51 protein-coding genes and 2 tRNA genes (2 of these 53 only partly in view) are annotated in these 57,671 nt (G+C 33.1%); 32 read left to right on the top strand and 21 right to left on the bottom strand.

What is annotated here, in order from left to right; all coding sequences use genetic code 11:
* The 11 genes from AB3G34_RS01520 to AB3G34_RS01470 form a co-directional block, all read left to right on the top strand.
* Positions 1 to 618, top strand: the 3' portion of a protein-coding gene (locus tag AB3G34_RS01520; RefSeq protein WP_369753243.1) for a DUF2461 domain-containing protein. 63 nt of this gene lie to the left of the window's left edge; only the last 618 of its 681 coding nucleotides appear in the window; its start codon lies beyond the left edge, outside the window; it ends in the stop codon at positions 616 to 618.
* 8 nt (positions 619 to 626) lie between these two features.
* A complete protein-coding gene (locus AB3G34_RS01515) occupies positions 627 to 1,694 on the top strand; it encodes a glycosyltransferase (protein WP_369753242.1) in 1,068 nt (355 codons plus the stop codon).
* Between the two features lie 2 nt (positions 1,695 to 1,696).
* On the top strand, positions 1,697 to 3,544 hold the full coding sequence (gene asnB, locus AB3G34_RS01510; RefSeq protein WP_369753241.1) for an asparagine synthase (glutamine-hydrolyzing): 1,848 nt from the start codon (positions 1,697 to 1,699) through the stop codon (positions 3,542 to 3,544).
* Between the two features lie 48 nt (positions 3,545 to 3,592).
* A complete protein-coding gene (gene murB, locus AB3G34_RS01505) occupies positions 3,593 to 4,606 on the top strand; it encodes a UDP-N-acetylmuramate dehydrogenase (protein ID WP_369753240.1) in 1,014 nt (337 codons plus the stop codon).
* Between the two features lie 30 nt (positions 4,607 to 4,636).
* Positions 4,637 to 5,251, top strand: a complete 615-nt coding sequence (locus AB3G34_RS01500) for an FMN-binding negative transcriptional regulator (protein ID WP_369753239.1) — start codon at positions 4,637 to 4,639, stop codon at positions 5,249 to 5,251.
* A gap of 88 nt (positions 5,252 to 5,339) precedes the next feature.
* Complete coding sequence (locus AB3G34_RS01495) at positions 5,340 to 6,446, top strand: glycosyltransferase (RefSeq protein ID WP_369753238.1); 1,107 nt, start codon at positions 5,340 to 5,342, stop codon at positions 6,444 to 6,446.
* Entirely contained in the window at positions 6,437 to 6,988 is a 552-nt protein-coding gene (locus AB3G34_RS01490) for an RNA polymerase sigma factor (RefSeq protein ID WP_367757518.1), read from the top strand. Before AB3G34_RS01495 ends, AB3G34_RS01490 begins: the two co-directional genes overlap by 10 nt.
* 177 nt (positions 6,989 to 7,165) lie before the next feature.
* On the top strand, positions 7,166 to 7,990 hold the full coding sequence (locus tag AB3G34_RS01485) for an energy transducer TonB (RefSeq protein WP_369753237.1): 825 nt from the start codon (positions 7,166 to 7,168) through the stop codon (positions 7,988 to 7,990).
* Between the two features lie 268 nt (positions 7,991 to 8,258).
* Complete coding sequence (lipA, locus tag AB3G34_RS01480; RefSeq protein WP_367773823.1) at positions 8,259 to 9,128, top strand: lipoyl synthase; 870 nt, start codon at positions 8,259 to 8,261, stop codon at positions 9,126 to 9,128.
* A 59-nt stretch (positions 9,129 to 9,187) separates the two neighbouring features.
* The gene (gene gap, locus AB3G34_RS01475) at positions 9,188 to 10,183 is read left to right on the top strand and encodes a type I glyceraldehyde-3-phosphate dehydrogenase (protein ID WP_367773821.1); all 996 of its coding nucleotides are present in this window, start codon (positions 9,188 to 9,190) and stop codon (positions 10,181 to 10,183) included.
* 18 nt (positions 10,184 to 10,201) lie between these two features.
* Complete coding sequence (locus tag AB3G34_RS01470; protein ID WP_369753236.1) at positions 10,202 to 12,385, top strand: ATP-binding protein; 2,184 nt, start codon at positions 10,202 to 10,204, stop codon at positions 12,383 to 12,385.
* Here the strand turns inward: AB3G34_RS01470 and AB3G34_RS01465 are convergent.
* Both AB3G34_RS01465 and lpxK read right to left on the bottom strand, forming a co-directional pair.
* Entirely contained in the window at positions 12,372 to 13,184 is an 813-nt protein-coding gene (locus tag AB3G34_RS01465; RefSeq protein WP_369753235.1) for a purine-nucleoside phosphorylase, read from the bottom strand. The genes AB3G34_RS01470 and AB3G34_RS01465 overlap by 14 nt on opposite strands.
* On the bottom strand, positions 13,156 to 14,181 hold the full coding sequence (gene lpxK / locus AB3G34_RS01460; protein WP_369753234.1) for a tetraacyldisaccharide 4'-kinase: 1,026 nt from the start codon (positions 14,179 to 14,181) through the stop codon (positions 13,156 to 13,158). Before lpxK ends, AB3G34_RS01465 begins: the two co-directional genes overlap by 29 nt.
* Before the next feature lie 112 nt (positions 14,182 to 14,293).
* Here lpxK and AB3G34_RS01455 point away from each other — a divergent pair, with 112 nt between their 5' ends.
* The 4 genes from AB3G34_RS01455 (at position 14,294) to rluF (ending at position 17,968) form a co-directional block, all read left to right on the top strand.
* Positions 14,294 to 15,388 (top strand): Nif3-like dinuclear metal center hexameric protein, encoded by a 1,095-nt coding sequence (locus AB3G34_RS01455; RefSeq protein WP_369753232.1) that lies wholly within the window; start codon positions 14,294 to 14,296, stop codon positions 15,386 to 15,388.
* Positions 15,389 to 15,392: 4 nt separating this feature from the next.
* On the top strand, positions 15,393 to 16,172 hold the full coding sequence (locus tag AB3G34_RS01450) for a zinc ribbon domain-containing protein (protein WP_367757503.1): 780 nt from the start codon (positions 15,393 to 15,395) through the stop codon (positions 16,170 to 16,172).
* Between the two features lie 39 nt (positions 16,173 to 16,211).
* Positions 16,212 to 17,060 carry an alpha/beta fold hydrolase gene (locus AB3G34_RS01445; protein ID WP_369753231.1) on the top strand — a complete coding sequence of 283 codons (849 nt, stop codon included), beginning with the start codon at positions 16,212 to 16,214 and terminating at the stop codon, positions 17,058 to 17,060.
* 95 nt (positions 17,061 to 17,155) lie between these two features.
* On the top strand, positions 17,156 to 17,968 hold the full coding sequence (gene rluF, locus AB3G34_RS01440) for a 23S rRNA pseudouridine(2604) synthase RluF (RefSeq protein WP_367757500.1): 813 nt from the start codon (positions 17,156 to 17,158) through the stop codon (positions 17,966 to 17,968).
* 47 nt (positions 17,969 to 18,015) lie between these two features.
* Here rluF and AB3G34_RS01435 read toward each other — a convergent pair whose 3' ends face one another.
* The 7 genes from AB3G34_RS01435 to argS form a co-directional block, all read right to left on the bottom strand.
* Positions 18,016 to 19,404, bottom strand: a complete 1,389-nt coding sequence (locus AB3G34_RS01435) for a DUF4173 domain-containing protein (RefSeq protein ID WP_369753230.1) — start codon at positions 19,402 to 19,404, stop codon at positions 18,016 to 18,018.
* Between the two features lie 55 nt (positions 19,405 to 19,459).
* Complete coding sequence (locus AB3G34_RS01430) at positions 19,460 to 19,753, bottom strand: transcriptional regulator (protein WP_269683998.1); 294 nt, start codon at positions 19,751 to 19,753, stop codon at positions 19,460 to 19,462.
* Between the two features lie 2 nt (positions 19,754 to 19,755).
* A complete protein-coding gene (locus AB3G34_RS01425) occupies positions 19,756 to 20,370 on the bottom strand; it encodes a hypothetical protein (RefSeq protein WP_369753229.1) in 615 nt (204 codons plus the stop codon).
* 67 nt (positions 20,371 to 20,437) lie between these two features.
* Positions 20,438 to 20,845, bottom strand: a complete 408-nt coding sequence (locus AB3G34_RS01420; RefSeq protein ID WP_369753228.1) for a DUF1801 domain-containing protein — start codon at positions 20,843 to 20,845, stop codon at positions 20,438 to 20,440.
* A gap of 44 nt (positions 20,846 to 20,889) precedes the next feature.
* Positions 20,890 to 21,777, bottom strand: coding sequence for a bifunctional 5,10-methylenetetrahydrofolate dehydrogenase/5,10-methenyltetrahydrofolate cyclohydrolase (locus AB3G34_RS01415; protein ID WP_367757496.1), 888 nt, complete (start codon positions 21,775 to 21,777; stop codon positions 20,890 to 20,892).
* A 158-nt stretch (positions 21,778 to 21,935) separates the two neighbouring features.
* Positions 21,936 to 23,291 (bottom strand): signal recognition particle protein, encoded by a 1,356-nt coding sequence (gene ffh / locus AB3G34_RS01410; RefSeq protein ID WP_367773806.1) that lies wholly within the window; start codon positions 23,289 to 23,291, stop codon positions 21,936 to 21,938.
* A 232-nt stretch (positions 23,292 to 23,523) separates the two neighbouring features.
* Positions 23,524 to 25,302 (bottom strand): arginine--tRNA ligase, encoded by a 1,779-nt coding sequence (gene argS / locus AB3G34_RS01405; RefSeq protein WP_369753227.1) that lies wholly within the window; start codon positions 25,300 to 25,302, stop codon positions 23,524 to 23,526.
* A gap of 235 nt (positions 25,303 to 25,537) precedes the next feature.
* On the opposite strand from argS, the gene AB3G34_RS01400 reads away from it, so the two are divergent.
* Both AB3G34_RS01400 and AB3G34_RS01395 read left to right on the top strand, forming a co-directional pair.
* A complete protein-coding gene (locus AB3G34_RS01400; protein WP_369753226.1) occupies positions 25,538 to 29,824 on the top strand; it encodes a choice-of-anchor L domain-containing protein in 4,287 nt (1,428 codons plus the stop codon).
* Positions 29,825 to 30,034: 210 nt separating this feature from the next.
* A complete protein-coding gene (locus tag AB3G34_RS01395) occupies positions 30,035 to 32,455 on the top strand; it encodes a TonB-dependent receptor domain-containing protein (RefSeq protein WP_369753225.1) in 2,421 nt (806 codons plus the stop codon).
* A gap of 92 nt (positions 32,456 to 32,547) precedes the next feature.
* Here the strand turns inward: AB3G34_RS01395 and AB3G34_RS01390 are convergent, their stop codons facing one another.
* From AB3G34_RS01390 to AB3G34_RS01375, 4 genes are all read right to left on the bottom strand, one after another.
* A complete protein-coding gene (locus AB3G34_RS01390) occupies positions 32,548 to 33,555 on the bottom strand; it encodes a 3-oxoacyl-ACP synthase III family protein (RefSeq protein ID WP_369753224.1) in 1,008 nt (335 codons plus the stop codon).
* Between the two features lie 225 nt (positions 33,556 to 33,780).
* On the bottom strand, positions 33,781 to 34,725 hold the full coding sequence (locus AB3G34_RS01385; protein ID WP_369753223.1) for an ABC transporter ATP-binding protein: 945 nt from the start codon (positions 34,723 to 34,725) through the stop codon (positions 33,781 to 33,783).
* Between the two features lie 140 nt (positions 34,726 to 34,865).
* On the bottom strand, positions 34,866 to 35,561 hold the full coding sequence (locus AB3G34_RS01380; protein ID WP_367757482.1) for an OmpA family protein: 696 nt from the start codon (positions 35,559 to 35,561) through the stop codon (positions 34,866 to 34,868).
* A 30-nt stretch (positions 35,562 to 35,591) separates the two neighbouring features.
* Positions 35,592 to 36,071, bottom strand: coding sequence for a lipocalin family protein (locus tag AB3G34_RS01375; protein ID WP_369753222.1), 480 nt, complete (start codon positions 36,069 to 36,071; stop codon positions 35,592 to 35,594).
* Between the two features lie 181 nt (positions 36,072 to 36,252).
* Here AB3G34_RS01375 and htpG point away from each other — a divergent pair, with 181 nt between their 5' ends.
* The 9 genes from htpG (at position 36,253) to AB3G34_RS01330 (ending at position 46,680) form a co-directional block, all read left to right on the top strand.
* The gene (htpG, locus tag AB3G34_RS01370) at positions 36,253 to 38,139 is read left to right on the top strand and encodes a molecular chaperone HtpG (protein ID WP_369753221.1); all 1,887 of its coding nucleotides are present in this window, start codon (positions 36,253 to 36,255) and stop codon (positions 38,137 to 38,139) included.
* A 2,121-nt stretch (positions 38,140 to 40,260) separates the two neighbouring features.
* A complete protein-coding gene (locus AB3G34_RS01365) occupies positions 40,261 to 40,734 on the top strand; it encodes an SRPBCC domain-containing protein (protein WP_367773789.1) in 474 nt (157 codons plus the stop codon).
* 24 nt (positions 40,735 to 40,758) lie between these two features.
* Positions 40,759 to 41,181: a VOC family protein gene (locus AB3G34_RS01360; protein ID WP_367773787.1), complete on the top strand. Its 423-nt coding sequence runs from the start codon at positions 40,759 to 40,761 to the stop codon at positions 41,179 to 41,181.
* Between the two features lie 307 nt (positions 41,182 to 41,488).
* On the top strand, positions 41,489 to 41,893 hold the full coding sequence (locus AB3G34_RS01355) for a DUF2721 domain-containing protein (RefSeq protein ID WP_367773785.1): 405 nt from the start codon (positions 41,489 to 41,491) through the stop codon (positions 41,891 to 41,893).
* A gap of 55 nt (positions 41,894 to 41,948) precedes the next feature.
* Positions 41,949 to 42,860 (top strand): DMT family transporter, encoded by a 912-nt coding sequence (locus tag AB3G34_RS01350; RefSeq protein WP_367773783.1) that lies wholly within the window; start codon positions 41,949 to 41,951, stop codon positions 42,858 to 42,860.
* 72 nt (positions 42,861 to 42,932) lie between these two features.
* Positions 42,933 to 43,286: a MauE/DoxX family redox-associated membrane protein gene (locus AB3G34_RS01345; RefSeq protein ID WP_369753220.1), complete on the top strand. Its 354-nt coding sequence runs from the start codon at positions 42,933 to 42,935 to the stop codon at positions 43,284 to 43,286.
* A 290-nt stretch (positions 43,287 to 43,576) separates the two neighbouring features.
* A complete protein-coding gene (locus tag AB3G34_RS01340) occupies positions 43,577 to 43,855 on the top strand; it encodes a DUF2805 domain-containing protein (protein ID WP_367757464.1) in 279 nt (92 codons plus the stop codon).
* Between the two features lie 128 nt (positions 43,856 to 43,983).
* Positions 43,984 to 45,846, top strand: a complete 1,863-nt coding sequence (locus tag AB3G34_RS01335) for a peptidase M61 (protein WP_369753219.1) — start codon at positions 43,984 to 43,986, stop codon at positions 45,844 to 45,846.
* A gap of 123 nt (positions 45,847 to 45,969) precedes the next feature.
* The gene (locus AB3G34_RS01330) at positions 45,970 to 46,680 is read left to right on the top strand and encodes a DUF4369 domain-containing protein (RefSeq protein WP_367757460.1); all 711 of its coding nucleotides are present in this window, start codon (positions 45,970 to 45,972) and stop codon (positions 46,678 to 46,680) included.
* A gap of 172 nt (positions 46,681 to 46,852) precedes the next feature.
* Here the strand turns inward: AB3G34_RS01330 and AB3G34_RS01325 are convergent.
* The 7 genes from AB3G34_RS01325 to idi all read right to left on the bottom strand — a co-directional run bounded on the left by AB3G34_RS01325 (position 46,853) and on the right by idi (position 50,035).
* Positions 46,853 to 46,926: transfer RNA gene (locus tag AB3G34_RS01325), tRNA-Thr, on the bottom strand.
* Positions 46,927 to 47,078: 152 nt separating this feature from the next.
* A tRNA-Thr gene (locus AB3G34_RS01320) sits at positions 47,079 to 47,152 on the bottom strand.
* Between the two features lie 78 nt (positions 47,153 to 47,230).
* Positions 47,231 to 47,497: a hypothetical protein gene (locus AB3G34_RS01315; protein ID WP_187017304.1), complete on the bottom strand. Its 267-nt coding sequence runs from the start codon at positions 47,495 to 47,497 to the stop codon at positions 47,231 to 47,233.
* A 56-nt stretch (positions 47,498 to 47,553) separates the two neighbouring features.
* Entirely contained in the window at positions 47,554 to 48,522 is a 969-nt protein-coding gene (locus tag AB3G34_RS01310) for a type I phosphomannose isomerase catalytic subunit (protein WP_367757458.1), read from the bottom strand.
* Positions 48,523 to 48,590: 68 nt separating this feature from the next.
* Positions 48,591 to 49,049 (bottom strand): peroxiredoxin, encoded by a 459-nt coding sequence (locus AB3G34_RS01305; protein WP_367773773.1) that lies wholly within the window; start codon positions 49,047 to 49,049, stop codon positions 48,591 to 48,593.
* Positions 49,049 to 49,459, bottom strand: coding sequence for a 6-pyruvoyl tetrahydropterin synthase family protein (locus AB3G34_RS01300; RefSeq protein WP_367757455.1), 411 nt, complete (start codon positions 49,457 to 49,459; stop codon positions 49,049 to 49,051). Before AB3G34_RS01300 ends, AB3G34_RS01305 begins: the two co-directional genes overlap by 1 nt.
* Positions 49,460 to 49,507: 48 nt before the next feature.
* On the bottom strand, positions 49,508 to 50,035 hold the full coding sequence (gene idi, locus AB3G34_RS01295) for an isopentenyl-diphosphate Delta-isomerase (protein ID WP_369753218.1): 528 nt from the start codon (positions 50,033 to 50,035) through the stop codon (positions 49,508 to 49,510).
* Positions 50,036 to 50,204: 169 nt separating this feature from the next.
* Here idi and AB3G34_RS01290 point away from each other — a divergent pair, with 169 nt between their 5' ends.
* The 5 genes from AB3G34_RS01290 to AB3G34_RS01270 all read left to right on the top strand — a co-directional run bounded on the left by AB3G34_RS01290 (position 50,205) and on the right by AB3G34_RS01270 (position 55,835).
* Positions 50,205 to 50,666 carry a GNAT family N-acetyltransferase gene (locus tag AB3G34_RS01290; RefSeq protein WP_369753217.1) on the top strand — a complete coding sequence of 154 codons (462 nt, stop codon included), beginning with the start codon at positions 50,205 to 50,207 and terminating at the stop codon, positions 50,664 to 50,666.
* A gap of 151 nt (positions 50,667 to 50,817) precedes the next feature.
* A complete protein-coding gene (gene msrB, locus AB3G34_RS01285; protein ID WP_367757449.1) occupies positions 50,818 to 51,375 on the top strand; it encodes a peptide-methionine (R)-S-oxide reductase MsrB in 558 nt (185 codons plus the stop codon).
* Between the two features lies 1 nt (position 51,376).
* Positions 51,377 to 52,018: a peptide-methionine (S)-S-oxide reductase MsrA gene (gene msrA / locus AB3G34_RS01280; protein ID WP_369753216.1), complete on the top strand. Its 642-nt coding sequence runs from the start codon at positions 51,377 to 51,379 to the stop codon at positions 52,016 to 52,018.
* 274 nt (positions 52,019 to 52,292) lie between these two features.
* Positions 52,293 to 54,773 (top strand): ATP-binding protein, encoded by a 2,481-nt coding sequence (locus AB3G34_RS01275; protein ID WP_369753215.1) that lies wholly within the window; start codon positions 52,293 to 52,295, stop codon positions 54,771 to 54,773.
* A gap of 102 nt (positions 54,774 to 54,875) precedes the next feature.
* A complete protein-coding gene (locus AB3G34_RS01270) occupies positions 54,876 to 55,835 on the top strand; it encodes a quinone oxidoreductase (RefSeq protein ID WP_369753214.1) in 960 nt (319 codons plus the stop codon).
* 42 nt (positions 55,836 to 55,877) lie between these two features.
* Here AB3G34_RS01270 and AB3G34_RS01265 read toward each other — a convergent pair whose 3' ends face one another.
* Positions 55,878 to 57,452: an NAD(P)/FAD-dependent oxidoreductase gene (locus AB3G34_RS01265; protein ID WP_369754070.1), complete on the bottom strand. Its 1,575-nt coding sequence runs from the start codon at positions 57,450 to 57,452 to the stop codon at positions 55,878 to 55,880.
* A gap of 159 nt (positions 57,453 to 57,611) precedes the next feature.
* Between AB3G34_RS01265 and AB3G34_RS01260 the strand changes: the two genes are divergently transcribed.
* On the top strand, positions 57,612 to 57,671 hold the 5' end (the start) of the coding sequence (locus AB3G34_RS01260; protein ID WP_367773764.1) for a hypothetical protein. Its footprint extends 183 nt past the window's final position; 60 of the gene's 243 nt are visible here — the first part of the coding sequence; it begins with the start codon at positions 57,612 to 57,614; its stop codon lies off the right edge, out of view.

The following is a 57,671-nucleotide window of genomic DNA, read 5'->3' as shown; positions in this document are numbered from 1 at the left end:
TTCTTGGAAAACAAAAAAAGATACGAAGCAGTCAAAAAAGACTATCAGCAATTCGTTTCTGATTTTCTTGACGTTATGAAACCTTTAGATCCAGCACTAGAGATGCTTGAAGTAAAAAATTGTACCTTTAGAATCAATAGAGACATTCGATTTTCTAAAGACAAAACGCCTTATAAAACACACCTTGGTATTTGGTTACCTTGTGGCAGAATAAAAGGACAAAATAGACCCGGCTACTACGTACACTTAGAAAAAGAAGTAGCATTTATTGCTGGCGGACTGTATTCACCTGAAGCAGAGGAACTAAAAAAAATACGCAAAGAAATTGCATTCTTTTATGAGGATTTAGAAGAAGTTCTTAATGAAAGTGAATTCAAAAAAACCTTTGTAGATTTTGACAGAAACGAAAGAAGCACTTTAAAAAACCCTCCTCGAGGCTATGAAAAAGAACATCCTGCAATTGAATTATTAAAACTAAAAAGTTTTGAAGCTTCTCATAAAATTAACTACGAGGATATTACAAAAAAAGATTTTATTTCTAAAGCGAGTAAAAAATTGATCCTACTAAAACCATTAAACGAATTCATAGGTAGAGCTTTATCTACAGATGAATTTTAAGTATCTAGATGAAAAAAAGGAAAATACTTTTTCTTGGAGAAACCTATAGAGCCGATGCCATTACTTGGACAAATGGCCTAAAAGATTTTGGAGATTTTGAAATTGTCAGCTGGGAACTAAAAACACCTTGTGGGACTTTCATGAACCGAATCCTGCGTATTTTCGAATTTCAATTTTCTATATTTAAAATAAAAAAAATTATTAAGGCCGAACAACCGGACATGGTTATTGCCGAAAGAACCACAAGCTATGGCTTTCTAGCAGCCTTATGCGGAGTACAACCAGTAGTAATCGCACAACAAGGACGCACTGATTTATGGCCTGAAAACTCCCCTTTATATCCTTTCAAAAAAGCAATACAAAACTATGCCTTTAAAAAAGCTACTCTTATCCATGCTTGGGGACCTGCAATGACGGTTTCCATGATCGAAGCCAATGTAGACATGGATAAAGTAATGATACTACCAAAAGGAATTGATTTAAAGAAATTTGGAAATAAAAATACTGCGAAAAGCAACACAATATGCGCTATCGTTACGCGTTCACTGCTACCTGAATACCGTCATGATATTGTTTTAAAAGCTTTTGCTATTTTAAACCAAAAAGGAATCAACTTCGTACTTACTATAGTAGGAGATGGAACTGAACTTCATGGATTGAAAAAATTAGCAAAAAAATTAAATATTGAAAACAAAGTTCGATTTATGGGAAGAATTCCAAATACTGAATTACCAAAATTATTACAAGATTCTAATGTTTACATAAGCATGCCTACAACCGAAGGAGTATCGGCCTCATTATTTGAAGCAATGGCAACACTTTGCTACCCTATTGTAACAGATATTGCGGGTAACCAAAGCTGGATACAACATCGTAAAAATGGCCAACTTATAACTGTTGATGATTACAAAATGCTTGCCGAAGAATTAATATGGTCTTTTAAAAACGAGGAACATCGAAATAAAGCCATAGTAAGCAATCGGAAATTTATCGAAGAACATGCTGATTACAATACCAATATGGCTATCATAGCTAGCAAATACCATGAATTAATAAATACCGCAAAAAATAATTAGCTATGTGTGGAATTAACGGGATCTTTCATTTACAATCCCAAAGAAAAATAGACAGTCTCATTCTTACAAAAATGCGCGACGCATTAGAACATCGTGGTCCAGATGATAAAGGTATTTTCGTGGAAAATAATATCGGACTAGGACATCGACGCTTATCAATATTAGATGTTTCTGCTGCAGGACATCAACCCTTTTTATCCGATGACGAACGGTTTGTCATGGTGTACAATGGTGAAATTTACAATTTTAAAGAATTTTATCCTGAGTTAAAGAGCAACGGTTTTGATATAAAAACAGGATCAGACACAGAAGTTCTGTTAAAACTATTCCAATTGCATGGTTCAAAAATGCTTCATCGCTTAAACGGGATGTTTGCATTTGCTATTTGGGATAAATTAAAAAAGCAATTAACAGTTGTACGAGATCGAATGGGTGTTAAGCCATTATACTGTTCTTTTTACAATGAGAGTTTTTATTTTGCATCCGAACAAAAAGCACTTTTCACTGCTGGACTGCCTCTAAAAGTAGCGCAAGATGGACTTGAAGAATATATTTTTAACCGCTTTGTAGCTGGTGACAATACCTTATATGAAAATATAAAAAAGGTTTTACCAGGGCATATAATGACTATCCACGAAGGTGGAAAAGTAGTCAACGAAAAATGGTGGGATTTAAAAACTGAGATTCAAAACCATCCTAGAATTGAAAATCCTATTGAATGGTTTAGAGAAACTTTTGATGATTCTGTAAAATTAAGGATGGTAAGTGATGTTCCTGTTGGAATTTTACTTAGCGGAGGACTTGATTCTTCCTCTATACTTGCGTCATTACACGAACAAAAATATAAAAACATACAAACTTTTAACATCGGATTTAAAGAGGAAGAGCACAACGAATCTCATTTAGCCAAAATGTTAACTGAAAAGTTCGATTACCGTTTTAACACCTTAAAACTGGAAGATCAAGACTTATATGAAAACCTAGTTAAAGCTACTTATTTTCAAGACGAACCCATAATGCACCTAAACGAACCGCATCTTTTGGCTATTTCTGAATTAGCAAAACCAAAGGTAAAAGTATTGCTCTCTGGTGAAGGAGCCGACGAATTAATGGGAGGTTATGTACGTTACAAAGCATTACAATTTCCAAGCATACTAAGTTCAATTTCAAGTATAGGAAGTCTAGGCGGGTTTGAAAAAAAACCACGGTACGAAAAACTAATTCGATATGCTAAAATCAGCAAAAAACAAGATCTGATTATGTATAATAGTTGCAATATCTATCCTGAAGATATTTCGAAAGTGTATGGTATTCACAACGAGCCCAAAAACGAATTCAGACGTAAAACGTACAAAGAAGCAAAAGAATTATATCCCGACAATTTAAGACGACAAGCGCTTTATTTTGACCAACAAACCTATTTGCGTTCTTTATTATATAGAAACGATCGCGCCACTATGGGCGCTTCCATTGAATGTAGAGAACCTTTTCTAGATCAAAGATTGATTGCAGGTTTAGGTTCATTGGATGATAAATGGCTATTTACAGGTAAAAAAGGAAAATTCATTTTAAAAACGGCCATGGAAAATCGATTACCTGAAGCTATTTTAAAATTTAAAAAAGTAGGCCTTAGCGCACCTTGGGGAGATTATTTAGTAAAAAGTCCCGCTTTTAAAGATGAATTAGAATCGTTTTCTAAAAGTGAAATTTTTAAAATGCCTTATTTAGAAAATATAAATAGTGCCAAACTTATTAAGAATTTACAGCAAGGAGACACAAGAATGGTTTCCTACATAATGCCCTTATTTATGATGCACATGTGGATGAAAAGTTATACAACTAAATTTTAATCCTTACTTTTGGTCTCAAATTACAACATTAAAAAAGAAATTTCTTTTATGGAAATACTACATAATTTCTCCCTAAAAAACTACAATACATTTGGTATAGAAGCCAGTGCAAAACAATTTGTCAACGTACAAAATGTTACTGACCTTACATCTATTTTAAAACAAAATAAAACCGCAAAAAAATTCATACTTGGTGGCGGAAGCAACATGTTGTTAACACAAAACATCAATGCACTAGTACTTCACATTGATTTAAAAGGAAAAAGAATAATCCAGGAAAACGATGATTTTGTTTGGGTGGAAAGTCAAGCTGGAGAGAACTGGCATGAATTTGTATTATGGACTATTGCACAAAATTTTGGCGGACTTGAAAACATGTCCTTAATTCCCGGTAATGTAGGAACAACACCTATCCAAAACATTGGTGCCTATGGAACCGAAATCAAGGACACCTTTGTTTCTTGTAAAGCGATTACGATTGAAAATCAAGAAATAAAAAAATTTACAAAAGAGGAATGTCATTTTGGATACCGTGAAAGCATTTTTAAAAATGTCGCCAAAGATCAATACATCATTACATCTGTAGTATTTAAACTGACCAAACGCAATCATAAAATCAACACTTCTTATGGTGACATTTTGGGAGAATTAGAAAAAAACAACATCACTAACCCCTCATTAAAAGACGTTAGTAATGCGGTAATTGCAATTCGACAAAGTAAATTACCGGATCCAAAAGAACTAGGAAATAGCGGAAGTTTTTTTAAAAATCCAATTCTTTTAAAAACAGATTTCGAGAAAATACATCAACAATTTCCCGAAATGAAATATTACGAAGTCTCTGAAACGGAAGTTAAAGTACCTGCAGGATGGCTTATTGAACAAGCTGGCTTTAAAGGGAAACGTTTTGGTGATGCCGGAATTCATAAGAACCAAGCACTGGTATTAGTCAATTATGGCAATGCCACTGGACAAGAAATTCTAGCAGTATCAAAGACCATTCAAGATACTATTTTTAAGACTTTTGGTATTCATATTGAAGCCGAAGTAAACGTTATTTAGTTTTTATTAAGCATTAATACTAGTTACAAAATGTACACTCCTGATATTTATAAAAATGAGAATCAAGAAGAAATCAAGCAATTTCTTCAAGAAAATAGTTTTGGTATTCTAATCAATCAAACAAACGGGAAACTATGTGCTACTCATATTCCTCTAGAGCTCGATATCAATAAAGACGGAAAACAAATTTTGCACGGGCACATTGCCAAAGAGAACCCGCAATGGAAAGGATTTGAAGAAAACGATAGTGTTTTAGCTGTTTTTTCGGGACCACACAGTTACATTTCCTCATCGTGGTATGACCATGAAAACGTTCCGACTTGGAACTATCTAGCCGTACATGTATATGGGAAAATTAAGATAGTTGAAGGAGAAGAAGCTATAAACTCTTTAAAAAAACTAGTTGACAAATACGAGAAAAACTCAGAAAACCCCATTAGAGTAGAGGACTTATCTTCAAAAACAATGAGGCAAGTCCGCGGGATTGTAGCTTTTGAGATAGAAGTTACAGCAATTGAAGCTACCAAAAAACTATCTCAAAACCGTGATGAAAAAAACTACGAAAACATCATTACAGAGTTAGAAAAAACACAAAATAGAGATTCTATTTCAATAGCAAATGAAATGAAGAAATGCCCTAGATAAATTCTTTTAAAATTCAATAATTTAAAATTAAGAATTCATAATTCTATTCATACCTTTGCACACGATTTAAATAACTCATTAAACTCTGATGCTTATACTGATTCTTTACTTTTTTATTGTTATTGTCGCTATTCAACTTTCGTATTATTTGGGTGTTTTTGGGAAATTTGCTTTTGCAAAAGCGCAAAAAATAACACCTAAAAGAATTCCGATTTCGGTAATTGTTTGTGCCAAAAATGAAGAAGAACATGTAGCGAAATTTATTCCGTTACTAGCAGAACAAAACTATCCTGATTTTGAGATCGTCTTAATAGATGATGCCTCTAGTGATGGTACTTTGGAGCTCTTTGAAGCTTTTGAGAAAGAATATTCTAATATTCGCTTGGTAAAAGTAGAAAACAACGAAGCTTTCTGGGGTAATAAAAAATACGCCCTAACACTGGGTATAAAAGCGGCCAAAAAAGACTATTTGCTTTTTACGGATGCCGATTGTTATCCAACATCGAAAGAATGGATCACTGCAATGAGTTCCCAATTCACTATGCAAAAAACAATTGTTTTAGGGTATGGCGGATATGAAAAAATCACTAATTCATTACTTAATAAAATAATCCGTTTTGAAACGCTACTTACTGCTATTCAATACTTTTCCTGGGCAAAAATCGGACATCCCTATATGGGCGTTGGTAGAAACCTTGCGTATAAAAAGGAGGAGTTTTTTAATGTAAATGGCTTTATTAATCACATTCAAGTTCGTTCTGGAGATGACGATTTATTTATTAATGAAGCGGCCACCTCTAAAAACACAACAATTGCTTACACACCAGAAAGCTTCACTTATTCTAAACCAAAAACGTCCTATAAAGATTGGTTAATCCAAAAAAGAAGACACATCGCCACAGCCAGTCATTATAAAAAGATAGACCAGTTGCAGCTAGGTGCATTTTATTGTTCCCAATTATTATTTATCATTTTACCAATTATATTGTTGAGTTTCCAGTTCCAGTGTATATTAGTATTAGCATTATTATTCATAAGATATTTATGTGCTTGGATCGTTGTGGGATTTTCAGCAGGAAAATTAAAAGAAAAAGATTTAAAATATTGGTTCCCAGTCGTTGAAATACTACTTATATTCACGCAGATTAATATTTTTATATCTAATATTGTATCAAAACCAGTAAATTGGAAATAACAAATCAAATAGAGAAAGCCAAAAAAGGAGATCAAGCTGCCTTTACCTTTCTTTTGAATCACTATTGGAATGAAGTATATGGTTTCATGCTTAAGCGCACCGAAAATGAAACCAATGCTGAGGATATTACTATTGAAACCTTCTCTAAAGCATTTGACAAAATAGCGTCTTACAATCCAGAATTTCAGTTTAACACCTGGTTAATTAGCATTGCTAAAAATGTACATATTGATTTATTACGCAAAAAGAAATCTAGTCTTTTTGTAGAGATCACTGACAAAGAAGATCAGAAAGCTTACAATATAGCAGATACTACCCCATCTGCTGAAGATGAATTGATTACAGAGCAAAATCTTTCTCGCTTATTGCAATTCATCAAAGAATTAAAACCTCACTATCAAGAGGTAATTCAGTTGCGTTATTTTCAAGAAATGAGTTATCAAGAAATTGCCAATGCAATTGACGAGCCATTAAGTAATGTAAAAGTAAAATTGCTTCGCGCCAAAAAATTATTGGCCGAGATTATCAGGGACAAAAGATAATTAATTTTCTATTTTTAGTTAAAAAAATAAACAAATAAAAATTACTTAAGATTATCATTGTTTATTTTTTTTAAATATTAACTTTTTTAAACAATAAATTTCCTACCGTTTTCGTTCTGTTAATAAACACCATATGCTTATGATTTAAATGCTACCTAACCATTAAATCCATAAATTATGTCAAAACAAAGCCTTTACGAAGCCAACTGGATTAATCTAGTTTTCGAAAACAGAAACAAAGAATATGGTGCGTATCAACTGCGTAAGGAAAATGCCAAAACTTCTATATTGGCGCTTTTTATGGGAGTACTACTTTGCGCTTCACTTATCAGCATACCCCGAGTTTTAAGTTTTTTTAATCTAATTACTACTGCAACAACAACAATTATTGAACCCATAGACGAAATCATTCAACTAACAACGGTACAGCCACAAATAAAAAAACAGGAAGAAAAGATTCTACCTAAAACTCTTACCCAAAAGCCATTAGAATCCATTGACAAAAAACAACTCACAAATCCTATTATAGTTAAAGCACCGCTTGCCACCCCAGATCTTGCTACAACTGTTGAAAGCACTACAATAATTAAAAACACAACTGATGGAACTGGAACTATTGGTACTAGCACAACTCCTTCTCAAGGAAATAGCACCGTAATCAGTGCACCGGTAGATTATGGTGACACTGTAGTAACAACTGCAATTCTAGATAAAATGCCTGAATTTCCAGGTGGAATAAATAAATTCTACAATTATATAGGTAAGAATTTTGAAAGTCCAGAGGTAAATGGAGAAAGTAGCATTCGGATTTATGTTTCATTCGTAGTTGAAAAAGATGGTAGTATGTCTAATATTCAAGTAAAAAACGAGCCAGGTTATGGATTAGGTAGAGAAGCAATACGCGTTTTAAAATCAATGAGAACCAAATGGTCTCCAGGCATGATCAATTCAAAAGCCGTTAGAACCTCTTACAATCTACCCATTACCGTGCAAATGCATTAAATCCATTTAGAAAGCAGAACTAATACGTTCTGCTTTTTTTATTATATAAATAATAGTCAAGCAACTACATCCCTAGCCCAGATAGAAGCGTTATCCTTTTATAAAGGGTACTGTTTTTTAATAGTGCCCTTTATAAAAGATTTAGCGGATAGCTGGAAATAGCTCCTAAAAAACAAAACCTTTTAAAAAAAACTTTCGGTAAGCTTCACAGTTTAAACAGTCTATTTTAAAACAACATTCCTTATCTTTGTACTTTGAAAATTGATTTATGGAAACTGTTTTAGATAATTCTTTACCGACTGCTAAACCAAAATGGCTGAAGGTAAAGTTACCAATAGGAAAAAAATATACTGAGCTTCGAGGCTTAGTTGATAAATATAGTTTAAACACCATTTGCACATCAGGAAGCTGCCCAAATATGGGTGAATGTTGGGGTGAAGGGACTGCTACATTTATGATTTTAGGAAATACCTGTACGCGTTCTTGCGGATTTTGTGGTGTAAAAACTGGAAGACCTGAAACGGTGGACTGGGATGAACCAGAGAAAGTAGCTCGTTCTATAAAAATCATGAACATCAAGCATGCTGTAATTACAAGTGTTGATCGAGACGATTTAAAAGATGGTGGATCTATCATTTGGATAGAAACAGTAAAAGCCATTCGTAGAATGAACCCTAATACGACTTTAGAAACTTTGATTCCTGATTTTCAAGGTATCGAAAGAAATATTGACCGTATTGTCGAGGCCAATCCTGAAGTGGTTTCTCACAACGTAGAAACGGTACGCAGATTGACTCGTGAAGTGCGTATTCAAGCAAAATACGACAGAAGCTTAGAAGTATTGAGATACTTAAAAGAAAAAGGAATAAATAGAACGAAGTCGGGAATTATGTTAGGACTTGGAGAGCAAGAAGAGGAAGTTTTTCAAACCATGAGAGACCTTCGCGCTGCAAATGTTGATGTAGTAACAATAGGTCAATACTTACAACCGAGTAAAAAACACTTGCCAGTTAAAGAATTCATAACTCCGGATCAATTTGCTATTTATGAAAAATTTGGTTTGGAATTAGGTTTCCGACATGTTGAAAGTGGACCACTTGTACGTTCATCATATAAAGCACAGAAACATATTTTATAAGTAGTTGATTTGTTTAATCGGTTAATCGGTTAACCAAATAAACGATTAAACGAATACATTTGAAAACAAGAATTGCCATCAATGGTTTTGGAAGAATTGGGCGAAATTTATTTCGCTTGCTTTTAAACCACCCCTCTATTGAAGTTGTAGCAATAAATGATATTGCAGATACAAAAACAATGGCGCATTTATTAAAATATGATAGTATTCACGGAGTTTTGCCTAACATTGTAAGTGCTGATGAAAAAGGAATTACAGTTGACACTAAGCATTTTTTATTTTTTCATGAGAAAAACATTTCAAATTTAGATTGGAAAAATATAGGCATTGATTATGTTATAGAATCTACGGGTAAATATAAAACGCACGAAGAGCTGAACAGACATATTATTGCTGGTGCAAAAAAGGTGATTCTATCCGCTCCGTCAGAAGTAGATACTATCAAAACAGTAGTTCTAGGAGTAAATGAAAATATTCTTGATGGAACTGAAACCATTATTTCGAATGCAAGTTGCACAACAAATAATGCAGCACCAATGATTAAAATAATAAATGAACTTTGTGGTATTGAACAAGCTTACATCACCACAATTCATTCCTATACAACAGACCAGAGTTTGCACGATCAGCCCCATAAAGATCTACGCAGAGCTCGTGGCGCAAGTCAATCCATTGTACCTACAACAACTGGAGCGGCAAAGGCATTAACGAAAATTTTTCCTTTATTAGAAGGTAAAATTGGAGGGTGTGGTATTCGTGTCCCTGTACCGGATGGCTCATTGACCGACATCACATTTAATGTAAAACGTGCCGTAACAATAAGCGAAATCAATGAAGCTTTTAAATTGGCCGCTCAAGGTGACTTTAAAGGGATCATGGATTATACTGAAGACCCAATTGTTTCAGTTGATATAATTGGAAATAAAAACTCATGCCTTTTTGATGCGCAGTTAACCTCTGTAATTGATAAAATGGTAAAAGTAGTAGGTTGGTATGATAATGAAATTGGATATTCATCTCGAATAATTGATTTAATATTATACACTAAAAACTAATTCGAAAAAAAGCTTTAAATGAAATACTTTTTGGTTTATCTCGTTTTTTTTAATTCATTTCTATACTCTCAAACTAATGAGAGTAAGGATAGTATTGAGTTTTACACAAACTTAGCGCATGAAAATATAAAAAACAACAAATATAAAAACGCCCTTTTTTATACTCAAAAAGCAATAAATTTCAGCGAAACGAGTGGTAGCATAATCGACCAAGCAAATCAAACATTTAAATTAGGGGAGATTTACTATACTTTAAAAAAGTACAATGATGCGATCGAGATTTTTTCTGAGAGTATCGCTTTATTTGAAACTACAAAACCAACCCCGAGTTACGCCAATACTTATTATTATCTTGGACTTTCTCATATTGGAAAATCAAATTATAGCGCAGCCGAAATTTGTTTTAATAAAGCCCAATCTATTTATAAAGCATTAAAAATTAACGACTATGACGACCTTATAAACCTTCAAAAAGGAATTATTTTTAAAAATAAAGGCAATAAAAAAATGGCCTCTTCAATTTTTAATACCATAATTGCAAAACCAGACAACCCTGCATTTTTAAATATAAAAGCCGAAGCCTCTTATCAAATAGGTCTTATTGAAGAGGAAAATAATCGCAACAATTTAGCCTTAACTTACTACAATAAGGCATTAGAATTAAATTCAAAACAAGATAATCTTGAACAAAAATCGAATATACTTCTAGCTTTAAGTTCAGTATATGAAAAGATGTTAGATAAGAGTAATGCATATACTTATCTAAAACAACATTTAAATTTAAAAGAAAGCATTGCTATTTTAAATAACGAAAAACTTGGAATAGACGATTACGAAAATTTCAAAGAAACACAGCGATTAAAAAAAATTGAAAAAATAAACAAACAAAATTTAGAGAAAGCTAAAACCAATAAATTCTCTAAACTGATAAATATTTTATCCATTTCATTAATCTCAATTTTATCCCTGTTGAGCCTGTCTCTTTATAAGAACAATATTATCCGTAATAAATCCAATTTATTACTAAAGGAAAAAAATAATGAGTTATTAATAGAAAAAGAGAAAACAGAAAAAGCATCTAAAGCAAGATCTGAATTTTTATCTACTGTGAGTCATGAACTGCGTACTCCTTTGAATGCCATAAATGGAATTACCCATTTACTATTAGAAGAGAACCCAAAAAAATCGCAATTGCATTATTTATCTTCTTTAAAATTTTCAGGGAATTACCTAGCCACCTTCATTAATGAAATATTAGAGATTAATAAAATTGATTCGAACAAAGTTGAAATTGAATATATCAACTTCAATATTAAAAATTTACTAGAAGACATAAAAAACTCTTTGAAAGGATTAGCTAAAAGCAACAATATTGACTTTACCTTAGAAATTGATTCAAACATTCCCGATAATTTGATTGGAGATCCAACAAAATTATCACAGATATTTATGAATTTAATCAATAACGCACTTAAATTCACAAAAGATGGAAAGGTAAATGTAAATGCAAAAATGACAGCATTGAAAAACAAAAATGCTGCTTTATTATTTGAAATAACTGACACGGGCATAGGAATACCAAAAGACAAGCAAAAAACAGTATTTGAAAGCTTCTCTCAAGGGTCTGTAGAGATAAATCGTAAATATGGTGGTACTGGTTTAGGGTTAACCATTGTAAAAAAATTAATAAAAATTTTAGGTGGCCAAATAAAGCTAGAAAGTGAACTTGGTAAAGGTTCTAAATTTTCATTTGACTTAAGCTTTAAAGTAGATGACCAACAATTACCAGTTGTTGAAAAGCAAAAAATGTACGAAGACATTATTTTTAAAGATAAAAACATATTATTAGTTGAAGATAATAAAATCAACCAAATGATCACTCAAAAAATGTTAGAATACAAAGGCGTTATTTGTAAAATTATTGACAATGGAGAGGATGCAATTGAATCCGTAAAAAACAATCAATATGATTTAGTTTTAATGGATGTCCATTTGCCTGGGATAAATGGAACTATTGCAACCCAAAAAATCAGAGAATTCAACAAAAGACTTCCTATAATAGCTTTAACTGCAATTTCACTAGATGAAAACAGAGAAATGCTTTTATCTTATGGAATGAATGATGTAATCACAAAACCTTTTGTACCTGAAGAGTTCTATGCTTCAATAGCAAACAACCTTTCAAAGTCTAGTATTTCATAATCAATTCTCTAATTAACTTTCTTACATTAGGTTCTGCATTTTGCGCCGCTTCTAAAACTTCATCATGTGATATACTATCGATGTTATCTTCATCACCAATGTCAGTAATTACTGATATTCCAAAGGTTTCTAAATCCATGTGGCGCGCTACAATAACTTCAGGAACGGTAGACATTCCGACACAATCAGCACCCAAAATTTTCACCATTCTATATTCTGCCAAAGTCTCAAAACTAGGACCTTGTAGTCCTAAATAAATTCCGTCTTTCACTTCAATATTTAAATTTAAAGCCAACTCTTTGGCTTTAGCAACCATTTTCCTAGAATAAGGTTCACTCATGTTTACAAATCGAGGTCCAAAACGTTCGTCATTTGCTCCGCGCAAAGGATGTTCGGGTGTGAAATTTATATGGTCTTTTATAATTACAATTTCTCCAATTCTATAATTAGGATTAACTCCACCAGAAGCATTGGAAACAATCAATTTTTTTATTCCCAAAAACTTCAAAACACGAATTGGAAAAGTGACTTCTTTCATAGAGTAGCCTTCATAAAAATGAAAACGTCCTTGCATGGCGACCACTTTTTTATCGCCAATAGTTCCAAAAACCAATGCTCCTTTATGACCTTGAACTGTAGACACAGGGAAATTTGGAATCTCGTTATAAGGTAGCGTAAATTCAACCACAATATCGTCTGTAAAACTCCCTAATCCTGAACCCAAAATCACTCCATACTCTGGATTGAAATGATTAATTCCGTTTATATAACTAACTGTTTCTTGAACTTGTTCCCACATAATTTATAATTGTTTTTTTAAACGCTTCACTTTCACCTAGAAACTTACTTTTAATTGGTAAATAGAAAAGTTTATCTTCAGGAATACTTTCTTTTAATCTAACATAATCCTTTTCGGTAGTAATAATGATTTTGTTTAAAGATAAGTTTTTAATTTCTAAAATATCTTTTGGTGCAAAATGATGATGATCTGGAAAAGTTAAACATACTGTATTTTCCGCTGACAAATAATTAAAAAATGGTTTTGGCTTAGCAATTCCTGCCAATAGCACAGTGTCAATACCTTTAATTTCGCTTACTGCTATTTTTTTATTTTTAGAATACACAAAAGTATCATATTCAACTCCTGTAAAATACAGTTCTTGATTGGGATCCAGTTTTAAATTAGTTCTTATGCTTTGTTTTTCGTCAAGCGAAAGATCTACTGAACACTTAGTTACAATAACAATATTAGCCCTTTTAGCTCCACTCCTACTCTCTCTCAAATTTCCTGTAGGAAGCATAAAATCATCCGAATATAATTCTCCATAAGTGGTTAGCAAAATATAAAAACCTGCTTTTACTTTACGATGTTGGTACGCATCATCTAATAAAATCACTTCTGGTTTTTGCTTTTGCAAAAGTAATTGCTCTATTCCGTTTTTACGATTGGCATCAACAGCAACAAAAATATTTTTAAATTTTTGATAATATTGAAAAGGTTCGTCGCCTAAAATCTCCGCATTAGAAGAAGCGTCGGCCAAAATAAAGCCTTCTGATTTTCTTTTATAGCCTCTACTCAATGTAGCTACTTTATAAGAGTCTGAAAGCAACCGAATTAAATATTCTATCTGTGGTGTTTTCCCGGTTCCCCCAACACTTAGATTCCCTACAACAATAGTGGGCAAATCAAAAGAGTAGGATTTCAAAACTCCTTTATCATACAGAAAATTCCGAATACTCGTGATCAAACCATATATAATGGCAAAAGGAAAGAGTATTTTTCTCAGTAAATTCATTTTACGAAAGTATAATAAATTATCTTTGAAATAAATATTTTGTCTCTTTTGTTTAAAGTTTAAAGAGAGTCAATCATCAAAATTCAAACTGAAAACGCTAAACTCAAATACCATGAAAATAAAAGAAATCCTTTTAGTACTGGAAGAAATGGCTCCACTCGCCTATGCTGAAGATTTTGACAATGTGGGTTTGTTAGTTGGTAATCAAGAAACCGAAGCTACTGGAATTCTAGTTTGTCATGACGCATTAGAAAATGTAATTGAGGAAGCCATTGCTGAAAAATGCAATTTGGTTGTTTGTTTTCATCCCATACTTTTCTCCGGTTTAAAAAAAATCACTGGAAAAAATTACGTAGAACGAACTGTGATCAAAGCGATAAAAAATGATATTGCCATTTATGCTGTGCATACTGCTTTAGACAACCATCCCGAAGGCGTAAATAAAATATTTTGTGATGCCCTTGGGTTGAAAAATTCCAAAATCTTAATTCCAAAACAAAATTTCATTCGTAAAATAGTCACCTACACTATTCCAGAAAATGCCGAAAAAGTGAGAAATGCACTTTTTGATGCTGGTGCAGGACAAATAGGGAATTATGAAGATTGCAGTTTCAACTCTAAAGGGATTGGTACTTATATGGGCAATGAACATAGCAATCCACAATTAGGAGAACGCTTTGAATTTGTAGAAGGAGAGGAAATCAAAATTGAAGTTACTTTTGAAAAATATTTAGAATCAAAAATCTTAAAAACACTTTTTAAAAGTCATGCTTATGAAGAAGTGGCTTATGAAGTGTATGAACTTCAAAATAAACATCAAAACATCGGATTAGGAATGATTGCCGAATTTGAAGTTCCCATGGATGAAAAAGATTTTTTAAATTTAGTAAAAGAAAAAATGCTATCCGATGGAATTCGACATTCTACATTTACAGGAAAGCCAATAAAAAAAGTGGCTGTACTGGGAGGATCTGGCAGTTATGCCATAAAAAATGCAATTTCAGCTGGAGCTGATGCATTTTTGACGGCCGATTTGAAGTATCATCAGTTTTATGAAGCCGAAAATCGACTACTTTTGGCAGATATTGGACATTTTGAGAGCGAACGCTATACAAAAAATTATATTGTTGATTTTCTTCGGAAAAAAATCCTTAATTTTGCAATCATTTTATCTGAAGAAAATACAAATCCAGTTAAGTACTTATAAGAATATGGCGAATACGAAAGAATTAAGTGTTGAGGACAAGTTAAGAGCAATTTACGATTTACAATTGATTGACTCTAGAATTGACGAAATTAGAAATGTAAGAGGTGAACTTCCTCTTGAAGTGGAAGATCTAGAAGATGAAGTTGCTGGTTTAAGCACCCGTTCTGAAAAATTGAAAAGCGAACTTGAAGTAATCGAGGACCTTATCAAATCAAAAAAGAATGCAATTGACGAGCACAAAGAGAGCATTAAAAAGTACACAAAACAACAAGAAACTGTTCGTAACAACAGAGAATTTAACTCTTTAACAAAAGAAGTTGAGTTTCAAGAACTTGAAATTCAATTAGCTGAAAAGCATATTAAAGAAATGAAAGCTTCGATCGAACATAAGAAAGAAGTAATCTCTCAGTCAAAAGAAAGATTAGAAGTAAAATCTAATCATTTGAAACATAAAAAATCTGAGTTAGATGCTATCATGGCAGAAACTGCTAAGGAAGAAGCGTTTTTAACAGAGAAATCTGGTGAATACCAAAACCTTATCGAAGAAAGATTATTAGCAGCTTACACTAGAATTAGAACAAGCGTTCGTAATGGTTTAGCAGTTGTATCTATCGAAAGAGGAGCTTCGGCAGGTTCATTCTTTACTATCCCACCACAAACTCAAGTGGAGATAGCTTCAAGAAAAAAAATCATCACTGATGAGCATTCAGGAAGAATATTAGTCGACAGTTTATTAGCCGACGAAGAAAAAGAGAAAATGGAAAAGTTATTTTCTAAATTTTAATTATATTTAAGTCCCGATTCACATCGGGACTTTTTTATTATGAAAAAAACACTCTACTTCCTTTTTACAAAGTCTATCGGATTATACATTAATTTTTTAAGTTTTGTATCTCCTGATAAAGCCACACAATTAGCCTACTCTCTTTTTAGTGAACCCAGAGAAGGCAGGCTAACCAAATCAAAACTTCCCAAAATCCTTCGCGAAACCGAAAGCAGAACGTTTAAACATAACGATGAATATTTCCAAACTTATACTTGGAAAGGAAATGACACTGTTATATTACTAGTACATGGATGGGAAAGTAATGCTTCTCGCTGGAAAAAAATGCTCCCTTATTTAAAAGAATCAGGAAGTACTATAATTGCAATAGATGGTCCAGCCCACGGATTGTCTAGTGGAAAAGAATTCAACATTCCTCAATACGCTACATTTATTGATATAGTAGTCAAAGAATTCAAACCTCAATACCTTATTGGGCATTCACTAGGAGGAAAAACCTGCTTATACTACCAGTCTAAATATCAAAATGATAGTATTGAAAAAATGGTGATTTTAGGAGCGCCTAGCGATTTTAAAATTATTCTCAATAACTATATCAAGATGCTTAGCTTGAACTCTACCATTTCTAAAGGTCTAGAAACACATTATTTAGACCATTTCAAACTTCAGCTAGAACATTTCTCTGGAAAAATATTTGCATCTAAAATAAAGACCAAAGGACTCATTGCTCACGATACTGAGGATACGGTTGTTTTATTTGAAGAAGGAAAAAAAATTGCCAGTACTTGGAAAGATTCCATTTTTATTGAAACAAATGGTTTGGGGCATAGCCTACATGATGATCAATTATATAAAAAAGTTTCGGAATTTTTATTCGAATCTAAATAGGCCCACACGATCCCTTTCCGACTCTTTTTATCAACTTAAGCAAATAAACAAACTACCAGATAAACGATTACACAATTTAGTGTTACTTTTGCACTATGGAAGAAAATCTAAAACGCCTCAACAAATTCATCGGAGAAACCGGTTATTGCTCCCGTCGTGAGGCAGACAAAATAATTGAAGAAGGTCGTGTAACCATCAATGGAGTTGTCCCTGAGCTAGGAACAAAAGTTTCCCCCGATGACGAAGTGCGTATAGACGGCAAACTCATCCGTGAAAGAAATGAAAAACCAGTTTATCTTGCTTTCTATAAACCTGTAGGAATTGAATGTACTACAAACCTAGACGTTCGCAATAATATTGTGGATTACATCAATTATCCTAAACGTATTTTCCCTATTGGCCGACTAGATAAAGCCAGTGAAGGATTGATTTTCATGACTAATGATGGTGATATTGTAAACAAAATACTTCGCGCTAGAAACAATCACGAAAAAGAATATACGGTAACCGTAAACAAGCCCATCACCGATCGATTTATTGAAAGAATGGGAAATGGAGTACCCATTTTGGACACAGTTACCCGAAAATGTAAAGTAGAGCAAATCAGTAAATACATTTTTAAAATTATACTTACCCAAGGATTAAATCGTCAAATCCGTAGAATGACCGAATATTTAGGGTATGATGTAACAGCATTAAAACGCATCCGAATTATTAATATTTCCCTAGATGTACAAGTAGGAAGATACCGCGATTTAACCGATGCCGAAATAAAAGAATTAAATGAGCTTATTGAGCCTTCTAGTAAAACAGAAGAAGCAAGTTTACCAAAAGCAGAACCTGCTAAAAGACGAACAGAATTTATCAAAAGAGACGATCCTAGATTTAAGAAAAGAGGGGATTATTAAACAAAAGCCAAGAAATGATTTTTCTTGGCTTTTGTTTTTAACTACAACTATTTTAATTTATCTAGTGTTTCATAATACAATGCTTTTGATAGAAAACTTTCTTTTTGGTTTCTACCAATTGTTTCTTCACGTTCCATTTCAGGATATTGACCATCAAATTTATTTTGATAAAAATAGGTTCTACGTACGTTATCATTAAAATTTAATCCACTTAAAAAAATTGGATCAACTCCTTTATTAACGCTAATGTTATAATTTGTTATAAGGCTTCCCCAATTTATAAAACTACATAAAAGTAACGTTCCATAAAAATACCAAATCATTTGATTAAAAAGATACGCATTTGTTTTTCGCTGATAAATCTTCCAATAAGTAATAAAGAGACCTACAATTGCCAATAATAAGAAAGCAAAAACCCCTAATCTTTTATAAGTTAAACCAAAAGCAGTAACATACTCTAAATTTTTAATGATTGTACTAATAATTAACACTCCATTTAATGCTATCCAAATTTTGGATAATAATTTAAGTTTACTCGCTTTCTTATCAAAATTGAATCCGTTTTTTAAAAAAAATAACATCACACCTACAGCCATTATTATCGAAAAAATAACAGAATTAACTCTTTCATGTGTTGCTACACTCAAAGAAGCTATTACTTTGTCCTCAAAAAACTGTTCATAATTATACGTTCCTATAAAAATTAAAATCATACAATTTAAAAGCACTAATGTGATTTCACCACTTTTTCTTTCAAAGTCAAGATCAAGAAATGAAAAAGTTTGTTTATGCACCATGTTATTCTCCGTAGTAAAATCATTATCTAATTTTGGATTAAAATCATAACAATATTCAGGCAACCAATAATTCCAAAAACTAAAAGAAATATAAAATCCTACTAATACAATTAAAAATAAATGAAAGACATTTAAATCTAAAGTATAATCTGTAAATAGAGATGAAAAATGATCGCTACCAAAAGCATAAACAGTAAAAAACAAGATTATAAATATGCCTGGAATAAGAAAGTAGGCTATGATTTTTTTAGCAAGATTATTTTTTACTTCTCTTTTTGGGAGCCATTGACTAAACATTAATACACGTCCTAATGAAGTAAATCCATTGATAAATACAATAGGGAAAATCTGCACTATTTTTAACTTAGGTTCTTGAATTTTAAATTGTAAAAAAAGAACAGATATTGCTAAAGCTAAAAAAGAGACAAAATCGCCATACCAAGCAAAAGCAAAGCAGGACAAAACTGATACAATTACTAACCCTAAATGCAAACGATTACTGAATCTTTGCTGAAAGAAATAACAAATCATTCCCGTTAAAACCAAACCAAAAACAGCTAGGTTTACCCCTATTGATTCGTTGTAAAAAAGCAATGTAAAAATCAGACTACAAACTAAAATTAATTGGTGTTTTTTCATAATAAAAAGTTTAAAAGTACTTTGTATTTCAAAGTAAGTGATTAAAAAAAAGGTGTTATTTAGATTTGATCAATTTTTCAAGACTATTTAGGTGAGAAACAAAAGCGGTTCTCCCCATATTAGTAACACGATATGACGTTTTGGGTTTTTTACCAACAAACTCTTTTTTTACTTCTATGTAGCCAGATTTCTCCAATGCAGAAGAATGACTAGCCAAGTTACCATCAGTAATATTCAATAAAGATTTCATTTCAGTAAAATCAATCCAGTCGTTTACCATGAGAACGGACATGATGCCTAGCCTGACTCGACTTTCGAAATCTTTATTTAATTTATCGATGATTCCCATTTCTATTTATATTTTTTGAACATAATTACACCATAAAGAATATGCAAAATTCCAAATCCAATAGACCAAAAAACAAGTCCATATCCAAGATAAAAAAGGGAAATACATCCTAAAACAATTTCGCAAATACCCAAATATTTAATATCTGAAAAAGTATAATTTTCAGCATTAACAAGTGCTAAACCATAAAACAACAAAGTTGCAGGAGCTATCAAAGCAAATAAATGATGGTATAATAACGCAATACAAAACACGCCACCTACACATAAAGGAATCGCTAAATTGAGTAGCATTTTTTTTGTTGTATTTGTCCAAACTGGTAAATTATTTTGTTTGCTTTTCCTTAAAGTAAAAAATATCCCAAATAATAAGGCCAAAGCCAAAATGAATAAAGCCACAACAACTAATTCAATTATTAGTTCATAACTATAAACCCTTTGATTACCATCAAAATATTCTATTCCTTTTTGTTTAAACAATTGATATACATAAAATGATCCACCCAACGCAGTCAAACCTGCAAACACACCCGAAAGGCCACTTAACGATATAAATCTTGAAGAGCGTTCCATCATGGAACGAATATGTGATAAATCTTCTTGATGTTTTTGACTCATAATTAAAGTACTTTGTAATGCAAAGTTAATAATTAATTTTAAATATCAATATCCTTTATAGAAAAAATTACTGAATTCTCCTCCTTCTTGCTTTAACGATTTTATCATCAATTAAAACAGCCTCATAGATTTGTTCCTTCAATGATTCAACATCAATTTCTTTAGTAGAAGTAAAAATCAATTTTGAAGCAAATTTTGCTGTAGCAAAAGTCTCATCTAAGAAATTATCTCCTTTACAAAAACCTATTGCTACACCAGTAGTTACTTTTCCCCATGGAACGGAAGCGGGCCATATATAACAAATTCTAGAATGACGATAATAAAAAGGGACATTGTAAGCCAATTTCTCTTTTAAATCTGGCATACATTCTAAAATAATTTTACGTAGAAAAAGGACAATTTCTATTTCCTCTTCTGGTAGCTGATCTAGAAATTCATCAATAGAACCAAACTGTATTCCTTGTGGGTTTCCCATAATAAAAAAGCCTATCCGTCGCGGCGAATAGACTGTATGTTTTTTTAACTGTTTCTAGCTATTTTCATTTCCCTTGCCAATAGCGTATTTTTCAATAACATGGCAATAGTCATTGGTCCTACTCCTCCTGGAACCGGAGTGATGAAAGAAGATTTTTTACTTACCTCATCAAAATCGACATCACCCGTGATTACATATCCTTTAGGGTGTGAAGCATCTGCAACTCTAGTAATTCCAACATCAATAACTACAACACCTTCTTTTACCATATCCGCTTTTAAGTAATTAGGAACTCCTAATGCCGTAATGATAATATCAGCGTTTTTTGTAAATTCTTCAATATTTTTAGTTCTACTGTGAGTCAATGTTACTGTTGAATCACCAGGATATCCTTTACGACTCATCAAAATACTCATTGGTCGTCCCACAATATGGCTACGCCCAATAACTACAGTATGTTTCCCCGATGTTTCTACTTTATAACGCTCTAATAATTGCATGATTCCGAATGGAGTAGCCGGTAAAAACGTTTCCATTTCCAAAGCCATTTTTCCAAAATTAGCAGGATGAAAACCATCCACATCTTTATTAGGATCAATTGCCATCAGAATCTTTTGCTCATCAATATGTTTAGGCAAAGGCAATTGAACGATGTACCCATCTAAATCGTCATCGGCATTCAATTCTTTTATTTTTTCTAACAATTCAGCCTCTGTAGTAGTTTCTGGCAAACTTACTAAAGTAGAGTCAAAACCAATTTGCTGACATGAACGCACTTTACTACCAACATAAGTTAAGCTAGCCCCATCATTACCAACTATAACTGCTGCTAGATGCGGTACTTTGCCTCCATTGTTTTTTATCTTTTGTACTTCGGCAGCGATTTCGCTTTTAATATCTTCTGCTGTTTTCTTTCCGTCTAGTAGTTGCATTTTAATTTAGTTTAAAAAGTTTAAAGTTTACAATTTAAAGTTTCTCGGATCGCCTTTAATTTAAAACCTTAAAAATTAGTTTTGTTTTACTGCTTGTTTACACTATTAAAAAAGGTTTAAAACTTCAATACCTTGAAATTTTAAACCTAAGTCTTAATTTATCTTTGCATTCCTCCAGGCATTCCGCCTTTCATCCCGCCCATCATTTTCATAAGGTTTTTTCCTCCTGGACCTTGCATCATTTTCATCATCTTGCTCATTTGCTCAAACTGTTTCATCAATTGATTTACTTGCTCAATTTTTGTTCCTGAACCTTTGGATATTCTAGCTTTCCTTTTCACATCTATAAGAGCAGGTTTACTTCTTTCAGCAGGAGTCATCGAATGAATAATTGCTTCAATATGTTTAAAAGCATCATCTTCAATTTCTACATCTTTCATTGCTTTTGAGGCACCTGGTATCATTCCAACCAAATCCTTCATATTACCCATTTTCTTTACTTGCTGAATTTGAGATAAGAAATCATCAAAACCAAATTCATTTTTCGCAATTTTCTTTTGGATTTTTCTTGCTTCTTCTTCGTCAAATTGTTCTTGCGCTCTTTCAACTAAAGACACAACATCTCCCATCCCTAAGATACGCTCTGCCATACGAACTGGATAGAATACATCAATAGCATCCATTTTTTCTCCTGTTCCTACAAACTTGATTGGTTTATTGACAACCGTTTTAATTGATAGTGCAGCACCACCACGTGTATCACCATCTAATTTAGTCAGGATAACACCATCAAAATTCAAAATATCATTAAATGCTTTAGCTGTATTTACAGCATCTTGACCTGTCATAGCATCAACAACAAATAAAGTTTCTTGTGGTTGTATTGCTTTATGAACACGAGCAATCTCGTCCATCATCTCTTTGTCAACAGCAAGACGACCTGCGGTATCGACAATTACTACATTGAAACCATTTGCTTTTGCATGCTTGATTGCATTTTGAGCAATTTCAACTGGGTTTTTATTTTCTGGCTCTGAGTATACCTCAACACCTATAGAATCTCCCACTACATATAATTGCTGGATCGCCGCAGGACGGTAAATATCACAAGCAACCAAAAGTGGTTTTTTATTCTTTTTTGTCAATAAATAATTTGCTAGTTTTCCAGAAAAAGTAGTTTTACCAGAACCTTGCAAACCTGACATTAAAATTACTGTAGGTGTTCCTGAAAGATTAATTCCAGCAACATCTCCACCCATTAATTCAGTTAATTCGTCCTTAACTAATTTTACCAATAACTGTCCTGGCTGTAAAGTAGTTAAAACGTCTTGTCCAAGTGCTTTTTCTTTTACTCTTGTAGTAAAATCTTTGGCAATTTTAAAATTCACATCGGCATCAAGTAAAGCACGACGCACTTCTTTTAAAGTTTCGGCTACGTTTACTTCGGTGATTTTTCCGTGCCCTTTTAATATATGAAAGGCTTTATCTAGTTTATCGCTTAAATTATCGAACATGTCATTGTTGTTTTAGGAATTGCAAATATAATATAAAGTTAGAAAGGTACAAAGGTTCTGAGACACAAAGGAACAAAGGAAAATAGTTCTTTTGAAATACTGATTTTTTCTTTGCAGTTTTTAGTTTTGCGTTAGGGATAGAAGTGAAAATCCTCCCGATTTTTTTCGGGAGATTATAACGGATAGCCCGACCCTGAAGATTTTTCTTCTTCAGGGTAACGCCCCAATATAGTTACATTCTCTCAGGAACATTAATTCCTAACAATCTAAAAGAAGCTGCAATGGTATCGGCTACTTTTTTAGACAATTGTACTCGGAATGTTTTTTTACTCAATTCTTCTTCACCTAAAATAGGAACTGCTTGATAGAATGAATTGTATTCACGCACCAAATCATAAGTATAATTTGCCAATAAAGCTGGACTGTGATTATGAGCCGCATTTTGAATTACCTCTGGAAACAATTCCAGTTGTTTCAACAATTCCTTTTCTTTTTCGTGAAGGGAAACTGCTTCGGATTTATTAGAAAAATCAAAATTTGCTTTGCGAATTATTGATTGAATTCTAGCGTACGTATATTGAATAAACGGACCTGTATTACCTGCAAAATCAACTGATTCTTCAGGATTAAAAAGGATTCGTTTTTTAGGATCTACTTTTAAAATATAATATTTCAAGGCTCCAAGACCAATTGTATTGTATAAATTGGCTTTTTCTTCGGGAGAATAGGTATCTAATTTCCCAAGGTCTTCGGCAATTTTTTGAGCTGTACTCGTCATTTCATTCATCAAATCATCAGCATCAACTACAGTTCCTTCGCGGCTTTTCATTTTACCAGAAGGCAAATCAACCATTCCGTAAGACAAGTGGAAAAGATTTTTTGACCAATCAAAACCTAGTTTTTTCAAGATAAGAAACAACACTTTGAAATGATAATCTTGCTCGTTTCCTACGGTATAAACCATTCCACCTACATCTGGGTAGTCCTTTACACGTTGAATCGCAGTACCAATATCTTGCGTCATATATACTGCTGTTCCATCTGAACGAAGAACAATTTTACGATCTAAACCTTCATCAGTCAAATCAATCCAAACAGAACCATCGGGATCTTTTTCGAATACGCCTTTCTCTAATCCAATTTGTACGACATCTTTCCCTAATAAATAGGTATTGCTTTCATAATAAAAACAATCAAAATCGACTCCTAGATTTTTATAAGTAATAGCAAAACCATCATAAACCCATTGATTCATTTTTTTCCAAAGTAAAATCACTGCTTCGTCACCCGCTTCCCATTTTAAAAGCATTTCTTGTGCTTCTAGAATAATTGGCGACTGCTTCTTGGCTTCGTCTTCTGTTTTTCCCTCGCTCATTAATTGAGCTATTTCTGCTTTGTATGCTTTATCAAAAGCTACATAATAATTACCTACTAGTTTATCTCCTTTTTGGCCTGTAGATTCAGGAGTTTCTCCATTTCCAAATTTCTGCCAAGCCAGCATCGATTTACAAATATGAATTCCTCTATCGTTGATAATTTGAGTTTTATAAACTTTTTTACCTGAGGCTTTAATAATTTCAGCAACAGAATATCCTAATAAATTATTACGAACATGACCTAAATGCAAAGGCTTATTAGTGTTTGGAGAAGAATATTCTACCATTACCGCTTTTTCATCTGGATTTGGAGTGACGAAACCAAATTTTTCATTGTCTTTAATTTCATTAAAGAAATTCAGGTAATATTCATCCGAAATAACAATATTTAAAAATCCTGAGACTACATTAAAATGACTTACATCACTTACGTTTTCAACTAAATAGTTACCAATTTTATTTCCTAATTCTACAGGATTGCTTTTTACCACTTTTAATAATGGAAAAATAACCATGGTAATATCTCCTTCAAATTCCTTCCGAGTAGTTTGAAATTCAACTTTATCAATTGTAATGTCAAATAAAGCAAGAATTGCTTTTTCTATAGAAGGCGTAAGAATTTGTGATAATGTCATTTTATGTGTTTGTTATGAACTTGCAAAGATAGTATTTAATTAGAAAAATCATTTAGAAAATTAATATTGAAACCCATTATAGAATTCCTTAACTTTATATTCCCATCCAGAACTTTTTTACTGAAAAATAGTAAGAATAATAATACATTAATATTTGTCATTAATATTACGCCGTATTTATTTGCATTTTAACGATTTATTGTAGATTTGAAAAATTCAATTATTAATTATTATCATGAAAAAAATTCAGCCGCTATTTCTATTATTATTTTATGCAGTTTGTTTTTCACAATCGGTAACAATCAATACAACCACTTACACCACAGATCAGTTAATTAATCAGATATTAATTAATTCTCCCTGCGTGTCTGCAACAAATATCAACTACAGGTCAGGTTCATTTTATGGCTCCACAAATGGTATTGGATACTTTGAAAATAGCAATCCAAATTTCCCATTTACAAATGGAGTTGTTTTAACGACAGGCGATGTAACAAAAACTCCTAGTCCCAATACAAGTATTTTAAGTAATGGTAGTATGGCATGGGCTGGCGACAGTGATTTAGAAGCGAATTTACTTTCTCAATCAGGTATAACAATCAATTCCATAAATGCCAGTTACATTGAGTTTGATTTTCAACCCAAAACACCCAATTTTGATTTCTCTTTTCTGTTTGCTTCTGAAGAATATGGAACTTCTCAATGTAGCTTTTCGGATGCCTTTGCTTTTCTATTAAAAGATGTCACCGCTGGTGGGCCCAATGTGAATTTAGCCGTAATTCCTGGTACTAGTATTCCAGTTTCCGTAGCAACAATTCGAGATGCTACTTACAATTCTAATTGCCCATCAGCTAATCCTAGTTATTTTGGCACTTTTAACGGTAGTGGTTTTGGTCCTGCAATTAATTTCAACGGACAAACAATACCCATGGTTGCATCAGCAACAGGGCTAAACACCAATCATGTTTATCATATCAAACTAGTTATTGCTGATGGAGGGAATAATACAGGTTATGATTCGGCAATATTTTTAAAAGCCAATAGTTTTAATATTGGACAAAATGTTTTAGGGCTTGATTATACGGCCGCAAACAATAGAGCAATTTGTCCTGGAAATACATTACCCACATTATCTGCATCAGGTTTAAGTCCCGGAACTACAATTGTATGGAAAAAAGAAGGAGTTGACTTTTCTCCTCCACAAACGGGTACGACTTTAGACCTGAATACTATTCTCCCATTAATAAGTTCTGGAATTCATAATTATAGCGTCTCCTATACGGAACCTGGATGTACTGAAGTCACTGATGAAATAAGTGTCGAAATTTACCCTGCAATTGGAGTAATAAATACAGTTCCTGACATTTACACTTGCAATACTGGAGCGTCTTCTTATGACTTTGATTTAACAAAAAACACTACACTTATATTAGCAGGTAATGATCAAGCCACTAATGCAGCAGGAATTGTAGATGATTTACCTGCAGGAACTGTTATTTCATATCACCTAACTAATGCCGATGCCATTTCAAATAATTCTCCAATTTCAAGCCCTTATACCATTTTAAATTCTGAAAACGGAAAAACAATTTATGTTCGAATTCAAAATCCATCTACTTTATGTTACGAAATACGATCTTTTCAATTAATGATTGTGGCAAGTCCAATCATTTCATCTACACCCAGTGATATAGCACTATGCGCAAGAAATAGTACGGATGCTACGCCAAAAGCAAGCTTTAACTTATCAGCAGCAAAAGCAGCAATAATAGGTGCTCAAAACCCTTTATATACCATCCTAACATTTCACTCTTCTTTAGCAGGAGCTACCAATAATTCTAATACTATAATTCCAAATTCAAGCAACATATTATTGTCTTCTAGTACTACATTGTGGGTCCGATTACAAAATATTTCTAGTAACAATTGCTTTGTTGTAACAAGCTTTCAACTTACTGTTACTCCCCTACCTCAAGTAGACGTCTTAAAAGATGTATTTGTATGTACTTCCTACACTTTACCTACGTTAACAGAAACAGGAGCACAATATTGGACAGGATCAAATGGGACAGGAACGCAGCTTTTTGCAGGAGACCAAATTTCTACCACAACTACTTTATATGTGTTCAATCAATCTGGAATCTGTACAAATCAAGATTCTTTTAAAGTTACTATATCAAATTTAGGAACAATAACTCCCACTTCATCTACCTATTGCACAGCATACAAACTTCCCAATTTAGCTTACGGAAAATACTATACTCAAAGTGGAGGTACTACAACTCCAGGGAACACTGAGTTAGCATCGGGAACAATAATAAATGCAGCAGGCTTAAATACCATTTATGTTTGGTTTCAAGATACTACCGTGTCACCCGCCTGCAATCAAGAAAAACCTTTCTCAATAACAATAATTCCGTTTACTGCTTTACCAGATTATGAAAATCAATTTGGCTGTAGTTCCTACATCATGCCTGCTGATGTTAATGGTGGTATTTATTATTCAGGACCTAATAAAGGACTGCCTATTATTCCAGCTGGAACAATTATAATTGCAACTACTCCTATTTATGTTTACAAAGAAACAGGAACGGCACCAACTAACTGTACTTCCGAAAAAACATTTACTGTATATATCGGTATTTCAGATATTAATCCTCCATCTGATGTAAATTCTTGTTCGGCTTATATTTTGCCTCCATTAATTGTTGGTGAATATAGAACTGCGGCTGGAGGCGGAGGATCAGTTGTTCCGGCCGGTACTTCAATAAATACAACAACTACACTTTGGTATTATGTAACTGGAGAAAGCTGCACTGACAATTTACAGTTCACGGTAAATGTAAGCATAGCACCGCTGCCAATATTTAGTGACACTACCCCACAATGTGATGTGTATTATTTACCTCCAGTGGCACATTCGGGAAATTATTTTACTAAACCTCTAGGTACTGGAAATATGCGCCCCGTTGGATTTCCGGTAACCACAACACAAACTATGTATTTTTATGATAAAGCTGCATCTGGCTCGTGCTACGTTGAAGAAAAATTCTTAATTACTGTGAACCCATCTCCCTTAATAGATGCGAGACCAATTGAGGTTATAAAATGTGGGCAAAACTATGTTCTTGATGATTTAGCTAATGGAGAATATTACGAATTCCCTGGAGGTCCTTCTCCTACAAATCCAATATTACCTCCTGGATATATACTTAGCTCATCCAAAACTATATATGTTTATGCAGCTGCTACTGCACCTAACACTTGTACTGCTGAATATAGTATTTCAGTATTAATCACCTTAGTAAATAAAATTGGAGATCAATATGCCTGTAATAATTATATTTTACCCGCAATTGTAGGTCTTGGCGATTATTATACCGATGCAAATGGTCCACAAGGAGCTGGAACAAAACTAAGTCCTCCCTATTCACCTATTACTACAACTACAAAACTATATGTCTATGCAGAAGACAATACTCGAGTTGCCTGTTCTGATCAAGATGATTTTACAATAACCATTTACAACAGCCCCATAATTGCACCTATTGCAGCGGTAACAAGATGTGAATCGTATACATTACCCAACTTTATTGCTCCCATTAGTAAATACTTCACACAATCTGGTGGCCCTGCTAATACTACTAATACAGAAAAATACCCTGGTGATGTAATAACAACTTCATCTACAATATATGCCTATGCTGAAGTAGGAAATTCGTCAACTGTAATTTGCTCTGATGAAAAACCAATGGAGATCACAATCACTGATAAACCAAACCCAATACTTAGCGTTCCAGCAATTTGCCATGACTTTGCCACAGGAACGTTAACCAATGCTTATATCACTAGTGGATATACTGCCCCTCGATATTCATTTGAATGGAAAGAAGAAAATGGCATTTTAGTAGGTACCGCCTCTGATTTTTCAACAAGTCAGCCTGGAAACTACACACTAACTGTAACTGATTTGTCCATATTTGGTTGCACCTCAGATATAATTCCATTTGCTGTTATCGAATCAGCTCCACCAAGTTCCATCACGTTTACTACTGATGGCTGGTTTACAGATAACCAGACCATTACAGTAAATGCAGTGACAAGTATAGGAAATGGAGCTAATTTTCTTTATTCTTTAGATGGAAATACTCCACAAAGTAGCAATACTTTTACAAATGTTAGTTCTGGAATTCATGAAATTAGTGTCAGCGATGCGAATGGTTGTGGATCTACTAATCCGATTAGTCTAAAAATGATAAATGCTCCTAAGTTTTTCACACCAAATGGAGATGGATATAATGACACTTGGAATGTAACCGAAATGCCAAATCAAGAAAATATCAAACTATATATTTTCGATAGGTACGGCAAACTACTCAAAGAACTTTCTCCTAATGGAACGGGTTGGGACGGAAACTATAATGGGTATTCACTTCCTGCAGATGATTACTGGTTTACTATATTCTACACAGAAAACAATACCGCAAAAGAATACAAATCCCATTTTTCTTTAAAAAGGTAAATACACTTCATAGTATAAAAATGACTTTCTAATTTTGAAAGTCATTTTTTTTTAAACAAAATATTGATTTTTTGTAACAAAGTGAATGCTTCATAGTCTACTATGTAAATCATCAATTTTTAATAAATATATTTTGCATAAAATAGTACTATGTAATACATATTATATAAAAAATAATTACCTTTGCATCATCAATCAAAATAATCAATCATGAAAACAGTACAATTAATTTTAGTCTGCCTATTCGGAACTATCGTTTCGATGCAAGCACAAAACTCAGTCAAACCCAATCTTCTCGAAAACGCAGGAAGTGTAACCGGAAAAGTTATTGACAAGAAAACCAATGAACCATTACCCTATGTAAATGTTATTGTTAAAGAAGCTGACAAATTCGTAACTGGAGGAATCACTTCAGACAAAGGTATTTTCATTATCAAAAATCTAGATTTAAAAAAATACACTGTCGAATTTCAGTTTATTGGATATAAAACGGTTGTAAAATCAATTGAATTATCTTCCGAAAATAAAAACATAAATCTAAATACAATTGCAATAGAAGAAGATGCAATAGAATTAAAAGGAGTTGATATTGTTAGTGAGAAATCTACTATTGAACAAAAAATAGATCGAAAAATCATTAATGTTGGGAAAGATTTAATCTCTGCTGGAGCAACAGCGGGGGAAATAATGAATAATATTCCATCGGTTAGTGTTGACCCACAAACCAATGCGATTAGTTTAAGAGGAAATTCTAATGTTCGCGTTTTAATTGACGGAAAACCTTCTAATATAGAGGCTTCACAATTATTGCAACAAATCCCTTCCTCATCGATTAAGCAAATTGAATTAATCACTAATCCATCTGCAAAATACAATCCAGAAGGAATGAGCGGAATTATTAATATTGTTTTAAATAAAAACAGTAAAATTGGTTTTAATGGTAGCATTAATAATGGAGTTACTTTTGGAAAAACGCCCAAACTAAATTCATCAATCGATTTAAATTATAGAAGTGGAAAATTTAATTTTTATGGAAATTATGGTTTAAACACAGGAAAACGATCCAATCATGGATTTATAAAAAGCAAAGAAGTTAATAAAGAAAACGATCAGCTTTTTACATTCATAAACAATAACACTTCTCATTTAGCAAAAGTGGGTTTTGATTTCAATATTAATGATAAAAACACGTTGTCATTCTACACCAATCAAAGTTTCTTTAAAGGAAGTGGTAACGCAAGCACAGATGTAGATTATACAAACAATGCGACAAATGTAGATGTAATTCAACTTTTCGATAATAAAAATAAGGAACGTTCTCAAACTTACAATTTCGATTATAAAGTAAAATTTAAAAAGGAAGGACACAGTTTAGAATTAGAGATGAATTACAATAAAAATAATGAGCCAGAAAATGCCGTTTATTCTAATTACAACAGAGACACGCGAGCGTTGACTAGTTCTTACACAAATGATGTAGAAACTATTGGCAAAAATACTATTATCAATCTTGATTATGTAAACCCTCTTACGGAGACTATAAAATTAGAATTGGGTTTAGAGCATAGAAACGAAACAACCGATAATAGTTTGCTTAGAGACAGTAATCCAAATTCAAATTTTAGTTACGACAGAAAAATATCTTCGGCCTATGCCACTTTAGGTAAACAATGGAAAAAATGGAGTTTTCAAGCTGGAGCGCGTGTAGAAAAATACAATGTTGATGCCCTATTTAAAGAAGTATCTAAAGCAGATGGTGCCTTTAAAGATGACTTATTAAACGTTTATCCTTCTACATTCTTGACTTATACGCCAAGTGATAACAACTCATTTAACCTTAGTTTTTCAAGAAGAGTGGATCGTCCAAGCATCGGACAAGTCAACCCTATTAGAGAATGGAGTACTGCAACATTAGATTCTCAAGGAAATCCAAATCTTATTCCGCAGTTTACGAACTCGTATGAAATAAATTATACTAGAAAAACTAAAATAGGATCTATTACTTCAGGTGTTTTCTATAGAAGAATTGAAGATGAAATCACAAGAGTTATCTATACTAATCCGGATAACCCAAACAAGCAAATCTTATCTTATGATAATTTCAACAACAACAATGCGTATGGAGTTGAAGTTTCGGGTAATTTAGATTTTAAAAAATGGTGGAGCGCTAATGTAAGTGTTGATGCGTATCAGAAAAAAGTAAAAGGGACTATTGAGAGTACTCCTGGTGTTTATGAATTTGTTGAAGTCAATGCAAGTACATTTAATGCGCGCATCAACAATACTTTTAAAGCTACTAAAGACCTGCGTTTCCAATTATTTGGAATGTACAGAGGACGCGATTTGAGCTTACAGTTTAATAGAGAAGCCATGTGGAAAATGGATGTTGGAAGTAGTTACAATATCTTAAAAGGAAGTGGAACAATCAGTGCACGATTCAGCGATGTTTTTAACTCCATGCATTTTGCTTTTGCAGGTGACCGCCCTTATAAATCTAACGGGCAATTCAACTGGGAAAGCCAATCGGTTTATTTAGGATTCAATTATAGATTTGGAAGCGGTAAAAACAAAGCCATTCAAAGAAAACAAAGGGACAACAATGAAACCCAAGGTGGTGGTGGCCTTTTATAAGATTAGTTTTAATAGTTAGGTTCCAAAAGAAAAACCCAGAGTTTGCCAACTCTGGGTTTTTTGATTTAAAAACAATAGCAACTATAAATTTCTTACCATTTTATAATAGCACTAGCCCAAGTAAATCCACTACCAAAAGCAGCCAAAACTACCGTGTCACCAGATTTAATTTTCCCTAATTCCCAAGCTTCTGTGAGCGCAATTGGAATAGAAGCAGCGGTTGTATTACCATATTTTTGAATATTATTAAAAACTTGATCATCTTTCAATCCAAATTTCTTTTGGATAAACTGAGAAATTCTCAAATTAGCTTGATGTGGTATTAGCATATCAATATCTGATACTTGAAGGTTATTCGCTTCCAGCCCTTCATTGATTACTTCACTAAAACGAACTACTGCATTTTTAAATACAAATTGTCCATTCATATAAGGGAAATAACTTTCATCGTCTGGATCATTATCTGCTAAGATGTCTGTAACCCAACGCCCACCCATTCCGGGTGCTTTTACAATAAGTTCTTCAGCATGTTGCCCTTCTGAATGTAGATGGGTAGAAAGAATCCCTTTGGTTAAATCTTCTTCTCTGCTTAAAACTGCGGCTCCTGCTCCATCCCCAAAAATAACCGAAACACCACGTCCACGCGATGTCATATCTAAACCTGTAGAATGCACCTCAGATCCTATAACCAAAACATTCTTATACATTCCTGTTTTGATGTATTGATCCGCAACTGATAAAGCATACAAAAATCCTGAACATTGATTTCTTACATCAAGTGCTCCCACAGTTCGTAAACCTAAATCACGCTGAACTAAAACTCCTGGACCAGGAAAATAATAATCTGGACTTAAAGTGGCAAAAACCACAAAATCGATATCCTCTTTAGCAACTCCTGCTCGTTCAATAGCAATTTCAGCTGCTTTCACACCCATTGAAGTAGTCGTATCCTCCCCTCTTATAATGTGTCTTCTTTCTTGAATTCCAGTTCTTTCTTGAATCCATTCGTCGTTTGTGTCTATGATTTTTGCCAAATCATCATTAGTGACAACATTGGAAGGAACATAATATCCTAATCCTGCTATTTTTGAATGGTACATATTATTGTTTTATTAAAATAAAGTTGCAAATTTATAAATACGTTAAAATATTGGCTCACAAATTACTGATTTTTTATCAAATAGCAACTTATATTTTTCTGGAGCTATTTCCTGCTATCCGCTATATTCCCGATACTAAAAACTACGGCAAAAAAAGCCTTGTTTTTCTAAATCGGGAGATGCCGCTGCAATCAGGGCTAAAACGAATCGCGTGACAAATAAAAATTATGAAATCATCAACGTCACTTCTTGATTGAGGTCTAATGGACTGTCATGCTCAAAAAAGATAACTTTTCTATCAAATACTGCTTTTATTAAATAATGGCCTCCTTTAAAATACGATTGTTTTACCACTACATGCATTAAGCCATTATCTACTACTTTCAATTGATGTGGATAAAGTAACACGATCTCATCTTCCCCATCGACAGGAACTAATTGAGATAATTTCAGCTCATTTACTTCGCCAAATAAGGATGCTACATATTTGTTGATAGGATTCATATACAAATCAAAAGAAGCTGCCTTATCAACAATTCTTCCGTTTTGCAAAACAATCGTTTCATCCGCAAATGAAAGCGCATCGGTACTATCGTGAGTTGCTACAAGACAAGTAACTCCTTGCCCTTTTAAATACGCAAACAAATTGCGACGCAATGCATTTTTTCTAAAATTATCAATATGACTAAAAGGCTCGTCTAATAATAATATTTCAGGTTCCAAGGCCAGAACTCTAGCCAGCGCCACGCGTTGCTGTTGTCCTCCACTTAAATATTTTGCTTTCACATGGGCGAATTCTGTCATTTCAACAATCTCCAGTAATTCATGGATTCGCTCTTGCTTCTTTTCAGGGAAAACATTGGACAAAAACTTACCTACATTCTCAGCAACAGTAATATAAGGCATCAAATCAAAATCTTGTGACAAATACTTCATGAATGGCATTCCTGGAACCAAGTTGTATTTTGGACCTAACACTTCTTCCTCATTCCATAAAATGTGTCCTTCATCTAAATCATACAATCCATAAATTAATTTTAAAAGCGTGCTTTTACCACAACCACTTTCGCCGATTATAGCAATATTTTGTCCTTTTGTAATTGTAAAACTAGCATTGGTTAGCACTTGTTTTTCGGTATATCCGAATGTGATGTTTTGAACTTGAAGCATTTTTATGATAATGAAATTTAAGAGTACAAAGATAGATTTCTTTGTCAAAATTATTTTATGGAAACGATAATATAAATAAAAAAAAGTCGTCTCGTAATAATTACGAAACGACCTTTTTTAGAATTAAAAAATATTTTCTTTTAGTTCCCAGCTTCAATCTTAGCGTCTTGTTGCATTTTATCATTTGCAGTAATAGCAAACTCAACACGACGGTTTTGACTTCTACCTTCTGGAGTATCATTTGTAGCAATTGGATCAGCAATTCCTAAACCAGTAACATTAAATCGAGAGGAAGCAACACCTTTACTAACTAAATAGTTTCTAACTGAAGCTGCTCTTTCACCAGATAATTTTAAATTATAGTCTGCTGGACCAGTGTTATCAGTATATCCAAAAATAGTGATATCAGTATCAGGATACTCTGTAAATACAGGAATTAATTTATCTAAATTAGCTTTTGCAGTAGCTGTTAAAGTTGATTTATTAGTATCAAAACGAACTGCATTTTCATTTAAAACCAATTGGATTCCTTCACCCACACGTTTCACTTCAGCACCTGGAAGCACCTCATCAATTTGTCTTGCTTGTTTATCCATTTTATTACCAATGACTCCACCGGCAACTCCACCTACAACACCACCAAGAACAGCACCCATTGCTCCTTTACCACCTTTACCAAGATTGTTACCAAGAATTGCACCTATAACGGCACCACTTGCTGCACCAATACCAGCACCTCTTTGTGTATTATTTGTATTTTTAATAGCCTCGCAACTTGTAAAAAGTGTTCCTATTGACATTACTAATGCCAATGTTAGTATAGAAAAGTTTTTCATAATGATCTGTTTTATTTTTTTAATTAATTTTTAGTTTGCTCTTTGAAATTGGTACACTACATCAATAGCTTTTCCACCAACAACATTTCCTTTATCAACCAATTGGAACGAATTATCTCCTAGGTTTTCAACAAACAGTTTGTAACCTGCTCTTACTCTTTTTGCTTTTTCACCAGCATCCAAAACTTTCAATATTAATTCTTGATCCGTGTTAACAAACCAAGTGATTGGAGAACTAAAACCAGTACAATCAGCACTTGTTAAAGCCATATTTCCTTTATTATTATTCGAAACAAATTTCCATGTACTTCCTACAAAACATTTAGAATCGGCAATATCAAAAGAATTCACTTTGATATATTGTGATCCTGGATACGTTACTGAGGTCAATACCCATTCGCCTTTAATGGCTACCTGAGTAGTTTTATCCAATTTTTTACCTGTTACTGAACTCGTCTTACATGAGAATAGCACTAATGCTAAAGCTGTTAAAAAAAATATTTTTTTCATTGTTATTTCGTTTTATAATTAAACTGATACAAAGATAATTGCTTAACCCTTGATTTGTGTTTCAAAATTAAATTATTTTGTTTCAAAATTAACAGTTACGACAATTTGTCACTTTAAAAGCAATTGGTATTCTATTTGAAAGAATATCCACAGATTGTAAAACCCTATAAAAAAATTATATATGACAACTGGAAAAATTAATGTTTCGGTAGAAAACATCTTCCCTTTAATCAAGAAGTTCCTATACAGTGATCACGAGATTTTTTTACGTGAATTGATATCCAATGGGACAGATGCAACGTTAAAATTAAAACACCTTACGAATATTGGCGAAGCCAAAGTAGAATATGGCAACCCAATTATCGAAGTAAAAGTAGATAAGGAAGGTAAAAAACTGCATATCATTGACCAAGGTATTGGTATGACTGCAGAGGAAGTAGAGAAATACATCAACCAACTCGCTTTTTCTGGAGCCGAAGAATTTCTAGAAAAATACAAAGACACCGCTAAGGATTCAGGAATTATTGGTCATTTTGGTCTTGGTTTCTACTCTGCTTTTATGGTGGCTTCTAAGGTGGAATTGATTACTAAATCATACAAGGATGAACCAGCAGCACACTGGACCTGCGACGGAAGTCCTGAATTCACTTTGGAACCAGCTGACAAAACAGAAAGAGGTACTGAGATTATCTTACATATTGCCGAAGATTCATTGGATTTCTTAGAAGAGTCTAAAATCAAAGAACTTCTTAACAAGTACAATAAGTTCATGCCTATTCCAATTAAATTTGGAACAAAAACAGAAACACTTCCTAAACCAGAAGACGCTCCTGAAGATTACAAAGCAGAGACAGTTGAAGTAGATAATTTCATCAACAACCCTAATCCAGCTTGGACAAAACAACCTACTGAATTAGCAGATGAAGACTATAAAACGTTCTACCATGAATTGTATCCTATGCAATTTGAAGAACCTTTATTCCACATTCACTTAAATGTAGATTACCCGTTTAACTTAACAGGTATTTTGTATTTCCCTAAATTAGGTGGTGACTTACAAATCCAAAAAGATAAAATTCAGTTGTACCAAAACCAAGTGTACGTTACAGATAACGTAGAAGGAATTGTACCTGAATTCTTGATGATGCTTCGCGGAGTAGTCGATTCGCCAGATATTCCTTTGAACGTTTCTCGTTCCGGATTACAGGCTGATGGTGCTGTGAAAAAAATCTCAAACTACATCACTCGTAAAGTAGCGGATAAATTGAAATCATTATTCACAGAAAACCGTGAAGATTTTGAAGCCAAATGGAATGATATCAAAATCGTTCTAGAATACGGAATGTTATCTGAAGATAAATTCTACGAAAAAGCAGGTGCATTCGTTTTATACCCTACAGTAGACAACAAGTTCTATACACTGGAGGAATTAAAAGAAAACCTAAAAGACAAACAAACGGACAAAGACGGGAAACTGGTTGTTCTTTATGCAGGAAATAAAGAAGCGCAACACTCGTATATCGAAATTGCACAAGAAAAAGGATACGAAGTATTACTTTTAGATTCTCCAATTATTTCTCACTTGATCCAAAAAATTGAAGGAGACAATAGAGAAATCACTTTTGTACGTGTGGATTCAGATCATATTGATAATTTAATCAAGAAGGAGGAAAACACCATTTCTAAATTATCCGATGAGGAAAAAGAAGGTTTAAAAACTGTTTTAGAAGCGATTGTTCCAAAACAAACGTACACGGTTCAACTAGAATCTATGGACAGCCAAGCAGCTCCTTTCATCATCACGCAACCCGAATTCATGCGTAGAATGAAAGAAATGAGCCAGTCAGGTGGTGGTGGAATGTTTGGGATGGGGAATATGCCAGAGATGTACAATCTAGTGGTAAATACTAATTCGCCATTAGCAACTACCATTCTAAATACCGAAGACAAATCAAGCCAAGAGCACCTTGTAAAACAAGCGCTGGACTTAGCTAAATTGTCTCAAAACTTACTAAAAGGAGAAGCATTAACCGCTTTTGTAAAACGTAGTTTCGAGATGATCAAATAATCCTCAACTAACCATTCCAAATAAGGGGAAATCAAGACCTGCTAGTGAAAACTGGCAGGTTTTTTTTTGGAGCAAAACGACTGATTTCCATAACAAGCCCTCGTCCTGCTGTTCATTACAATCCGCACCAAAAAAGGCGCGGGATTTTCATTGCCATCAGGGCTATGGAGAGCGTTTTATTTCCAAAATACTATTTTGATATGAAAACCAACTATTAAAAACAATGTCAAGATTAATAATATAAATGGTATATATTTGATAGAATATAAAGTCTGACGGTTGTCAGACATATATACAAGTTAGTTGCAAGGCCATCTAAGAACCTAAAAGATTAACTTCAATTCAATATTTTAATAAAATACTAATGATAGAAGAAATTAAATATGAACGTAGAATTATAGCTTTCATTGATATACTTGGATTCAAAGAAATAGTAAAACAGTCAGAAAATTAAATAAAGAAATATCGGGAAATAATATTCACTATTCTGTAACTGATAACTTTTATGAATTTAAAATAGAAATGAATAATTAAAGCCCAGCCGCTAATGGCTGTTTTGATATAGCTGGAATTTAGCGGAATTATCGTTTCGCATCAAGTTTTCGTTAACCCTCTACGAAGTCTCAGTCCTTTGCAATACAAACTGAGAAACCATATTATTCCACAATAAAAGTCATAGCGAGGAACGAAGCTATCATACTAAAATACATCCACAAACAAAATAAATAAGCATATTGAAACGGAAATACTGGATGAGATTGCTTCATTCTTCGCAATGACTGTCGATAAACAAGACCGAATGATTTAATACCAAAAAAAATTACAAACAATACCATTCCACAATAAAAGTCATAGCGAGGAACGAAGCTATCACACTAAAACACATCCACAAACAAAATAAATAAGCATATTGAAACGGAAATACTGGATGAGATTGCTTCATTCTTCGCAATGACCGTCGATAAACAAGACCTAATGATATAATACCAAAAAAAATTACAAACAATACCATTCCACAATAAAAGTCATAGCGAGGAACGAAGCTATCATACTAAAACACATCCACAAACAAAATAAATAAGCATATTGAAACGGAAATACTGGATGAGATTGCTTCATTCTTCGCAATGACCGTCGATAAACAACACCTAATGATGTAATACCAAAAAAAATTACAAACAATACCATTCCACTATAAAAGTCATAGCGAGGAACGAAGCTATCATACTAAAACACATCCACAAACAAAATAAATAAGCATATTGAAACGGAAATACTGGATGAGATTGCTTCATTCTTCGCAATGACCGTCGATAAACAATACCTAATGATGTAATACCAAAAAAATTTACAAACAATACCATTCCACTATAAAAGTCATAGCGAGGAACGAAGCTATCATACTAAAACACATCCACAAACAAAATAAATAAGCATATTGAAACGGAAATACTGGATGAGATTGCTTCATTCTTCGCAATGACCGTCGATAAACAACACCGAATGATTTAATACCAAAAAAAATTACAAACAATACCATTACACAATAAAAGTCATAGCGAGGAACGAAGCTATCACACTAAAACACATCCACAAACAAAATAAATAAGCATATTGAAACGGAAATACTGGATGAGATTGCTTCATTCTTCGCAATGACCGTCGATAAACAAGACCTAATGATGTAATACCAAAAAAAATTACAAACAATACCATTCCACAATAAAAGTCATAGCGAGGAACGAAGCTATCATACTAAAACACATCCACAAACAAAATAAATAAGCATATTGAAACGGAAATACTGGATGAGATTGCTTCATTCTTCGCAATGACTGTCGATAAACAAGACCGAATGATTTAATACCAAAAAAATTACAAACAGTACTATTCCACTAGCTCTCGTTTGCCCTCATTCTCTAGCGCTTGTCTTCGACGAGTACCTACTTAAATTAGAACACAACTCGTAGCGTTTGCAATTACTAAAAAAAAACACCTTTTCACGTCATTGTAATTTTAGTAGAATTCTATTTTTTATTCGTAATTTCGTTTAGGAAATACAGTCGTTTTCAAAAGCTAAAACGGTTATAGCAACGCAAACGTACTTCTAAAAAAAGAAATATGACAGCACTTTATAAAACAGCCAACTACCTTGAGCCAATGTTGTTACTCGAGTACGAAATAAACGCAAACTGCAATACAGTTTACAATGCGTGGACCGATATAAATCTACTTCAAAAGTGGTTTTATCCAACGGGATTTTCAGTCGCTCTAGCAGAAATGGTCTCCAATGTGGGCGGCTATTTCAGAATACACATGAAGTCCCCAGAAGGAGAAATTTATCCAACAAAAGGACAATACCTTTTACTGGACAAACCAAATCGAATTGTATATAAAGATTCTTGGGATGATGACAGAAAGCAGAACGAACCCACTGTTGTTGAACTAATTTTTGAACCACAAGGAGAAAAAACGGTACTGAAACTATATTCAAGTTTTGCGACTGAGCAACAAAAAGATACTGTTCTCCATTCGGGAATTGTGGATGGTTGGAAAATGTTTTTTGACAATCTCAATAATCTATTAAAAGAATAAACAAGCAACTTAAAAATTTGAATTATGGCACTGATCAATCCGCACATTAACTTTAATGGAAATGCCGAAGAAGCATTCCATTTTTACAAATCCGTATTTGGTGGAGAGTTTGCACAAATAACCCGTTTCAAAGAAATGTCAAGCCCTGAATTTCCAGTTTCAGAAAAAGAAGCAAATAAAATAATGCATATCTCCTTACCTATTGGCAAGAATTTTTTATTTGCCAATGACGTTCCAGAAAGTATGGGACGCGTAAATGAAAATGAAAACAGGTCCAAGATATCTATTAGCGCAGAAAGCAAAGAAGAAGCCGATAAATTATTTAACGGACTTTCATCAGGTGGACAAATCGAAATGCCTATTGAAGACAGCCCTTGGGGTTCCTACTTTGGTATGTTTAGAGATAAATATGGCATTGAATGGATGATAGATTTTGATCAAAAATAGAACAAAAACAACCAATAGAAAACCCAACAATCATTTTCTATACAATCCTCTAAGCAAAGCCACTTGACCTTGCATAACAAAAGGAGCAAAAAATACTATTCCTCTATAAAAGTCATAGCGAGGAACAAAGCTATCACACTAAAAAACACCGTCAAACAAAATAAAAGAAAGTTTATTGAAAGGGAAATAGATGTTGTATTACTTGTAATTTTAAAAACCTAAAAGTATCACTTTTTAGTCTTTTGTATTAAAAATTAAAAACTTAACTAAAGAATTACGTACTTTGAAGCAACTATAAAAAACAATAATGACCTTACACATAGAAACTCCCGCTTTATTATTCTCAGCCACTTCATTGATCCTTTTGGCCTATACTAATCGTTTCTTGACTATAGCCACCATTGTTCGAGGTTTAAAAAAGACCTACGAGGAAAAAGAGAATAAAACCATATTACTAGAAATCAAAAACCTCAATTTGCGATTATCGTTAATTAAGTACATGCAGCTTTTTGGTGTATGTTGTTTATTTCTTTCTGTTTTTGCTATGCTACTTTTGTTTTTAGATAATCAATTGATCAGTCTCTATCTTTTTGGGCTGAGTTTATTAAGCTTACTTATATCATTAGGATTATCTTTTTGGGAAATTAGCATTTCAGTGAATGCCTTGCGTTTGCATTTAAGCGACTTAAAGGAAGTAGGGAAAAAAGAATAAAAGTAAAGTCTTCTCAACTAAAAAACTATCTTTGCCCGCTTTTTAAATTAAAAAAATGATTGAAAATAAAGTATTAAAAGGAGTTTTATTAGTAGGATTCGGTGCGACGAGTTACGGCATGCTAGCCACATTTGTAAAAATGGCATACATGGAAGGATACACTACTGCCGAGGTAACGAGCTCGCAATTCATATTGGGAATTATTGGAATCCTACTCATCAATATGTTCCAAAAAAATAAAAACAAAGAAAAAGTACGTAAAGCTTCTAAAAAAAACATTTTTCATTTAATGCTGGCAGGCACTTCATTAGGTATGACTAGTGTTTTTTATTATTTGGCCGTAAAATACATTCCCGTTTCCATAGGTATTGTTTTATTGATGCAAACAGTGTGGATGGGTGTTTTACTAGAAATGATTTTGGAAAAAAAAATCCCTTCAACTCAAAAAATCATATCGGTAGTTATTGTATTAACAGGAACGGTTTTAGCTACTAATTTAATCAATAACGAGGTACAATTAGATTGGCATGGAATTATGTGGGGTGTTTTGGCAGCAGCCTCATTCACTACAACCATGTTTACAGCAAATCGAGTAGCTACAAGCATTTCATCAGCACAGCGCAGTTTATATATGCTTCTTGGTGGTGCTATAATTGTGTTTTCGTTTTCAATTGCAACACAAACCACTCCATTTAACTTCGAAATATTTCTAAAATGGGGAATCGTTTTATCTCTTTTTGGGACAATAATCCCTCCACTTTTAATGAATGCTGGGTTTCCACTTACAGGAATTGGATTAGGAAGTATTGTATCGGCTCTCGAACTTCCTGTTTCAGTACTTATGGCTTTTTTCCTTTTAAATGAAAAAGTAATCCTGATGCAATGGATAGGAATCTGTTTAATTATTGTAGCCATTGTCATAATGAACCTAAAATTTAAACCTATAAAAAACAATTCTTCTTTTTAACATTTCAGATTATTAATATATCGTAAATAAATTCTTAAATTCGCAAAACAAATACCCTAATTCTGATTTATCATGAATTCAAACTGGCACTTATACTTTATGGCATTCATCTATACTATTGCTGGTATGAATCATTTTAGAAGTCCAAAACTGTACAAAAAAATAATCCCCCCCTATTTACCCAATCCAAGTCTTTTAAATTATTTAAGCGGGATTGCTGAGATAATTCTTGGTATATCCTTACTCATTCCTGCCTTAACACATTATGCAGCCTGGGGCGTAATTGCATTATTAATTGCCGTTTTACCAACTCATTTTTTCATGTATCAAAATCACAAAGCACAAATGGGGCTTCCTAAATGGGTATTATTACTACGCATTCCATTTCAATTCGTTTTGATATATTGGGCCTATTTATACACTTAAAAAACTATATTTATAGTACATAGATACCTTCAAAATTGAAGAATCTCAAAAACATTAAATGATTTTCATATTCGTTAACTATTCGACCTATGGAAATTGAAGTACGCAATAAATTGAAAAATTCAATAAAAATTCCTTGCCAAAAGCAAAAACTAGAATAGAATATTTAAATACATTAAAAAAAAAATACTCTTTTGACGTAAAGTAATTATTTTTTTTATTAATATTGGTATCTAATTTAGAATCAATTATTTTAATCATTAAAACCAATTTGAATTAATTTTCACGTGATGAAAAAGAGTAACCGAAAAGAACTGACCTGGGAGCAAACAGAAAAACTTGTTACATTGGCCTTAGAAGAAAAAAATCCTTTTGAGATTATCAAAAAAGAATTTGGTCTGGTCGAAAAAGAAGTTCTGGAAATAATGAAGAAGAAGATGCCTGCAGAAAAATTTGAGATGTGGAAAAAGAAAGCTACCGCAAATAAACCAAAACCAAAACCGCTGAAAATTGATGATTTTGATGAAGATTTGGATGGCAAATATTACATAAAAAATAAATTGGACTAACCAATTAAAAAAACACTCTTAATTAGAGTGTTTTTTTTTATTCAAAAATAAAAACCATATAAAAAATATTAAAAAAGCTTGTAACAAGATGAGTACAAATAAGTCTAATAGTCAAAATCAAATTTAAAATGAAAAAGATACTTTTTGCCTTTACCCTAGCTTCCGTATTAGTAGGATGTAAAACAGCAAGCTCCGTAACCTCATCTTCAATTAAAGAAAACATTGAAGTAGCAATTAATTTAAATGACATCAAGGATGATAAGGTAATGGTGACAGTAAATACACCTGCAATCACCACTGATGAAATTACTTTCCATATCCCTAAAACAGTTCCAGGTACTTATTCTGAGGACAATTATGGCCGCTTTATTACTGATTTAAAAGCATATGACAAAAAAGGAAACGCATTAGATGTAAAAAAACTAGATGTTAATTCTTGGTCAATTGCAAAAGCGAAGACTTTGAGCAAAATCACATATTGGGTTAATGATTCCTTTGACACTGAAAAAGGAACTGAATTTGGTAAAGATGATGTTTTCTCACCAGCAGGTTCAAACATTGATTCGGGAAAAAACATCCTGTTAAACACCCATTGTTTTGTAGGGTATTTTACAAATTATATGTCTAATCCATACAAAGTTACCATTTCACATCCAGGTGAAATATGGGGAGCTACTTCAATGACTGACATTGATGATAGTAACACTAATGATGTATTTATCACATCCCGTTACGCAGAGTTAGTAGAAAACCCAATCATGTATTCAAAACCCGATCATACTTCTTTTACAGTTGACGGAATGGAAATTAATATTGCTGTCTATTCTCCCACTGGAAAAGTAACTGCCGAAAGTATTACTCCAGAAATGAAAACAATGATGACGGCGCAAAAACACTTTTTAGGAAAAATAAACACCACTAAAAAATACAGTGTTTTGTTGTACTTATCGACGATGACCGATACAGATGCTAAAGGATTTGGAGCATTAGAACATCCTACTGCAACTACTGTTGTCCTACCTGAAGTGATGCCAAAAGAAGAGTTAGTAAAATCGATGATGGATGTGGTATCTCACGAATTCTTTCATATCGTTACTCCTTTAAGTATTCATTCAAAAGAAATTCAATTTTTTGATTATAATGATCCAAAAATGTCAGAGCATTTATGGATGTATGAAGGAGTTACAGAATATTTTGCCAATTTATTTCAAATAAATCAAGGCTTAATTACTGAAGAAGACTTTTACAGTCGCCTTTCTGACCAAATAGAGCGCGCCAATGCTATGAATGATACGATGTCATTTACAACAATGAGTGCTAATGTATTAAAAGAGCCTTACAAAGATCAATACATAAATGTGTACCAAAAAGGATCTTTAATAGGGATGTGTTTGGACATTATAATTAGAGAAAAAAGCAACGGACAAAGAGGAATTCTTGATTTAATGCAAAAATTGTCCAAAGAGTATGGCGTTTCTAAACCATTTAATGACAACGAGCTTTTTGCCAAAATCACGGAACTGACCTACCCAGAAGTGGGTGAATTTTTAAAAACTTATGTTGCAGGAACAACCCCAATTCCTTACGCCACTTATTTTGCAAAAGTGGGGCTAACACTAATATCTGAAAAAACACCAGGAAACATATTTCTAAAAGGACAAACACCTTACATTACTGTGAATCCTCAAACCAAAGAAATTGTCGTTATTCCCGAAATTGAATTAAATACTTTCTACACTTCTCTAGACCTTAAAGGAGGTGATGTTTTAGTAGCCATTAACAACCAGTCTTACACACTTGACAACATCTATGAAATGATAGCTGAAAGTGAAAAATGGAAAGAGAATGATCCTATTACAGTGAAAATAAAAAGAAATGGTTCAGAACAAACAATTAAAGGCATTGTTAAACTTCCTTATGAAGAAAAAGAGGTTGTGAAGGCGACTGATTCAACAAAAAGTATCCTAAAAGAAGCTTGGTTGAAAGGCTAATTAAATAAAACTTTGACAAATCCCAATTTAGAAATAGATTGGGATTTTTTTTATAAAATTACAAGAAGTTAATTCTTCCACTTTCCAACAATTTTCTTTATTTTGCACCAAAATAGATAACCAATGAAAAAAACAATTCTTGCATTCTTTTCACTAGTTCTTTTAGTGTCATGCAATAAAAACGAATCCAAAGAAAACGTACACATCACAGGAAACATTAAAGGCCTTAAAAGTGGAACTTTATACATTCAGAGAGTAGTTGACTCTTCCCTTGTTGCTATAGACACCATAACAATTAATGGTAGCTCTACATTTACAAGTGATATCGATTTAAAATCACCAGAAATGCTTTATTTATTTCTAGATAGAGGAGTAACGAATTCATTGGACAATAATATATTATTTTTTGCTGAACCAGGGAATATAAATATTGAAACTACTCTTGACTCTTATATTTCTGACGCCAAAATTACTGGATCTAAAAATCAAGAATTATTGGATGAATACAAAAAGATCAATTCTAGATTTAAAGATGAAAACCTTACTTTGATTGAACAAAAATTCAATGCAATAAAAAGTAAAAATGCAATTGCAATCGATAGCCTAAGTGCGAAACAAGATTCAAACATCAAAAGAAAGTACTTGTACGCTACTAATTTTGCCATAAACAACAAAGACCATGAAGTAGCTCCTTATATTGCCTTATCAGAGATCTATGACATCAATATTAAATATCTAGATACAATCCAGAAATCTATGACTCCTAAAGTGGCACAATCTCTTTATGGAAAGAAACTAACGGAATACGTTACTTCAATTAAAGCTCAGAAATAAAGGAATTGAATTTTCAGTTGAATACAAAAAAAAACGCCTCGCTAAAACGAGGCGTTTTTTGTTTATTGCATTTTCAACTAAGACACCATAATTTTATTTGATAAAAACAATAATATGAGTTTCATTTTAAAATAAAAAAACCACCTAACAAAAGTTAGATGGTTTTACGATGAGCCGGCGGAGGGACTCGAACCCACGACCTGCTGATTACAAATCAGCTGCTCTAGCCAACTGAGCTACGCTGGCGTCTCATTTCTCGGGTGCAAATATAATGATGAATTCCAAATCTCCAAACAAAATAACAATAAAATATAAATTATTTTATAGCGACCAAAATGGACGGTTTTAATTAGAAATCATAAAAAAACCACCTAACAAAGTTAGATGGTTTTACAATGAGCCGGCGGAGGGACTCGAACCCACGACCTGCTGATTACAAATCAGCTGCTCTAGCCAACTGAGCTACGCTGGCGTCTCATTACGGGTGCAAATATACAGATGAATTCGATTTCTCCAAAATAAATCTGCACTTTTTTATCGTTTTTTTCGACTACAATTCGTTGATTTTAGCAATCAATTGATTTGCAGTTTGTTCCAATTCAACATTGATTTGTTTGAAGTGTGCTTTTTTATTTTCCACTTTTTTAGCGTTCACTTTAGTGATTAAAACGTCAAAAGCAGCGATAGCTTCATCAATTAAATCATTAGTTTCTGTTGTTGGTTTTCCAGTAGTTGAAATCTCAAACAAATAAACTGCTTCAATTATATCTCCTAAAACGTAGTTGATGTCTTTTTTTAAATTTTTAACGTTTGCCATTTTTCTTTAATTTTAATTTGCGTCTGCAAAAGTACACATAATCTTTCTATAACTTACTATGAAATGTAAATTTCTAAAATAGAAGCTTTTCCGGTGATAACATAATAATCCATTGCAGCTGGAATCAAAACAGTATCTCCTTTTTTATACGTGTAAATATTCATATCATATTCTAACTCAAATTCTCCATCTACACACATATATACTGTAAAACTATTTCCTGTTTTAGAAACAGTTACAGTATCTTCTAACGGAATAAAATTAGTTGTAAAATAAGGACAATTAACTATCGTGTTTGATACATTCTCATCCTTTTTGTAGGATCTATATGCTTCCACTTTATCATAGTTAATAGCTTCTAAAGCCAAATCAATATGCAATTCTCTAGTATTCCCTTGAGCATCTACTCGGTCAAAATCGTAAATACGATACGTAATATCTGAGGTTTGCTGAATCTCCGCAACTACTAATCCTGCTCCAATAGCGTGAACCGTTCCTGTCTCAAGAAAAAATACATCTCCCTCTTTTACTTCAACATCATCAAGAATGGACAACAATGTTTTATTTTTAAGATGCTCTAAATACTCATTTGCATTTGACTTTTCTTTAAAACCAACAATTATTCTTGAATCTGGATCCGCTTGCATGATGTACCACATCTCCGTTTTTCCAAAAGAATTGTGACGTTTTTTTGCTAACTCATCATTAGGGTGCACCTGAATAGACAAATCTTCACGTGCATCTAAATATTTAAAAAGTAATGGAAATTGTTTTCCAAAACGTTTATGAACTTCAGTTCCTAGTATTTCATTTGGTAACTCTTCAATTACTTCTGTTAAAGATTTTCCCTTAAATTCTCCATTAGCAATTACACTAACATCACCTTCCACTGTGGATAATTCCCAACTCTCCCCAGTAATTTTTGACTCAATAGGCTTATTAAGTATCGTTTTTAATTTTTCACCTCCCCATATTCTATCTTTCAATATAGGGTCAAATTGTAAAGGGTATACCATTTTATTCATTTTTCTTCCGTTTTTAAACGACAAAATTCACTCTTTAAGTAAATTATATCTAATACTATTTTGTTCTTTTATGATACTAATTTTTTTATAGACTCTAATGCTTTTACGATATGATTTTGCCCTTTTATACTGTTAAAAATCAGCTGAACAACCCCTTTTTTATCAACTACATAAGTAACTCTTCCAGGCAGTAACCCAAATAAAGCAGAAGGAACACCAAAAAGAGTTCTGATTTTTTTATCACTATCGGATAATAAAATAAAAGGCAACTGATGTTCTTTTGCAAAATCTTTATGCGAAGCAACACTATCACTGCTGACACCAATTACCTCAGCACCTAGATCAGTAAATTCCTCATATTGATCTCTAAAACTGCAAGCCTGCGCAGTACAAATAGAAGTATTGTCTTTAGGATAAAAATAAATAACTATTGGTTTTTTACCTATAATGCTTTCGATGTTAAAATCATTACCATTAGCGTCTTTCCCCTTAAAATTTGGGATTTTATCCCCCACACGCAATGCCATTATTCTCCTTTATAGGTTACAAAATTACGAGCCGTTTCATAAAGCACTACTTCTAAATCAAACTCTTGTTTAATTCTTTTTCGGATTTTATTCCAAATAACAACCACAATATTTTCAGCAGTGGGATTTAAGTTTTCAAATTCAGGAACATCTAAATTCAGGTTTTTATGATCAAATTGACTTTCGACTTCTTCATGAATAATGTCAGCCAAAATTTTCACATCCATTACAAAACCGGTCTCTTGATCAATTGCACCAGTAACACTTACAGTCAAATCATAATTATGTCCATGAAAGTTGGGATTATTACATTTTCCGAAAACCGCATCATTTTTTTCAAATGTCCAATCCTTCCGATACAACCTATGAGCTGCATTAAAATGCGCTTTTCTACTTATAGTAACTTTCATATTATTATCGTGTATTTTTTTTTAATTCAAAGGCTCAAAACTTACCTTCTATACTTTATGATCTTCTAGAAAATGATAAAACTCGTCAAAAATAATTTTAAACCAAACGGTATAGATCTCTGGATGCAACTGCATATCCTCTTGAATAGCATCGATACTCATCCATTTCCAAGATTCAACTTCTTCGGTATTTATTTCTGGACTTTCACTATAATAGCCAATCATCACATGATCCAATTCATGTTCCGTCAATCCGTTATCAAAAGGAGCTTTATAGATAAAGTGAAATAATTCTTTAAGCTCTGTTTTAAAACCCATTTCTTCAAATAACCTGCGACTTCCAGCTTGGACATTAGTCTCCCCTTCCCTTTGATGACTACAACAAGTATTAGTCCATAACAAAGGAGAATGGTATTTATGGTGTGCCCGCTGTTGCAGCATTAATTCATTTTTACTGTTTAAAACAAAAACAGAAAAGGCACGATGCAACAAAGCCTTTTCATGCGCCTCTAATTTTGGCATCAATCCAATTTGTACATCGTCAGTATTAACTAATATTACGTTTTCTTCTATCATATTTATTTTTAGCATCACAAAAATACAAAAAAGATACAGAAAAAAACAGGCTTTAACGTTCTCTTTCATTTTGTTCATGAGCAAATAAAATAGCGTATTTCACTACTCTATTGATACCGTCCACGTCAATAAACTTTAGTACTTTTGATAATCTTAACGCTACATTACAATGAATTCTATACACATACGAAAAGCCCTTTTAAGCGACCTTACAACACTTCTTGAATTCGAACAAGGAATTATTGAAGCGGAACGTCCGTACGATCCAACATTAAAAAAGGAAAAAATTCATTATTACGATATAGAAAAAATGATTGCAGCTCTCGAAGTTGAAGTTTTAGTTGCTACGATTGACTCCATAATTGTAGGTTCAGGTTACGCACGAATAGAAACTGCAAAACCGTATTTGAATCATATAGATTATGCCTATTTAGGATTTATGTTTACCCATGCTGACTATAGGGGAAAAGGAGTCAATGCTAAAATTATTGAATCATTAAAAGTATGGTGTCGTACTCAGGATATTGTTGAGCTTCGCTTAGATGTATACAATGACAATCCTTCAGCCATTAAAGCCTATGAAAAAGTGGGATTCAAAAAACATTTAATAAACATGAGACTTGGCTTGTAAATATTTCCTGTTAAAAACCAAAAACACTTTAAATACGTAACTATCATTAGTTAAAACTTATACAATTAGCTGTTAAATTGTAAAGTACACGACATTACTTCTTAAAACAGCTGCTTAAATTTGTACTATAAATATTTAATATTATTTACCTATGAAAACAAAATCTTTTTTTAGCCTTTTATTCTTTCTTCCATTGTTTGTAATCACGGCTTGTGGACAAACAGGAAAAAAACAAAACAAAATAGAAAAATCAACAACTATGGAAAATAAAATCAGTAAGCCAGAAAACCCTTATTATTCCAATACTGACACAACAAAATTAGATCTAACGGATGCTGAATGGAAAAAAGTACTTTCGGATGATGTATATGCTGTAACAAGACATGCTGACACTGAAAGACCATTTACAGGAAAATATTGGAACTCTGACGAAAAAGGAACGTATTATTGTGCCGCTTGCGGTAATAAATTATTCCGCTCTAGTGCCAAATTTGCAAGTAGTTGCGGATGGCCAAGTTTCTTTGAACAAGACAATAAAAAAAGTGTAATCTATAAAACAGATAACTCTTTAGGCATGGAACGAATTGAAGCACTATGCGGTCGATGTGGTGGACACCTTGGACACCTATTTGATGATGGACCTGCTCCTACTCACAAAAGATACTGTATGAATTCTATCGCTCTTGACTTTATCCCTGATACTAAATAACATGAAAAAAATATTTTTAATTTGTATTTTGGCCACACTAAGTGCCTGTGGACAAAAAAAAGAAACAAAAATAATAGAGGAAAAACCATCTAATAAAAACAACCTTGAAACTATTACACTTGGTGGTGGCTGTTATTGGTGTGTGGAAGCTGTTTACGAAAATCTAAACGGAGTAAAATCGGCAGTATCTGGATTTTCAGGTGGGAAAAATGCCAATCCTAGTTACGAGGATGTTTCAACAGGAAGAACAGGTTATGTTGAAGTGGTACAAATCACTTATGACAAAACAGTAACAAATTTGAATGAAATATTTCAAGTTTTCTTTACTGTTCATGACCCCACTACGCTGAACCGTCAAGGGGCTGATGTAGGTACTCAATACCGTTCAGTCATTTTCTATAAAAATGAAGAACAACGACTTGCAGCTCAAAATATCATTAACGAACTGAGGAATGCTAAAATTTACAACAGTACAATTGTTACTGCTGTAGAACCGCTTACCACTTTTTATAAAGCCGAAGATTACCATCAAGATTATTATGCCAATAATAAAAACCAACCCTATTGTCGAATGGTGATTCAGCCCAAAATTGAAAAATTTGAGAAGTTATTTAAAGATAAACTGAAAAATAAACAACATTAATTATCAAAACCGAAAAGAGATTTTCGGTTTTTTTATGCTTTAAAAAAGGCATCATTATAACTTCAATTAAAGAATTTGTTTTTATTCTATTCCAATAATTACCACAAAACATTATTTTTTTGGAATGAAATTTGCAAGGTCAAAATCAAAATTTTATGAAACGCTTTTTTGTGTATATTTGAACCAAAATTAGCATACAGGAATTCATAAATTAGATTTTAATAGCAATACCTTTTTTAAAGTATAAAAACACAAAAATTAAATTCTTTAATATATGAATAGTAATGATTACATAGATCTATATAGGCAATTACCATCTCTATCTATTGTACTGGATCTTAATTTCAATATAGTAACTGTGACGGATAGTTTTCTAAAATCTACTATGACCGAAAGGGAGAAAATTATAGATCAAAATATTTTTGATATATTTCCTGAAAACCCAAATGAAGAAAATCCTGAGTCCATTACCCATTTAAGAACATCCTTAAATAGCGTATTACAGAAAAAAATAGCTGACACAGTCGACTTTATAAAATATGACATCCAAATACCTACTGAAGAAGGCAGTCATTTTGAAGAACGCTACTGGAAAACAATAAACTCCCCAATTCTTGATTCCAACAACAATGTTACGCTTATAATGATTATTGTTGAAGATGTAACTAAAAAAAAGAAACTCGTTTCAAACAATAAAAAATTAAAAAAAAGCTTAAATCTACTTGCTGAATCGTATGAGTTTTCCGAAGAAATCATCGGGACTATTATGGAACCGATGCTAGTTCTTACGCAAGATTTTAAAATTAAATCTGCCAGTAAATCATTTTGCCAAAAATACACTATCGATAAAGAAAAAACCGAAGGAGTTTCATTGTTTGAAGTAAATAGCAAACAATGGGATTTTCCAGAATTTCGGAATCTTCTAACTACTATGCTTGCCAGCGGTAAAGACTTTCATAATGTAGAAATAACGCATGATTTTTCCTCTCTTGGAGAAAAAACAATTATACTTAGTGCGAATTATATTTTTCAAAAAATTCATGATGAAAAAATAATTCTATTAGCCATACAAGATGTTTCTGAAGTAAGACGACTCTCCATTAAACTTCAAGCTAAAGAAAAAAAAGAATTCGAAAAATTACTTGAGGTACAAAAGCAGGCATCTAAGGAGATTGAAGACAGTAATAAACGATTTAATATGATGGTGCTCCAATCCCCATTTGCAATAGCAATATTAAAAGGGAAAGATATGGTAGTCACCTTGGCCAACGACAGTATCAAAGAAATGTGGGGAAAAGGACAAAATGTAGAAGGCAAAAGATTCAATGATATTTTACCTGAACTTATAGACAAGGCCTTTCCTCTATTGCTCGAAAACGTTTTTAAAACAGGTAATCCTTTTTACGGAAACGAACTTCTTGCTCCTATAACGCATAATGGAATTATAAAAGACGCCTATTTTAATTTTGTTTACCAACCTTATTATGAAGCCGACGAAACAATATCAGGAGTTACAATAATTGCCTATGATGTGACTACTCAAGTTTTAGCAAAAAACGAACTAATTGAATCAAAAATTAATGCAGATTTAAAAACAAAAATTGCAGAAGAAGCGGTAAAATCAAAACAGCAATTTTTGTCAAATATGAGTCATGAGATAAGAACACCCATGAATGCTATTATCGGGTTTACTAATGTAGTACTAAAGACCCCTTTAGATAAATCCCAAAAAGAATACATCAATGCCATTAAAGAATCTGGTGATGCTCTACTTGTTTTAATTAATGACATCTTAGACATTGCTAAAGTAGATGCAGGCAAGATGATCTTTGACCATGTTCCTTTTAAATTATCCAAGTCTACTTCAACTATTCTTCTTCTTTTTGAACAAAAAATGAAGGAAAAAAATTTAGAATTGATCTATAAATGCGACTCTGCAATTCCTAAAGTTTTGATTGGTGATCCCATGCGTTTACGTCAGGTTATTTTAAATCTAATGAGTAATGCGATAAAATTTACTTCAAAAGGAAAAATAACTGTAAGTATCAAACTAGTAGATGAAGGTACCGAAAAAGTTACTCTTGAATTCTTAATAACAGATACTGGAATTGGAGTACCACAAGATAGACTAGCACATATTTTTAATAATTTTGAACAAGCAACTAAAGGCACTAGTACTTCCTATGGAGGAACAGGTTTAGGTCTTGCTATTGTGAAACAACTGGTAGAGTTACAAGGAGGATCAATTATCGCCCATAGTGAAGAAGGTAAAGGTTCAACTTTTGGGTTTATTATGAACTTTGAAAAATCTATTGAAATCAAAGAAGAACTAATAGAAGAAATTATTCCAATCCCAGTTATTAAATTTGAAGAGGCGATAACTAATAAAATAAAAGTCTTAGTGGTAGAAGACATGATCTTGAATCAACTTTTACTAAAAATAATACTATTGGATTTCGGATATGAAATTGAAGTCGCAGATAATGGCAAAATCGCAGTTGAAAAACTTCAAAACAATACGTACGATATTGTTTTGATGGATTTACAAATGCCAGAAATGAACGGATTTGAAGCTACAACTCATATTAGAGAAATACTAAAATCAAAAATACCAATTATTGCCTTAACTGCTGATGTCACTACTGCTGATGTCGAAAAATGCAAAGCAGTGGGCATGAATGATTATATTTCTAAACCTATTGACGAAATAGTATTATTCAATAAAATCAACAAACACATCTTCAATCAAAGCTAATTACAAAAAATAGTATCCTTTTATTTTTATAAAAACCTTTTAAGAACGGAAATAGAATTCTAGAATTCTATTTCCGTTCTTTGCAGTACAAAAAAATAAAAAATGAAAGCATTAACTTTTTCAACATTTGGCACTTCAGATGTTCTTGAATATATAGATATCCCTAGCCCTACATTAAAAGAAGAGGAGATTCTTGTGGAAATGCGTGCTATAGGAGTAAACTTCGCAGATGTTTACCGAAGAAAAGGGAATTATCATCTTGTAGGAAACCCTCCGTTTATAGCAGGATATGAAGGAGCAGGAGTTGTAGTAGACGCAAACGGAAGTGCTCATTTTAAAATTGGAGACCGAATCGCATTTGCTGACGTTCCGTATGCGAATGCCGAATTAGTAGCCGTACCTCTTGACCACGTCATTCCTTTACCAGAATCTATTTCTTTTGAAACCGCTACAACTGTACTTTTACAAGGCCTAACAGCACATTACTTAGCAACAGACAGTCATAAAACTCAAAAAGACGAAACAGTATTAATTCATGCTTCTGCGGGAGGAGTGGGACAATTTTTAACTCAAATAAGCAAACTTTTGGGTGCAACAGTTATTGGGTTAACCTCATCAAGTGAAAAAGCGACTGTTTCCTTAAAAAATGGAGCAGACAAAGCATTCTTGTATTCCGAAGACTGGAAAGAGCAGGTGCTGTCCTTTTATCCAAACGGAGTCGATGTGGTTTATGACAGTGTAGGCAGTACGTTAAGCGATAGTTTTGAAGTAACTAAAAATTGTGGACAAGTTGTTTTCTTTGGAATGGCGGGTGGAGATCCTGATTTTATCAATCCAAGAATGCTAATGGATACCTCCAAAACACTTACAGGTGGTGACTTATGGAGTTATTTAACCTCAAAAGAAGAACGAATTAAGAGAGCGCATCAATTGTTTAACTGGATTAGTATGAACCAAATTACAATTGCCAAACCAACCGTTTTTAAACTTTCTGAAGGAAAAAAAGCACACGATTATTTAGAAAGCAGAAAAAGTACTGGAAAAATAATTCTTGTTCCTTAAAAACAGAATACTACTAATTTTGGAACAAACCTCGACTTATTACTAATTCGAGGTTTTTTTATGCAGACTTTCCCCAATCATCAAAGCACACTTCTCCCCGTCAATGGCAGCTGATATTATTCCGCCCGCATAACCTGCTCCTTCTCCGCAAGGATACAATCCTTTTATTTGAAGGTGTTCATAGGAAATAGGATCTCTAGGAATACGAACTGGAGATGATGTTCTTGATTCAGGAGCATGTAAAATAGCTTCATTTGTTAAATACCCATGCATGGATTTCCCAAATTCAGAAAAACCTTCTCTTAATATTTGAGTTAAGAAGCCTGGGAAAACCTGCCCCATTTCTACCGATGTCGTTCCTGGTACGTAAGATGTTTTTGGAATATCAGATGATACTTTATTTTGTGTAAAATCAATCATGCGTTGTGCCGGTACTTTTTGGGTTTCACCTGCAAGATGCCAAGCCTTTTGTTCGATACTTTTTTGAAATTCCATTCCAGCCAAAGCGCCAAATTGAGCAAAAGGTTTGAAATCTTCTAATTTCAATTCGATGACAATCCCTGAATTGGCAGTTGCTTGATCTCTTTTTGATGGAGACCAACCATTGGTCACCACCTCACCAGGACTAGTAGCACAAGGTGCAATTACACCTCCCGGACACATACAAAAAGAATACATTCCTCTACCTCCTACCTGCTTTACAATACTATACGGTGCAGGCGGTAAAAGTACCCCACGATAATCACAACTGTATTGAATGCTATCAATTAAAGATTGTGGATGTTCCGCTCTTACGCCCAAGGCAAAAGGTTTTGCCTCAATAAATATTTTTTTTCTATCTAATAGTTCATAAATATCACGAGCGGAGTGCCCCGTGGCCAAAATTAATTTATTAGCCAAAATTGTATCTCCATTTTGAGTTACTATTCCTTCCACTTCATTATTCTTAACCAAAATATCAGTAACTCTGGTTTCAAATAAAACCTGACCACCACATTCAATAATTTTCTCTCGAATATCTTGAATAATTTGTGGCAATTTATTTGTTCCAATATGTGGATGTGCCTCTACTAAAATATCTGGTGTAGCACCATAAGCGACTAACAATTCTAAAATTCGGGTTACATCACCACGTTTTTTAGAACGGGTATATAATTTCCCATCTGAATAAGTCCCAGCTCCGCCTTCTCCAAAACAATAATTAGAATCTTCATTTACAATGTGGTCTACATTAATCGCTTTCAAATCACGACGACGACCACGAACCTCTTTTCCACGTTCGATTACGATTGGCTTCAAGCCCAATTCTATTAATTGCAAAGCCGCAAAAAGACCTGCAGGACCTGCTCCCACCACTAATACTTCTTGTGCGCTGGCAACATTTGGATAATAAGGAAGTTCCAATTTTAATTCCTGAAAAGGTTCCCCTTTCAAATAAACAGCCACTTTCAAGTTAATCTTTATTGCTTTTTGACGTGCATCAATAGAACGTTTTAAAATAACAACATGCTGAATTTCATTAACAGAAACTTTAATTTGTTTCGATAAATGGTCTTTTAGCAACGATTCATTCGCAGCAATTTCTGGAGTTACTTGTAAAAGGAGTTCTTGAGGCATTTTATCTTTTTTAATCATTGCATTACTGTTTCATTTTTTCGAAAAACAAAAACATTTGCAAAAATAGTATTTTGAAGTGGAATTAGTTGATTATTATAAAGTCCATTTTCAAAATAGAGCTGTACCTTTGCTACTTTGAAACTTTGAACCTTAAAAATAATGTCTAGAAAAATAAAAATGATATGGGATTTTCGTGGGCCTGCCGCTTCAAAAACGGCG

The sequence above is a fragment of the Flavobacterium sp. WC2409 genome (assembly GCF_041200085.1).
GTDB lineage: Bacteria > Bacteroidota > Bacteroidia > Flavobacteriales > Flavobacteriaceae > Flavobacterium.
This window is presented reverse-complemented; position numbering and strand designations above follow the sequence as displayed.

Bases quoted from the DNA above. Each gene is read 5' to 3' on its own strand.
- idi (WP_369753218.1), bottom strand. From the start codon at position 50,035: ATGATAGAAGAAAACGTAATATTAGTTAATACTGACGATGTACAAATT.
- AB3G34_RS01360 (WP_367773787.1), top strand. From the start codon at position 40,759: ATGGCACTGATCAATCCGCACATTAACTTTAATGGAAATGCCGAAGAA.
- lpxK (WP_369753234.1), bottom strand. From the start codon at position 14,181: ATGAATTTACTGAGAAAAATACTCTTTCCTTTTGCCATTATATATGGT.
- AB3G34_RS01390 (WP_369753224.1), bottom strand. From the start codon at position 33,555: ATGTACCATTCAAAAATAGCAGGATTAGGATATTATGTTCCTTCCAAT.
- AB3G34_RS01330 (WP_367757460.1), top strand. From the start codon at position 45,970: ATGAAAAAAACAATTCTTGCATTCTTTTCACTAGTTCTTTTAGTGTCA.
- AB3G34_RS01310 (WP_367757458.1), bottom strand. From the start codon at position 48,522: ATGAATAAAATGGTATACCCTTTACAATTTGACCCTATATTGAAAGAT.
- msrA (WP_369753216.1), top strand. From the start codon at position 51,377: ATGAAAAAAATATTTTTAATTTGTATTTTGGCCACACTAAGTGCCTGT.
- lipA (WP_367773823.1), top strand. From the start codon at position 8,259: ATGGAAACTGTTTTAGATAATTCTTTACCGACTGCTAAACCAAAATGG.
- AB3G34_RS01420 (WP_369753228.1), bottom strand. From the start codon at position 20,845: ATGGGAAACCCACAAGGAATACAGTTTGGTTCTATTGATGAATTTCTA.
- AB3G34_RS01300 (WP_367757455.1), bottom strand. From the start codon at position 49,459: ATGAAAGTTACTATAAGTAGAAAAGCGCATTTTAATGCAGCTCATAGG.
- AB3G34_RS01500 (WP_369753239.1), top strand. From the start codon at position 4,637: ATGTACACTCCTGATATTTATAAAAATGAGAATCAAGAAGAAATCAAG.
- AB3G34_RS01340 (WP_367757464.1), top strand. From the start codon at position 43,577: ATGAAAAAGAGTAACCGAAAAGAACTGACCTGGGAGCAAACAGAAAAA.
- ffh (WP_367773806.1), bottom strand. From the start codon at position 23,291: ATGTTCGATAATTTAAGCGATAAACTAGATAAAGCCTTTCATATATTA.
- AB3G34_RS01495 (WP_369753238.1), top strand. From the start codon at position 5,340: ATGCTTATACTGATTCTTTACTTTTTTATTGTTATTGTCGCTATTCAA.
- msrB (WP_367757449.1), top strand. From the start codon at position 50,818: ATGAAAACAAAATCTTTTTTTAGCCTTTTATTCTTTCTTCCATTGTTT.
- AB3G34_RS01445 (WP_369753231.1), top strand. From the start codon at position 16,212: ATGAAAAAAACACTCTACTTCCTTTTTACAAAGTCTATCGGATTATAC.
- AB3G34_RS01385 (WP_369753223.1), bottom strand. From the start codon at position 34,725: ATGCTTCAAGTTCAAAACATCACATTCGGATATACCGAAAAACAAGTG.
- AB3G34_RS01380 (WP_367757482.1), bottom strand. From the start codon at position 35,561: ATGAAAAACTTTTCTATACTAACATTGGCATTAGTAATGTCAATAGGA.
- AB3G34_RS01290 (WP_369753217.1), top strand. From the start codon at position 50,205: ATGAATTCTATACACATACGAAAAGCCCTTTTAAGCGACCTTACAACA.
- AB3G34_RS01485 (WP_369753237.1), top strand. From the start codon at position 7,166: ATGTCAAAACAAAGCCTTTACGAAGCCAACTGGATTAATCTAGTTTTC.
- AB3G34_RS01315 (WP_187017304.1), bottom strand. From the start codon at position 47,497: ATGGCAAACGTTAAAAATTTAAAAAAAGACATCAACTACGTTTTAGGA.
- AB3G34_RS01270 (WP_369753214.1), top strand. From the start codon at position 54,876: ATGAAAGCATTAACTTTTTCAACATTTGGCACTTCAGATGTTCTTGAA.
- asnB (WP_369753241.1), top strand. From the start codon at position 1,697: ATGTGTGGAATTAACGGGATCTTTCATTTACAATCCCAAAGAAAAATA.
- AB3G34_RS01355 (WP_367773785.1), top strand. From the start codon at position 41,489: ATGACCTTACACATAGAAACTCCCGCTTTATTATTCTCAGCCACTTCA.
- htpG (WP_369753221.1), top strand. From the start codon at position 36,253: ATGACAACTGGAAAAATTAATGTTTCGGTAGAAAACATCTTCCCTTTA.
- rluF (WP_367757500.1), top strand. From the start codon at position 17,156: ATGGAAGAAAATCTAAAACGCCTCAACAAATTCATCGGAGAAACCGGT.
- AB3G34_RS01375 (WP_369753222.1), bottom strand. From the start codon at position 36,071: ATGAAAAAAATATTTTTTTTAACAGCTTTAGCATTAGTGCTATTCTCA.
- AB3G34_RS01450 (WP_367757503.1), top strand. From the start codon at position 15,393: ATGGCGAATACGAAAGAATTAAGTGTTGAGGACAAGTTAAGAGCAATT.
- AB3G34_RS01395 (WP_369753225.1), top strand. From the start codon at position 30,035: ATGAAAACAGTACAATTAATTTTAGTCTGCCTATTCGGAACTATCGTT.
- AB3G34_RS01415 (WP_367757496.1), bottom strand. From the start codon at position 21,777: ATGCAACTACTAGACGGAAAGAAAACAGCAGAAGATATTAAAAGCGAA.
- AB3G34_RS01335 (WP_369753219.1), top strand. From the start codon at position 43,984: ATGAAAAAGATACTTTTTGCCTTTACCCTAGCTTCCGTATTAGTAGGA.
- argS (WP_369753227.1), bottom strand. From the start codon at position 25,302: ATGACATTATCACAAATTCTTACGCCTTCTATAGAAAAAGCAATTCTT.
- AB3G34_RS01350 (WP_367773783.1), top strand. From the start codon at position 41,949: ATGATTGAAAATAAAGTATTAAAAGGAGTTTTATTAGTAGGATTCGGT.
- AB3G34_RS01470 (WP_369753236.1), top strand. From the start codon at position 10,202: ATGAAATACTTTTTGGTTTATCTCGTTTTTTTTAATTCATTTCTATAC.
- AB3G34_RS01265 (WP_369754070.1), bottom strand. From the start codon at position 57,452: ATGCCTCAAGAACTCCTTTTACAAGTAACTCCAGAAATTGCTGCGAAT.
- AB3G34_RS01455 (WP_369753232.1), top strand. From the start codon at position 14,294: ATGAAAATAAAAGAAATCCTTTTAGTACTGGAAGAAATGGCTCCACTC.
- AB3G34_RS01365 (WP_367773789.1), top strand. From the start codon at position 40,261: ATGACAGCACTTTATAAAACAGCCAACTACCTTGAGCCAATGTTGTTA.
- AB3G34_RS01430 (WP_269683998.1), bottom strand. From the start codon at position 19,753: ATGGGAATCATCGATAAATTAAATAAAGATTTCGAAAGTCGAGTCAGG.
- AB3G34_RS01435 (WP_369753230.1), bottom strand. From the start codon at position 19,404: ATGAAAAAACACCAATTAATTTTAGTTTGTAGTCTGATTTTTACATTG.
- AB3G34_RS01465 (WP_369753235.1), bottom strand. From the start codon at position 13,184: ATGTGGGAACAAGTTCAAGAAACAGTTAGTTATATAAACGGAATTAAT.
- AB3G34_RS01400 (WP_369753226.1), top strand. From the start codon at position 25,538: ATGAAAAAAATTCAGCCGCTATTTCTATTATTATTTTATGCAGTTTGT.
- murB (WP_369753240.1), top strand. From the start codon at position 3,593: ATGGAAATACTACATAATTTCTCCCTAAAAAACTACAATACATTTGGT.
- AB3G34_RS01305 (WP_367773773.1), bottom strand. From the start codon at position 49,049: ATGGCATTGCGTGTGGGGGATAAAATCCCAAATTTTAAGGGGAAAGAC.
- AB3G34_RS01275 (WP_369753215.1), top strand. From the start codon at position 52,293: ATGAATAGTAATGATTACATAGATCTATATAGGCAATTACCATCTCTA.
- AB3G34_RS01515 (WP_369753242.1), top strand. From the start codon at position 627: ATGAAAAAAAGGAAAATACTTTTTCTTGGAGAAACCTATAGAGCCGAT.
- AB3G34_RS01345 (WP_369753220.1), top strand. From the start codon at position 42,933: ATGAATTCAAACTGGCACTTATACTTTATGGCATTCATCTATACTATT.
- AB3G34_RS01425 (WP_369753229.1), bottom strand. From the start codon at position 20,370: ATGAGTCAAAAACATCAAGAAGATTTATCACATATTCGTTCCATGATG.